Here is a 56955-nt window from a genome sequence, read left to right on the forward strand (position 1 = left end):
GGACGTGGAGACCTTCAGGGCCGAGATGCGCGGGGAGAGCTTCGAGTTCGTCATGCCGTGAGAATCGACCAGCGCCGGCCCGAGCGGAAGCCCTCCCTTCCGGCGCGTGACTCAGTCCGGCACGCCCCCGTCCTCCAGCTCGCGGATGATGGACACCAGGTCGTCGTGCTCTCCCGGGATGACGAAGACGCCGTCCTCGGCGGGCTTCGCGGGAGCCGGAGCGCGCTTCGGCTTCGCACGCTCCGGCGGGAATCGCGCGACGGAGACGGGCCGGGGCCTCGCGCGTGGCTCGAGCACCGACTCAGGGAAGGGCACGGCGGGGGCCTCCTCGGGCGCGGCGGAGGGCTGGCTCCAGTCCGTCTTCCGGCCCAGCCACTCCACGTAGCGCTGGAAGGACCAGCTGCCGTCGGCGGCGCCCGTCTCCAGGGCCGACGCAATCTTGTAGAAGTGCCCCTGCCTCACGATGCTCTTCACGCCCGTGCTGCCCATCAGCACCTCGCACTCGGGCACGCGCAGGCCCACCTCCGGCCGGTACCGCAGCCGCTGGCACACCACGCCCACCAGGCAGTCCGCGAGCTGCGCGCACACCGCCGACTGCAGCTCCGGCGCGAAGGCGGACACCACCCGTGCAAGCGCCTCCCCCGCGCTGGCCGAGTGCACCGTGGCCAGCACCAGGTGCCCCGTCTCCGCCGCGTTCAGCGTCAGGCGCATCACCTCCGGCTCGCGCAGCTCCCCCACCATCAGCACGTCCGGGTCCTCCCGCATCGCGTCCACCAGCGCCTGCGCGAACGACGGCGTGTCCCGCCCCACCTCGCGCTGCCGGATGAAGGAGTGCCGGGGCACGAGCGCATACTCGATGGGACTCTCCACGGTGATGATGTGCCGCGCCTCGCCCAGGTTCAGTTCCTGGAGCAGCGCCGCCAGCGTGGACGTCTTGCCGGAGCCCGTGGGCCCGCTCACCAGGACGAGCCCGTGCGTCGGCTCGACGAGTCGGCGCAGGTCCGGGTGCAGGTTCAGCCGCTTCAGCGTCGCCTGCGAGGTGGACAGCAGCCGGATGGCGAAGCCCACGCCCCGTGCGCTCCGCATGACGTTGATGCGGATGCGCTGTCCCTCCAGCGTGCGCGACACGTCGTACGAGCAGCGCTCCAGGAACTCGGGCCAGCCGTCCTCGCCCACCACCTCGCGCGCCAGCGCCGTGAGCGCCGCCGGAGGCACCGGCTCGCCGACGAGCCGCAAGCTCCCCCGCACGCGCAGCGCCATGGGCATGCCACCCTCCAGGTGGACGTCGCTGGCTCCCTGCTCACGGGCACGGCGGATGAGTCCTTCGAGCTGCATGCGGATGACACCTCCTGACCCGCTGGCTCGGAGCAACCCGCGTGCCGGAGACGACTCCATGGGAGGGGTGCCAGGAGGCGGAGCGTCCGCGTGCCGGATTGTCGACGGGGCTCGGACGTGCGCGACAGATTGTCCCCATGGCCCTGAAGCTCTGGCAACGACTCAGGCAGGGCGCTTCCCGGGCGCTCCACCGCTCGCATGTCCGGCGCCGCTCCGCTCGCGGCCCCACCCCGCCCCAGGCCCGTCACCCGCCGCGCCCGCTGCCTCCGCCCACAGGGCCCGTTCCCGGCTTTCGGGAGGCTTCCGTGCCCGCGGAGGCCCCTGGCTCCGCCCGGCCACCGCTCCCGGCGGGGTTCGACGACGTCCTCTCCTTCCCGCTGTTGCAGGCGCTGCTCGGCCGGCGCGCCCGGCGCTTCTCGATGGGCGCGTCCATCCCCGATGGCCCGCTGGCCCACACCTCGCGCCACGAGCCCATGCCGCTGAGCGAGCTGGAGCGCCTGCTGGTGCTGCTGGCCGCCGGTGGCAACACGGGCTGGCACTACGCCATCACCCGCAACGCCCACTACGCTCCCCACTTCCCCAACTACGCGGGCGCCGCCGGTGGACGCACCTTCCCCTCCGCCGCCGGCTTCCACACCAGCGAGCTCTTCTTCACCGACGACACCGGCATCTACCTCTTCTCCACGCGCGACGCGCCCGCGCTCGCGGAGAAGGACGCGGACGGCGCCTTCGACCTCGACACGTTGCTGGAGGCCCACCGAGGCCGCATCCGCAAGCTCGAGTCGGGCCGCCTCCAGTTCCCCAACGAAGAGCCCTTCATCGAGGGCCACAACACCTGGTGCGCCAACCGCCCCGGCTCCCTGCTCGTCATGCCCGTGGCGGACCTGGCGCAGCACCTGCTGACCATCCTCTGCTTCATCGTCGAGAACGGCTACTGCGTCACCGACGACCTGAACGGCGAGCCCATCCCCGGCATGGAGCGCTACCGCCACCTCGTCAACCTGGACGCCCCCTTCCCACTCTCCTTCGTGGAGCAGTACGCGCTCACGGAGGCCACCGCCGAGCTCGCCTGCAGCTGCTACGCGGGCGTGCTGATGCTCCAGGCCATGGGGCTGGGCGGGTGGATGTTCGACGGCATCGACCGGCACACGGTTCTGGGCGCCACCGGAGACCCGCGCGCACCCGGCCTGGGCTTCCGCTTCGACACGGACGCGCGCTGGTCCCTGCCCAACCCCACCGGCCGCGCGGGCGTCTTCGAGGCCTTCTGCCCGCCCCACTACCCGGACATGCGCGCGGCGGTGGACGCGCTGTGCGAGCGCAAGTTCGGCCCGGGGGGACCCTTCAACGCCGGCACCCCCGGCGCGTGGAAGGAGAGCCCTCGCGTGCGCGGCGCCGCCAGGGTGCATGACCCGGAGTTCCGCGAGTGCGTGGCCCACATGGCGCAGACGATTCTGGACAGGTTCGGCAAGTTCCCCGGCACCGTCCCGAGCGTCTTCTGCCTCACCTACCTCCAGGCCCACCACCTGGACCTGGACTTCTACGACACGCACTTCCAGCCCGGCGCGTACCTGCCCACCCACGCCCGGCACCTGGAGCGCTGGCACCCGGGCACGCCCGCGCGGTGAGCCCCGGAGTCAGAAGCTCAGAGACTCAGAACAGGGACATCAGCGTGTACGCCACCGAGCCCGCCACCAGCGCCGCCCCCAGCGTGCTGCCGATGATGACGGCCACCGGGTTGTCGTCCACGAAGCGCAGCACCTCGTGCAGGCTGCGCTTGAGCATGGTGCGCTGGCACTGCACGTGGATGCGCCCCTCCTGCACGGCCTGGAGCGCCGCCGTCATCTCCTCCACCGACTGGTAGCGCTTCGCCCGGTCCTTCGCGAAGCCCTTCGCCACGAACCAGGAGAGCTCCGCGGGCACGGACTTCTGATGCGGGTTCGACTTGAGCGCGGCCACGACGGGCGCCACCGACTGCACCCCTTCGAGGATGTCGGTGAGCGACTCGCGCCCCTCCAGGTAGTGGCCCAGGAAGAGCAGCTCGTGGAACACCACGCACAGGCTGTACACGTCGCTGCGAGCATCCAGCGTGTCCTCGCCGCGCGCCTGCTCCGGGGACATGTAGAGCGGCGTGCCGATGACGGACCCCACCTGCGTGCGCAGCGACGCCGCCTCCCTCAAGCCCACCGGCGGCGCGCCGTCCGGCACCGGCCGCATCCGCAGCCCCACGCCCTGGCTGTCCGCCGAGGGAGGAGGGCGCACCGGCCGGGCCAGGCCCCAGTCCATCACCGTCACCTCGCCGAACGGCCCCACCATGATGTTCGCGGGCTTGAGGTCGCGGTGGATGAAGCCCTTGCGGTGCGCGTACGCGACGGCGTTGAGCACCGCGAGGCACACCTGCACCCGCTCGCGGAAGGGAAAGCGCTCGTGCGTGGCCCGGTCCCCCTGCTTCAGCTTGGAGATGATGCTCTCCAGCGTGTCCCCCTGCAGGTGCTTCATCACGAAGAAGTACCGGCCCCGCTCGTCCACGCCCACGTCGTGCACGGGGACGATGTTCGGGTGGTCCAGCTGGCCGACGACGCGAATCTCCTCCACGAAGCGCAGGACGCGGTCCAGGTCCGCGCCCTCGGGCAGCCGCTTGAGCGCCACCAGCCGCTCGATGTCATGGTCCTTCAGCAGCACCACCTCGCCCATGCCGCCCTGCCCCAACAGCCGCATCTCCTCGAAGCGCTCGTGCTGCGGCGGGACGAACTCCGCCCGCGCCCCGTTCCACTCCACGCGCGGTAACACCGAGTTGCGACGCGCCGTGCTGGTGGGCGCTGGCGCGGCCTCGCTCCGGGCGTTCTGGGAGAGGACCGTGGCGTCGATGGCGTAGCGAACGGTGTCCGTCATGGCGCCTGAATAACAGGGGGCCCCAGTGGACGCTCAACTCCCACATCCTTCCGAGGGGGGTGGGAGCAAAAGGACCCGCCGCTGTCAAAAAGCAGTTTCCGGATGGAGGTGACTCCAGCGTGTCCGCGTCGATTCTTGAGTGTGGCCGCGAGCTGTCGTTCCTATGCGCCCCAATCAATGGACGGGCGCCCTTCGGCGCCGGCCGGACGTCCGTGTAGCGAGAGAGCGCCAATGCGGCCCCCCCCGCGTGCACACGCACGCCTTCTGCGTCCCCTGCTGCTGTCGCTGGTCCTGACCAGCGCATGCGAGCCCCTGGTACCGGACGACGACCACCGTCCTCAGACTCCGGACCGCCTCACGGGGCCCTTCCACCCACACGTGGACCTGCGAGCGGATGTGAACCGCGACGGGGTGGTGGACCTCGAGGACCCCACGGACGACGAGGGCGAGGACACGTGGACGGCCGAGCGGGGCGCCGTCTTCCTGGCCAACATCGACGACGACGAGAGCGCCTGCGACTTCTCGATGTCGCCCTTCTCCATGAGCGACGACGCGATGGCCCGGTGCCATGACGCCGCGGACGGGAAGGTGAATGGAGACAGGGACCTCGCAGACCTGGCGCGCCTGCGCACCGCCCCGTGGCCGGAAGCGCCGGACTACGCCGTGGGCTCGGTCACCGTCTCCGGAGCGGCGGCCCAGAAGGTCCGGCTCTTCAAGAAGATTGGAAGCCGCTTCTACTCGCTCGACGGCCCCGAGCGGGTCGCCCTGTCCGCGAAGGACCTCCAGCGCGGCGTGGAGCTGGCCATCGAGGCCAACGACATCGTCCGGGACCCGGGCCAGTGGGATGGCTACGCGGACGTGGTGTTCACCATCACCCGTCAGGGCTCCCTGGAGTCGGACTTCCAGGACACCGTGCGGATGCGCGTCGCGCCGGTGGTGATGTTCCACCACCTCACGCCGGCCCGCCACGTGTACGTGTCCCGCATCCCGTACGAGCCGGAGACGGGCGTGTTCCGCCAGGGCCTTGCCAGAGCGCTGGCGGACTCCGGCCGGCGCGTGGAGCTGTTCGAGTTCAGCGTGGAGGACCTCTGGACGCAGGACTACTTCGAGCCAGCGTACATGGCGATGCCCGCCGCGGAAGGCAGGCAGCACGTCATCCAGGTCAACTACCGCGGCGCCCACGTGTACGACGAGACGGACCCGAATGCGCCGCTGCGCCCCGCGGGCCGCATCGTCTTCTGGCTGCGAGGCCCGGACATGGCCGCCGTGCAGCAGTACCAGCCGGGAATGTCGCGGGACTCGCAGACGCTCAACTCCTTCGGCAACACGGAGGTCATCCCGCCCTACGAGAAGGACGGGGTGCGCTACCCGCTGGGCCGCCTGCTGCGGGGCCGGGGCCCGGACACCCGGCCGGACTACCAGCCCGACCCCAGCTTCACCCGGATGCTGGAGGCCCAGGCGGTGCAGCCGCCGGTGTACGTGGACACCTCGTGGCTCGACGTGAGCCACGTGGACGAGACGTTCAGCTTCCTGCCCGCGGGCACGCCTCGCGGGTGGATTCTCCTCGTGGCGGACCCGGCGCTCGCGCGGCGCATGCTGCTGGAGGCGGCCGCACAGGGCCATGGGAACGCGAAGCTGTTCACCGGGCGGCTGTGGCAGCGCGAGGTGCCCGCGGAGCTGACCGTGTCCCAGGTGCTCGCCAGCCCCTGGGTGATGGACGCGAGCGCGCAGGCGGCGCTGGAAATCGACACGCAGCTGTCCATCCTCAAGGAGGAGACGGGCCTCACCGATGCGGAAATCATCCGGGTGCCCTTCCTCTTCCATGAGGTGACGGGCGGACTCGTCGCGTACCAGCCCGCGATGCTGAACCTGCTGTCCGTGTCTCCCACGCTGGTCATCGCGCCAGACCCCCACGGGCCGCTCATCGACGAGACGGACCCCTTCAAGGTGGCCTTCGAGACGGCGCTCTCCGCGTACGGCATCCGCGTGCACTGGACCGATGCCTGGAGCCCGTACCACATCGGCGGTGGCCAGGTGCACTGCGCCACCAACAGCGCGCGCGTGATTCCCCAGGTGAAGTGGTGGGAGGGTGGACGATGAACCGGAAGACCTGTCGCGGCCTGGGCGCCGCACTCCTCCTGCTGCTTGCGACGACGGCGGCAGCCTCGGACGCGCCACACGCGACGTCGCTGCTCGGTGGCTGGCGCGCGGTGCTGCGGGAGCAGATAGACCGCGCCTGGCGCGAGACGCCCGAGGCGTTCTCCCGGCTGGACGCGGCCACGGCGCAGGTGGAGGCCCTGGACGCGCAGAAGCGGGGCATGCTGGCCACCGTCTCACCCGTCTTCAGGGAGCTGGGGCCCCAGGCCCTGTGGCCCATGGTGGAGCGGCTCGCCTTCCCGTCCACGAAGGACCCGCGGCCGACGCGCGACTCCGGGCGCCTGGCGCTGATGGTGGGGTTGATGGAGGTGGCCGGCGAGCAGCGCGACGCGCGCCTGGTGCCCCTGTGGAAGGAGCTGCTGGTGGGCCCGGACACCCGGCGTCCCGTGCTGCGCGCGGCGGCGCGGGCGCTGGCGCGGATGGAGAGCCCGGAGGCCGTGCAGACGCTCATCGCCGTGTCCAGGCAGAGCGGCCGCGCGGGCGAGGTCGCGCGGGAGACGATGGGCGAGTGCCGGAAGCTGGAGGTGGTGCGGGCCCTGGTCGAGGCGCTCGACGCGCGGCCCACGCCCGCCGACGCACGGCGGCTCGCTCGCGCGCTGGCGGATGCCGGCTCCGCCTGGGCGTGGAAGACGCCCGAGCTGAGCGCCCGGCAGGAGGAAGGCGCCGCCATCCGGCGGCTGGCGGCCGAGGCGCTGGTGCGCGCGTATCCCCACTACGACGGGGACGTGCGGCAGGCCCTGTCCAACGCCGTGCTGCGGGTGGACGCCCCGGAGACGCCCGCCCTCATCGACGCGGCCCGGAGCGGGGCGGAGGGCCCGAGGCGGGCCGCGCTGGACGCGCTGGCCGAGCGGCTGGCTCGCAGCCCGCTGCGGTGAAGCCGCCCGGGCCTCAGGGCGCCTCGATTTCCATGCGGTAGCCCACGCCGCGCACCGTCTGGATGGCGAAGCGGGACGCGCTGTTCCAGCCGAGCTTCTTCTTCAGGCTGGAGACGAAGTTGTCCACGGTGTGCGGGTCCACGACGACGTCCTTGCCCCACACCGCGTCCAGGATGTCGTCCCGGCGCAGCACCCGCTCCTTCTCTCGCACCAGGAAGGCCAGCAGGTCGAACTCCGTGCGCGTCAGCTCCACGCCGGCTCCCTCGGGCGTCTCCACCTTGCGCCGGTCCAGGTCCATCTTGTAGCCGGCGAAGCGCACCAGCTTCATCGGGGCGCCCCCGGAGCGCTTCACCAGCGCGCCCACCCGGGCCAGCAGCTCGCGCAGGCGGTAGGGCTTGCCCAGGTAGTCCTGCGCGCCGGCCTCGAAGCCGCGCACCACGTCGTCCTCCAGGGTGCGCGCGGTGAGCATCAGCACCGGCGTCGCCACGCCCTCGTCGCGCAGCGCGCGGCACAGCGAGTAGCCGTCCCCGTCCGGCAGCATCACGTCCAGCAGGATGAGCTGGAAGCTCCGCTTCGCCAGGTGCTCTCGCGCCTCGCGCACGGTGGTGGCCTCCTCCACCGCGTAGCCGCCCTGGTGCTCCAGGTTGTCGCGCAGCGCGACGCGCAGGTTGGTGTCGTCCTCCACGACGAGGATGGTGGGCAGGGTGTGGGTCGTCATGTCGTCACCGTGGGCGGGAAGGTGAGCTCGAAGGTGGTGCCCTCCGGGCTGGAGGCCGCGACGCGCAGGCTCCCCCCGTGAAGGCGCATGATGCGGCGGCACAGCGCCAGGCCCAGGCCGCTGCCGGGCACGTCGCGCCCCTGGCCGGGCAGGCGCACGAACTCCTCGAAGGCCTGCTCCCACTTCTCCCGGGGGATGCCGATGCCGTTGTCGGAGAAGTGCACGCGGCCTCCGGGCAGCGCTTCGATGCGCAGGCGCACCGGGGTGCGCTGGTTGTAGGCGCAGGCGTTGCGGGCCAGGTTGGACAGGAGCAGGCGCAGGAGCTGCGCGTCCGCGCGGAAGGTCTGCTCCCCCACGCGCGCCTCCAGCTCCACCGGGACCTTGGACCAGGCCTCCAGGTCCCTGCGCAGGCCGGACACCAGCTCGTCCAGGCGCACGGGCTCCAGCCTTGGCACCCAGCGGCCCTTGTCGATGCGGTTGAAGGAGAGGAGGTTCTCCACCAGGAAGGTCAGCCCGTCCGCCTCGCGGACGATGCGCGCCGGGTAGTCGCGCGCGTCGGTGCCTTCCGCGAGCCGCCACTCCAGCGTCTCCCCCAGCAGCCGGATGGAGGCCAGCGGCGTGCGCAGCTCGTGCGACACCGTGGCCACGAAGTCGCTCTTCAGCTCCAGGAAGCGGTACTTGCGGTGCTGCGCGAGGAAGGCCAGCGCGGCGATGCCCAGCGCCAGCACCGCGCACACCGCCGCCATGCCCGTCTTCAGCCGGTAGCGGCTTTCCAGGGCCGCCTGCGCCCGTGCCCACTCGGGCGTCTCCACCGCCAGGGGCAGTGCGTCCAGGGGCAGCACCTCCGCGTCGCCCAGCAGCCGCACCTGGCCCTCCGTGCCCAGGAGCCCGCGCTCGCGCATCTCGCGCGTGAGCGACTCCAGCAGCATGGCCGCGTCCACCGCCACGCCTCGCACGTGGTTGCCTCCGCGCGGCTCCAGGTACCAGCCGGCGCGCACCAGCACGGAGCCGGGGAGCGTGCGGGGCAGCGGCAGCGGCTCGGTGGCCAGCTCGCTTGCGCGCGACTCGAAGTCCATGGCCGGCACGCCCACCCGGGCGGAGAGGGCCGCCACGCGCTCGCGCAGGAAGGCGAAGTCCGCCGGGGTGAAGCGCGAGCGGCGCAGGAGCAGCAGTCGCTGGAGCCCCTCCAGCCGCCCTCCCCTTCCGTCCGCCAGCCCGTCGCGCACCAGCGCGTGCATGAGCTGCGGCACCGGGTCCCCGCGCTCGGCCAGCGACTCCAGCACCACCAGGAGGCCGGGCACGTCGCGCGTGGAGGCGAGCACGTACTGCGCGCGGTGCTGGAGCAGCGCCATCAGCGCCACCGTGGAGGCCCGGCGGTCCCCGCGCGCCAGCGCTCCGTCCACCGAGCGCACCAGGGCGAGCCGCTCCGCCCACGGGTCCTCCGCGTCGTCCTCGTCCGCGCGCTCCGTGCCCGCGCGCAGCCGGGCGTAGCGCTCCTTCGCGGGCACGGCCTCGCCCGTGTCGTGCTGCGCGAGGCGGGGCAGGAGCTGCTCTCCTCTCTCGCGGAGGTAGAGGCCGGTGGCGGGGACGAGCGGGTCCACCGCCGCGGCCTCCAGCGCGGGGCGCGCGGCCTCCAGCCTGTCCCGCAGCGACTGCGCCAGCGAGGCGCGGGCGTACTGCTCCAGGGCCTCGCGCCGCGAGTCGAGCGAGGCCTGTGCGTCCTCGCGCTCGGCGGCGAAGATGCGCTGGAGGTAGCCCAGGCCCCAGCCCAGCCCGGCGAGGCCGAGTCCGAGCGCGATGAGGGTGGGCAGCAGGCGGCGGAGCATCGGAGCGGGCTAGTCCGCGGCGTCCGGGGCCTGGTCCAGGTCCATGTTGGTGAGCGGGACCTGGCGCTCGTAGCGGTCCTTGCGCTTGTCCAGTGCCTGCGCCTTGCGGATGAGCGCGCCCAGCTCCGCCACGTCCTGGCGGCTGCGCAGCGGCTCGCCCACCTCCTCCCAGAGCGCGTGCAGCCGGGCCCAGTCGAGCGTGCGCATCCAGAAGGAGCCTCGCAGCTTCTCCGCGAAGGCGGAGGCCACGTAGGCCAGCCGCGTGGCCGGCGCGGCGCGGGCATAGGAGCTCTTCAGCACGCTGGAGGGCAGCAGCATCAAGACACGCCGCGAGCTGCCACCCGGGTCGTCGTAGTTGACGTGAAGCCGGCCGAAGGCGATGGCGGGCCCGCGAATCTTCACCTCGTAGATGGCGGTGATGGACTGGCCCGCGCGCATCGGGGTGTCGTGCTCCTCCTCGTCATCGTCGAGCGGCTCGGGCGCAGGGGAGGCGCGCTCGTAGCCCACCAACCGGTAGCGGGCCACGGCCTCGCGGCCGAACTCCACCTGGACGCCCACGTCGGGGAGGGCCTCGCGCGCCTTCACCCCGACTCGCAGCACGTGGTAGCCCTTGCGGCTCGGCGAGGGAAAGCCCTCGATGTTGATGATGAAGGGGCCGTTGGCCTGGCCCTCGTCGCCGTAGCCGAAGCTGTTGATGAACTCCTCGGCCCAGACCGTCCGCTCGTCCGGGAGCACGTCCCGCTGCAGGTAGTCGCGCGCCAGGGCGTAGGAGGCCGTCTTCACGTCCACGAAGAGGACGGAGAAGCGGTCCTCCTCCGTGTCGATGGTGGGATTCACCCCGTCGCTGCTCCGGGTACGGAACTCCGGAGGAGGCACGTCGTCGGCCGAGCGGTAGAGGTACTGGACCGCGCCATCCGGGACGAGGACGGGCATGTGCGGCAAGGCCCAGGCCGGGGCGCGCTCGCGGTCATCTTCCGGACCGGCGAAGGGGATGGTGGGCGGGAGGACGCGAGCCACGCCATCCGCCTCGGCGCGGTAGGGAGGCACGAATGGGGACAGGGGCTCGAAGATGCGCTGCGGGGTGCCGGGGCTCACCGGGCGCTCGACGGTGATGTCACCGCCGGAGCTCAGCTCCGCGTTGATTCGGACGGTGGCGTCGGGCTTCAGCAGGACGTCCGTGCGGGTTTGGGGAAGGAAGGACTCCTTCTCGAACCGGAGGGCGTAGGTGCCCGGAGGGAGCCGCGGGAGGCGGTAGTTCCCCTGGGCATCCGTGGTCCCCACCTGCTCCGCCTTCAGCGCAGGCGAGGTGGCGGTGACACGCACGCCCTCGAGGGGACGCGCGCCCGGTTGGGTGACCACCGTGCCGTGCAGGGTGCCACTCTGGGCCACGGCGGGCGCGGAGAGCAGCAGCAGGAGGCCACAGAGGGCTTTGAAGTGGGCAGGGTTCATGGGGTGACCAGCCTGTGGCCGTCCTCGGGAGATGCTCGCAGCCTGCCTGGGGAGGCGGCGGCGATCATCACGGTTTCATCATGGCATGAGTTCATGGGCCGACGGCGCTCGCCAGGCCGGTGCGGCCGTGGGCAGCACGAGCAGGGCGAGAGCCCAGCCCAGCGGGCTCATGCGGGACCGGGTCATCATCGGCTCCCGAAGTCAGGGCTGCACCGGTCGGCGGATGGGGCCCGGTAGACGAGCTGGGGCGTGCCATCCGGGACGACGATGGGCATCCGGGACAGCATCCAGGCGGGAGTCTGCTCCTGGATGGACGGTCCGCCGCACCCGAAGCAATGTGTGTCAGCCCGTGCGCGGCCCCCTGGCCTGGCCACGGCGATGCGCTTGATGAACTCCGGGTCCACACTCACGCTGTTGATACCAGGGGACGGGGAGCCCACGGCGATGGCCGACGGCTGGCCGACGGCACTCATGGCCATGTCGGCCCGGACGGTCCGGGGCAGCCGGAGCTTGAGGTCCTGCCGGGCGTGGAGCTCGAAGCCCTCCCGCTCGAACCGCAGCGTGTAGACGCCCTGCGGAAGTCCGGGGATGCGGTAGTTCCCCTGGGCGTCCGTCACCACGGTCTGCTCATGCTCAAGGGTCGGTGCCGTCGCCGTCACCACGACATCGGCGAGGGGCTTGCCGCTCGCGTCTTCAGTCACCGTGCCGATGAAGGTCGCGGTGCTGTCGGCTGCGGCCGAAGCCGTGGAGAGGAGCAGGGCACAGAGCAGCGGACCGCGGAGCAACGTCTTCATGGTGAGCCACCTCGTTCATCAGGGTGGCGCCATGGTGCCCCCGGGGCCCGCGCCGTGCCGCACGCGAGCCTCAGCGCTTCATCATGGTTTCATCATTGCTTCGGCGCTTCGAAGGGCACGTCCAGCACGGGCCGCGTCTTCGCGTCCGGCAGGTCGTAGTGCCACCACTCCATGCGGTTGGGCGAGAAGCCCGCGCCCACCATGGCCTCGCGGAGGATTTCACGGTGCTTGCGCGACGCCTCGGTGCCGCCCGCGTAGCCGTGGTGCGCCTGCTCGGTGAAGCTGTCGAACTCGGTGGGCATCTCCACCGCCTTCCCGTCCAGCGTCACCAGCGTCAGGTCCACCGCCCCACCCCGGTTGTGGTTGGAGCCCTTCTTCGGGTCCGCCACGTAGCCGGGCACCGGCATGATCTTCCACATCTCGTATTGCACCGCCCGGGGCCGGTAGCAGTCGTACACCTTCAGCCGGTACCCCTGCGGCCGCAGCACGTCCGCCGCCTTCTTCAGCCGCTGCGCCGACTCCGGCAGCAAGAGGCACCGCGCCGTATCCGGGTACACCTTCTTCTTCAGGAAGTTGTCTGCCGTCGCGTAGCGCAGGTCCTCCACCAGGTCCGTCACCACCGTGGTCGCCTGCACCAGCTTCCCCGCGTCCGAGCCCTTCTTCCCCTTCGCCTTCGGTGCCGGCGTCCCCGCGTCCTGCGCGAGCCCCGTGCCGCCCGTGGAGAGCCCCAGCGCCACCACCACCGCCGTCCAGGTCCGCATCGTCATGCCCTCTCCGTGTAGCGCGTCGGGTCCGGCACGCCGGCCTCCTCGAAGCCCTTCTTCCGCAGCACGCAGCTGTCGCACCGCCCGCACGCGCGGCCCTGGGAGTCCGGGTCGTAGCAGGAGTGCGTCAGCCCGTAGTCCACGCCCAGCTTCACGCCCTCGCGGATGATGTCCGCCTTCGTCAGCCCGGACAGCGGCGCATGCACCGTGAAGCGCGCGCCCTCCACGCCGGCCTTGGTGGCCAGGTTGGCCATGGCTTCGAAGGAGCGGATGAACTCGGGCCGGCAGTCCGGGTAGCCGCTGTAGTCCACCGCGTTGACGCCGATGTAGATGTCCGTGGCGCCCACCACCTCCGCCAGCCCCAGCGCCAGCGAGAGGAAGAGCGCGTTGCGCGCCGGCACGTACGTCACCGGAATCCCGTGGCTCATCTCGTCCGCCGGCCGGTCCTTGGGCACCTCGATGTCCGCCGTGAGCGCCGAGCCGCCGACCTGCCGCAGGTCGATGCTGACGATGCGGAAGTCCTTCACGCCCATGGCCGCGGTCACCTTGCGCGCCTGCTCCAGCTCCACCGCGTGCCGCTGGCCGTAGGCCACCGCCAGGCCCACCGGCTCGAAGCCCTTCGCCTTTGCCATGGCCAGACACGTCGTCGAGTCCAGCCCGCCCGAAATCAACACCACCGCCCGCCTGGCCATCAGTCCCTCCGCTCGCCCTGGATGATGTACGCCGTGGTGCAGGTGGACGGCTGGCAGTTGCAGTTGCGCGTGCCCGGCAGGAACACGTCCGTCAGCGAGCCGCACGCCAGCGACACGTCGTAGCCGTTCTCCGTGGGGCCCGGCACCGAGCCGTCGGGGATGCCGCCGTCGCTCTGCCGGCAGTCGCGGCTGAGCGTGCGCGCCTGGCTGTCGCTGAAGAGCGTCACCTTCAGCGTCTCTTCAATCTGCGAGTCCTCGCAGCCCGTGCCACACGTCGCGCGGGGCGCGGTGGCCTTGAGGGTGGAGCTGGCCTGCTGGCCGTCGTAGGTCGCGGGGCGGTTGAACTGCTGCACCGTGAAGAAGCCGGTGCCCGCGTCGGTGTCGCGGGAGAAGGTGCCCTCGAAGCGGAAGACGCCCGCGTCATCCATCTGTGCGAAGTCCGGCACGGACGCGTCGCAGGTGGTGCGCGCGGCATCCAACCGCGCCTCGAAGCGGAAGGTGCCGAGCACCTGGTCACCCGGGTACACCGGGTCCGAGTAACAGGCCATCGCCGCGGCGACGGCCGCGACGGGGAGGACGATGAAGGAAAGGCGCTTCAGGTGCATGCACCCGAAAGGCTACACGGCTAAGCGCCTTCGAGCACGGAAAGGGCCACCGCCCGGAAGGCCGCGGCGCGAGCGAGCACCACTCCCACCTCCACCTTCGACGGGTCCCCTCCGCGCACCTCCGCGTCGAGCCGCGCCAGCACCCGCCCCGCCGCCAGCGAGGCCGGCACCGCACGGAAGGCCGCCACCGCCGCCGCTTCCAGGCCGGGCACTTCACCCGGGCGCGAAAGCTTCACGCCGGACTCGCCCAGCGCCAGCGCCAGCGCGCACAGGTAGCCCAGCTCCGCCGCGCCGAAGCACGACAGCGCGCCCGCGCCCAGCACCAGCTCCTCGGGACTGGTGAGGTACGCCTCCACCCCGCCCACCGGGTCCACGCCCACGCGCACGCCCTGGGCGCCCAGCGACGTCAGGAGCGGCTTCAGCGCGGCGAACAGCCGCGGGAAGCGCTCCGTCGTCACCGGCACCACGCCCGGGGGCACCGGGTGCTGGAAGCCGGAGGGCACGGGCAGCGCCGACACCGGGGCCGCGCTGGCCGCCGTGCCGCTGGAGTCCAGCGCCGCGCCGATGCCGTCCGCGCGCTCCGCCGCCTCCGTGCGGCCCAGCACGCGCAGGGCCTCCGCGTAGAGCGTCCACCCATCCACGTCCATCAGCTGCGCGCGCAGCAGCTCCGGCCAGATGCGGGCCGCCACGGGCGCTCCCTCGGGCGACGGGGACAGCCGCTCGGCGGACATCCGGGTGACCTCGGGGGACAGGACACTCGCGTCGAAGAGGCGCTCGGCGAGCCGGGCCGCGGGCGACACGAGCTGCGCGTCCAGGTAGCCGCGGAGGATGGCCTCCAGCACGGCGGGCTCGTCCGTCAGCCGCTCGCGCAGCCGCAGCGCCTCGCCCACGAGGCCGCGCTGCTCCGCCAGCCGTGCACGGCGGGCCAGCCGCTCCTCCGTCTCCGGCAGGGCCTCGAGCTGCGTGGCGGCATCCGCCACCATGCCCAGCGCCTCGTAGGCGTCCGCCAGCCGCTCGCGGTAGGGGTTGGGCGCGTCCGGGCCGTCCTCCACCGACAGCCGCTCCGCCAGGGCCACGAAGACCGCGGGCTCCGACGTCACGTCCACCAGGGCCAGCAGGTGCCGCAGCGCATCCCGGTGGGAGCCATCGTCCGCCAGGGCGCGCTCGAACGCCTCGCGCGCTTCGACCGGCTGGTCCAGCGGGCTCAGCAGCAGCTCGCCGTGCTCCAGGTGCAGCGCGGCACGCGTGTGCGGGTCCTCCTCGACGGCGATGAGCTGCGCCAGCGTGCGCGCGGCGACGTCCCAGCGGCCCAGCTCGAACTCCAGCGTGTGGCGCTCGCGCAGCAGGGCCTTGCGCCGCGCGGGCCAGCCGTCCGCCGCCATGGCCAGCGCTTCCACCTTCGCGGCGTCAGGCAGCCCGCGCACCCGGGCCAGCGCCGCCTCGGCCAGCTCGGCGGGCAGCTTCGCCAGCGCGGGCAGCAGCAGCGTGAGGCGGGCGGCGAAGCTCGGGTCGGTGGACAGCTCCTCCAGCGCGCGCAGGCGGTACAGCACGGGCGCCGCCTCCGAGCGCAGCACCTCGTCGCGCAGCGCCGCGGCGAACGTCGCATCACGCTCGGCGGACAGGGCGGCCAGCTCCAGCAGCCCTTCCGTCTCACCTTCCGCGCGCAGCCCGTCCGCCAGGGCGGAGGCATGGGCGGAGTCCGCGTCCGGCAGCGCCACCAGGGCCCACAGCGCCTCACGCGTGCGCGCCTTGTCGCCGGCCTGCGCGGCCATGGCCAGCGCGTCCGAGTAGTCACCCGAGGCCATGGCGGGCGCGAAGCCCACGTCCAGCGCGCGAGCGAAGGCACCCAGCCGGCCGAAGCGCTCCGCCAGCTCCGACGGCGACAGCATGTCCGGCGCCTCGGTGGCGATGCGCTCGACGACCTCCAGGGCCTCGCCGTGCTCGCCCGCCTTCTCCCACAGGCCCACCGCCTCCAGCAGCAGCGGGGGACGCTCCTCCGGAGACGCGAGCCGGGCCGCCTGCAGCAGCGCCCGCGCCGCGCCCGTGGCCTCTCCCGACGCACGGTACAGCTGGGCCACGCGCAGCGCGGCGTCCACGTCCGGCTCCACCGCCGCCGCGGCCTTCGCCGCCTTCAGCGCTTCTGGCAGCCGGCTCGCGGCCTCGAAGCCTCGCGCGGCGGCCAGCAGCAGCACCTGGCGCTCCCGCCCGATGACGAGCTCCGCGCGCGCCACCTGCACCTCGGCCCGGCGCCCGGGCACCTCGCCCAGCAGCTTCTCCAGCGACTCCAGCGCGTCGGCGTAGCCCGCGCCCGAAGGGCCGCGCGCCACCACCGTCTCCAGCGCGTCACGGGCCGCGTCCAGCCGGCTGGCGGACTGAGCCAGGGACGCGAGCTCCAGGCGCAGCACCGCCGCCTCGTCCGCGTCCTCCACGCGAGGCACCAGTCGCTCCAGGGACTCCAGCAGCCGTACGGACTCGCCGCGCTTGCGCAGCCCGTCCACCAGCGCGCGCAGCGCCGTCAGGTCCTCCGGGGCGGCCTCGGCCGCGCGCTGGGTGAGGGCCCACGCGGCGTCCTCGTCCGCCAGCGACTCGGCGGCAACGGAGGCGGCGGCCAGCAGCAGCTCGGCGGCGCGCTGGCCGCCCGCGGCCTCGGCTCCGGACTCGTACACCTGGAGCAGGTCGCCATGACGGCCGAGGGCGCGCAGGCCCGTCACGGCGCGGTCGATGACGGAGGCGTCCGCGGGCCGCAGCCGCGCCAGGGGCAGCAGCGCGTCGATGGCGTCCTTCGGGTCGTCGAAGAGGTCCGCGGCGCGGCGGTAGAGCACCTCGGCCGTGGCCGTGTCGTCCGCCCGGCGCGCGAGCTGGAGCGACGCCCGGTACAGGCCCGGCGCGTTGCCCGTGCGCGAGTGCACCTCGGCCAGCAGCGACAGCGCCTCGGCGCCGCGCTCGCCCTCGGGCTCCAGCGCCACCACCGACTCGAAGGCATCCGCCGCGTCGTGGTACGCGCCCGCGCCGAGCGAGGCATGTCCCAGCCGCAGCCACGTGCGCGCACGCACCGGCACCGGCAGCGCGTCACCACCGGCCGACAGCAGGCGGCGGTCATAGGGGCGCGCGGCGATGGGCCCGCCGCCCTTCGCGGCCAGCTCCGCGCGCGCGGACAGCGCTTCCACGTCGTCTCCCGCGCGGGAGAGGTACTCGTCGAAGGCCTCGGCGGCCAGCAGCACCTCGCCCGCGTCCAGCAGGCGGGTGGCACGCTCGCGCAGCAGCGGCAGCGCCTGGGGCGAGGGCAGGGCCGCGGCGCGCAGGGCCAGCAGCTCCGCCAGCCGGCGCACGTCACCGGCGGCGCGCTCGCGCACGCGCTCGAAGGCCTCTTCACTGGCGGGGCTCAGGTCGAAGGCCTGGTCCTCGCACAGCAGCGCGCGCTCCCGGGCGCCGGCCGCGCGGAAGGCCCGGGCGGCGGACAGGTAGCTCTCCGCGGCGTCGGAGGGCGCCTGGCGCTGGGCCCGGCGCAGCATCAGCTCTGCGAGCGCCTGGTGGTCCTCCGTCTCCTCCAGGAAGGCGAGGTGGCGGGCGAAGACGGGCTCGCGGAACGGGTCCGCCTCCAGCAGCACCGCGTCGAACTCGGCGGCGTCCGCGTGGCGATTCACCTCGTGCAGCAGCTCCGCGGCCTGCGCGGTGAGCTCCAGGTCATCCGGACGCGCGGCGCGCGCGGCGATGAACGCGGCGGCGGCGGCATCCGGGCGCCCTGCCCTGTCGCGGTACAGCACGGCGGCGCGCTGGAGCAGGGCGGCGCGCGTCTCCGCGTCGGTCTCCCCTTCCGCGCACTCCTCGTACCAGGCGGCCAGCTCCGCCAGCCGCCCGTCGCTCTCCAGCAGCTTCGCCAGCAGCGCCTCGGCCTCCACCAGCGAGCGGTCCCCGCGCAGCGCGTCGCGCAGGAAGGCCTCCGCCTTCTCCACGTCCGACAGCACGCCCAGGTGCAGCCGCGCCAGCCGCAGCCGCAGCGCCGCCGCCTCCTTCGCGTCCCGCAGCAGCGGCAGTGCGCGCTCCAGCCAGCGCCCCTCCGCCTCCGAGTCGTCGCGCCGCTCCGCCAGCGCCGCGCCCAGCCGCGCGGTGCCCAGGTCGGCCGCGAGCCCGAAGGCCCGCTCCAGCGCGCCCTCCGCGGCGGCCGGGTCCAGCTTCACGTCGCGCAGCAGCTCCGCGCGCCGGCGCTCGCACGCGGCGGCCTCGGCGGCCTGACCGCGTGACTCCAGCACGTCCCGCGCGTCCGCCAGGGCCCGCAGCGCGTCGTCCGCGCGGCCGGTGTCCTCGGCGAGCCGGGCCTCTTCGGTATAGGCGGCGAGCGCCGCCTCCACGTCTCCTGCCTCGAGGCTGAGCGTGGCCACCTGCCGCAGCTCGGTGAGCAGCTCCAGCGCGCGGCCCGTCTCGCGGTAGAGGGCGGCCAGCTGGCGCCGCAGCGGCAGCGGCTGCTTCGCCATCTCCGCCGCGCGCGACAGCAGCGACGCCGCCACGCCCGCGTCCGCCAGCGCCGCGCGGGCCCGCTCCGCCAGCGCGACGAGGCGCTGCACCGTGTCCTCGGAGGACGGCAGCGCGCGCGCATGGGTGACGAGCACCTCGAAGGCGCCGCGCGGGTCGTCCTTCTCCAGCAGCGCGGCGAGCCGCTGCACCGCCGGCTCACACTGGGGCCGCTGGACGAGCAGCTTCCGGTACGCCGTCACCGCGCGCTTCGACTCGCCGGCCTGCTCCGCCAGCTCGCCCAGCCGCAGCCACGTGGCCTCCGCCGCTTCCGGCGCGGTGTGGAAGTCCACCTCGGTGGCGAGCGTGTCCTGGAGCGGCAGCGCCTCGCGGACAGCGCCTCGCAGGTAGAGCAGCTCCGCCAGCGACGCCAGCTCCGCGCCCTGGGCGGGCACCAGCACATGGGCCTTCCGGGCCAGCTTCAGCGCCCGGTCCAGGTCCTGGGCGCGTCGCGCGTAGCCGGCGCCCTCGCGCAGCAGCGCGGCGGCCTCGGAGGAGGCAGCGCTCTCGGCGGCGGTCTCCAGCAGCACCGCGGCCTCGCGCAGCTCGCCCCGGCCCGCCACCAGCGACACCAGCCGGCGGCGCACCTCCGCGTCGGCGGGCGACAGGCGCAGGGCCTGGCGCAGCGCCGCCTCGGCGGAGCCGGGCTGGTCCAGGCGGTCCAGGTAGAGGGCCGCCAGCTCCGCGTACATCGCGGTGGCCTCGGACGGCGGCGTGTGCGGTGCCTCGGCGGCGAGCAGCTCCGCCAGGGCCGCCCAGTCCTCCCGGGCGCGCAGCACGCGCTGGAGGGCGGCGGTGGCCTGCGCGTGGCGCGGCGCCAGCGACAGCGCGGCCTCCAGGCTCTGCCCCGCATCATCTATATGTCCCTGGGCCTCCAGCAGCGTGGCGCGCGCCAGCAGCGCCTCCACGCGGCGGGCCGTCGGGCCCTGGCGGGCAGCCTCGGCGAGCGCGGCGGCCTCGTCGGCCGCGTTGCCGTCACGGTGGGCCAGCTCGGCCAGGGAGAAGAAGGCGTCACAGCGCTCGTCGGCCGGCGGCTCCAGGACGATGGCCGCGCGCAGCGTCTCGCGGGCGAGCTCGCGCGCGTCCGCCTCCACCAGCGTCGAGGCCAGGGCCAGCAGGCGCTCGCGGGCGCGCGTGGCCAGGTTGGCGTCGGCGGCGACAGCGCGGCGCCACACCTCCAGCTCCGAGGCCTCGTCACCCGACTCGCGCGCCAGCTCCGCCAGCGCCAGCAGCAGGGGCGCGGGACGGCGGGCGCCCTTCGCGGCCTCGGAGAAGTCATCGCGCGCGGCGGCCATGCGGCCAGCGGCGCGGTGGAGCACGGCGCGGCGGGCCAGCAGCTCCGCCCGGACCTCGCCCGTCGCCGAGGCCACGAGGGTGCCCAGCAGCTCCAGTCGCTCGGCCTCCTCCTCCGTGGTGCCCGTGCCCGGCGGGGGCAGCAGGTCCAGCAGCGCCTGCGCCGCCCACGTGTCGTGAGGCTCCTCCAGCCGCAGGCTGCGCAGCGAGTCGACAGCAGCGGTGGCGCGGCCCAGGCCCAGCGACAGCTCCGCCAGCTCGCGGCGGGCGGCGCGGCGGGGCTCGCCGGACAGGCGCGGCCACAGCTCCACCAGCAGGTCCGCCAGCGCCTCGCGGGCCCCGGCCTTGCGGTGCAGCGAGGCCAGCTCCAGCCGGGCGTCCAGGTCCTCCGGCGCGCGGGCGCAGTACTCGGCCAGCAGGCGTCGAGCGGAGTCGGTGCGCCCCGCCCGGACGGCGGCGGTGGCGGCCTTGCGAGTCAGGGCCACGCGCTCGGCCTCGCGGGGCGCGTCGGCGTCCACCGGCGGCAGCGCCAGCACGGCCTCGAAGTCGTCCAGCGCGGCGCGAGCATCCGTGGGCAGGCGCAGCTCGCCCCGGCGCTGCCGGGCGGGCGCGAAGGAGCCATCGCGCTCCAGCGCGTCGGCGAGGAAGGCCTCCTCGCGGCTCGTGCCCGCCGCCAGCAGCGACGCGCGGAAGAGCAGCTTCGCGCCAGCGCGAGCGTCCGGCACCAGCGCGGCCCGGCGCGCGTACAGCCGCGCGGCCTCCAGCTTCTCGCCGCGCTCCAGCTCCAGCTCCGCCAGCGACTCCAGCACCTCGGCGGCCAGCGGCCCTTCCGGGCTCGCCTCCAGCGCCGCCGTCAGCCGCAGCAGCGCGGCGGCCTTCTCGCCCCGCTCCAGCAGCGCGCGGGCGCTCTGGAGGAAGAGGGGCGCGGCCTCCTCGGCGCGGTCGGCGCCCATCAGCGCCTGGGCACGGCTGCCCCACAGCTCGGCCAGCGCCTGCGTCTCGCCGGACTCCGTGTAGAGGGACTCCAGCCGCGCGGCCAGCGCGTCATCCAGCCGGCGCAGCGGGAAGGCCTGCGCGTAGGCGGCGATGGCGCCCTCGCGGTCTCCCAGCATCTCGCATGCGCGGCCCAGCCGGGCGCGCACGTCCGCCAGCTTCTCCGGCGCCGCCGTGCGAGGCAGCGTGGACAGCAGCGCCTCCAGCGCGCGGCGGGCATGCTCGGGCCGCTCGCAGCGCAGCGACAGGTCCGCCAGGTCCAGCAGCACGGCGGCATCCGGCGCCAGCCGCGCGGCCTTCTCCAGCGCCACCAGCGCGTCGCCCACCCGGCCCAGGCGGGCCTCCAGCACTCCGGCCAGCTCGCGCAGCGCCGCGGCGGCGAGCCGCTTGTCGCCCTGCGTCTCCGCCACCCGCGCGCGCACCTCCAGCGCCGTGGCCAGCCCCGCCATGTCCGCGCGCTTGCGCTGCAGCGCGCACAGCTCGCCCAGCGCGGGCAAATCATCGGGCTCGGCGCGCAGCACCTCCTGGAGGGCGTGCACCGCGAGGTCCAGGTCGAAGGCGAGGTCTCTCGCGGCCACCGCGAGGCGGCGGTACTTCTGCGCGCGGTCCTTCAGGTCCGTGGACAGCCGCGCCAGCGCGGACAGGCACCGCGTCAGCAGCGCGCCGTCACGCCGCGCCTCAGCCAGCGCCAGCAGCGACTCCAGCGCGGGCCGGTGGTCGCCGTCCGCCTCCAGCGCGAGCAGCAGCAGCCGCTCGGCCTTCTCCGGCTGCTGGAGCTTGCCCCGGTACAGCTCGCCGGCCTCCGCCCACAGCGCGGCGCGCTTGCCGGGCTCCTCCTGGAGCGCGGCGGCCTTCTCCAACGCCTCGGCCAGCTCCTGCGAGCGGCCGGTGGCGCGGAAGTACGGAATCAGCTCCTCGAGCGCCACCGCGTCGCGCGGGTCCAGCGACAGCGCGGACTCCAGGTGCTCGCGGGAGCGCGCGGGGTCTCCCAGCCGCGTGCGGTACAGGCGCGCCAGCGCGTGGTGGCTGGCGTGCGCGGCATGGCGCACCCCTTCCGAGCGCGGCGCCGGCCCCGCCAGCTCCAGCGCCTGCTGGTAGCCCGCGAGCGCCTCCTGCAGCCGCCCCAGTCCCTCCGCCACGCGCGCGGCGGCGAACAGCGGCTCCGGCTCGCCGGGCAGCAGCGACACCGCCTCGCGGTAGCGCAGCAGCGCGTTGTCCGGCTGCTTCAGTCCCTCTTCCCACACACGGCCGGCCAGCAGGTCCGCATGGCCCACCCGGTCCAGCTCGTGCCGGGCCATGGCGACTTCGCGCAGGCGGTCCAGCGCCTTCAGCGCGCGCAGGTGCTCGCCGCCCCGGTGGCACAGCTCGCCCAAAAGCAGCAGCGCGTCCGGGTGGTCCGGCGCCAGCCGCAGCGCGGCCTCGCAGTGCAGCCGCGCACCGGCGACGTCGTCCTCGGTCTGCGCGCACAGGCGGGCCAGGTGGACGTGCGCATCCGCGGCCTCGGCCGGGTCCCTGGCGAGCGCGGCCAGCCGGCGGTACGCCCGCACCGCGCCGGCCCTGTCACGGGCCTGGTCGGAGGCACGCGCCAGCGCCTTGAGGGAAGGCAGGTGGTCGGGCTTGAGGCCCAGCAGCTCGTGCAGCGCCTTCACCGCCACCTGCGGCGCGGTGTCGCGCGAGCAGCGGGCGGCGGCCTCGGCGGAGAAGAAGGCCGCGGCCTCCTCCGACGTCCGGCGGGCCAGCGCGCACAGCGCGAGGTAGCGCTCGGCGGCGCGGGCACCCTCACCCCGACGCTCGCGCACCACGGCCTCGCCCCAGAGGGCGGCGGGGCTGCGGTCCCTGCGGCGCTGCAGCGTGGCGGCGATGTCCAGCGCCAGGTCGTGCGCCTGCGGGTCCGCCACCATGAGGGACAGCAGCCGCTCGGCGGCGAAGGGGTGCGCGTCCTGCGCGTCCCCGGCCTGGAGGTACGCCTGGCGCGCGTCGGCCAGCCGCCCCTGGGCAATGAGTCCTTCCGCGTCCGAGAAGGCGCGAGCGCCCTCCAGTGCGAGCATCAGCTCTTCATCCGGCGCGGCCGGCGGCGGCAGGCCTCCGGCGGAGAAGCGCAGGCGCAGGCCGGTGCTGGAGACCTCGGCGGCGGACAGGCGCGCGGTGTCGAGCGCCGGCATCTTGTACCCGCGGCTCACCGCCGCGAGCTGGCACAGCGCGGGCAGCACCCGCGTGGAGAAGCCGGTGGCGCCGCGCACCTCCACGTCCGGCACCAGCCCCAGCGCGCCGACACCCGCGGCAAGCAGCCCGGGCACCTGCACGGAGGGTGTGGAGGAGAAGCCGTACAGCCGCACGTCATAGAGGTAGACGGCGAGCTTCTCCCCGTCCGCGTCGAAGGCCACCTTGAAGGTGAAGGGCGTGCGCTCGGGCGCGGGCAGCCGGCCCTGGCCCTCGAGGTAGCCGGGACGGAAGTGCAGCCGCAGCTCTTCGATTCCGGCGAGCCGCCCGGCCAGCTCCGCCACCCGGCGCGTCACCAGGTCCGCGTCGACGGTCAGCTCGAGGAAGCCGAAGAGGAGCTTCTTGCGCTGGTAGCGCGTGGCCCCGGCGCTGACGTTGAAGGGGAAGCTGACGTCCGGAATCTGCAGCGCGAAGTCGGAGATGCGCAGACCCGGCAGCACCTCCAACGCCGGAAAGCCCACGAAGGCCCTGCGGTCCAGCAGGCGCAGCTCGGGGGCGGCGGCGCGCGCTTCCTGCGCCGCGGCGGGCTTTGGGGAGTCACTGTCAGTAGCCATCGCGGAGGACGCGACGCTACCACGCTGCCCAAGCCCTCGAAATTTCTGACAATCCCCCCGCCTGTGGAGCAGGCAACGGGGCGTGTGGGCGGCGCCACGCCGCGGTGCACTATCAACATGCACCCCGGACTGAAGTCGGACAATATGCGCCCGGCGTGCTGGCCCCCGACTCCCTCGTCCTCGAAGGTCGCTTCCGGGTCCTCCGACCCCTGGGCTCGGGTGGGATGGGACAGGTGTACCTGGGTGAGCAGGTGTCCCTGGGGCGCAAGGTGGCCATCAAGGTCCTCCACCAGGACCTGCACGCCCAGGCCGGCATGGCCGAGCGCTTCAAGCGGGAGGCCCGCCTCCTGTCCGCCGTGGAGCACCCGGCGGTGGTGCACATCGTCGACTTCGGCGAGTCCGGGGACCACGCGTGCCTGGTGATGGAGTTCGTGGAGGGGGAGAGCCTCTACGACGTCCTCACCCCCGGCCCCATGCCGCCGGGCCGCGCGCTGCCGCTGCTCCAGCAGCTGGCGGAGGGCCTGGCCGCCATCCACGACAAGGGCATCATCCACCGGGACTTGAAGCCGGAGAACGTCTTCATCTCCCCTGGCGCGCGCGGGGAGCAGGCCCGGCTGCTGGACTTCGGCATCGCCCGGCTGGTGGAGCCGGACGCCAACAGCAGCGTCAGCCAGGTGGGCGTGGTGCTGGGGACGCCGGAGTACCTGTCCCCGGAGCAGGCCGTGGGCGCGAAGGTGGACACGCGCAGCGACCTCTATTCTTTCGGCGTGCTGATGTACCGCGTGCTGGCCGGGCGGCTGCCCTTCGATGGGCCCTCGCCGCGCCACTTCCTGGCGCAGCACGCCTCGCACGCGCCCCGTCCGTTGGACAGGGCCGCGCCCTCGCTGTCGCGGTACGTCGGCCTGCTGTCACTGGTGATGCGCCTGCTGGAGAAGGACCCGGCGAAGCGGCCGCAGAACGCGCACGAGCTGGCGGACGCGCTGGCCGCCGCGTACTCGGCCCTCTCCGCCTTCACGCCCGGCCTGGGCACGCCCGTCTACATGCCACAGGGAGGCGGGCCCTCCTCCGGCACCGCCATCTTCGCCGGAGGTGACACGGCGCCCTCGGCGGGCCCCAGCGGCACCGCTGTCTTCGCGGGGGGCGCCGCCGCGGCACCGCCTCCGGGCAGCGGCACCGCGGCGTTCGGTGTGGCCCAGGCGGGCTCCGCGTCCATGGCGCCCGTGGCGCAGCGCACGGGGACGGCGGCCTTCGGGACGCGGCCCTCGGGCAGCGTGGCCTCGGTGACGGGCGGCGCGTCGGTGGTGAAGCCGCAGAACCTGACGGTGATGCTCACCGACATCCAGGGCTTCACCGAGCGCACCAGCCGGCAGACGCACGAAGAGAACGCGCGGATGCTGGACACCCACGACAAGCTGCTGATGCCGCTGGTGAAGGAGTACGAGGGCCGGCTCATCCAGAAGCGGGGCGACGCGCTGCTGGTGGTGTTCCGCTCACCGACGGCGGGCGTGGCGTGTGGCATGGCCATGCAGGACCGGCTGTGGCGCTTCAACCAGACGGTGCCGCCGGAGGAGCAGCTGCACGTGCGGGTGTGCCTGCACGCGGGTGAGGTGCTCGTCACCCAGGACACGGTGCTGGGCGAGCCGATGGAGGTGGTGGAGTCGGTGGAGCACGTGGCCGCCGCGGGCGAGGTCACCTTCACCGAGGCGGTGAACCTGGCGCGCAACCGCGCCGAGGCGGGCGTCGAGCCGTGCGGCACCATCACCCTCCCCGGCCGCGACGAGCAGGTCCAGCTCTACCGCTGCCAGCGCGCGGCCGAGGGCCCGCCCTTCGGCGAGCGCTTCGCTCCTTCGGGTGGCATGGGCGCGCGGATGGAGCCGGTGCTGGCCCGGGTGAAGGGGGCGTTCTCCCCGCTCCGCACGCGCCTCGGAGCCCTGCATCTCGGGGCACGGCTGCGTGGGGCCTCGCTGCGAGTCGGCGAGCGGCTGCCGTCAGGACTCGCGACGCTGCGCACGAGCCGGCGCCATCAGCTCGCGCTCCTCGGCGGCGTGCTGGTGCTGCTGGCTGCTGGCGCGGCATGGGTGCTGCACTTCAACGACCCGGCCGTGCGCGCGCTCGCGTTGCTCGAGGAGGGCCGCAAGGACGAGGCCCAGGCGCGGCTGGAAGAGGTGCCGGAGGAGGAGCAGAAGGCCCCCGCCTGGAGGCGCGCGCGCGCGGCCGTGTACCACGCGAAGAACGCCCACAAGAGCGAGTACTTCCTGCTCTCCAAGCTGGACGAAGAGGGCCGCTCGCAGGTGGAGGACCGCGTCCTGGACGGGCTCGCGGAGGACTACGGCCGCGACGGCGGCAAGGCGATGGAGACCCTGCTCGGCGGGTTCCCCAAGGAGCGCGTCGTCGGGCACTTCGAGGACCTGGCCGAAGAGGACTACTCGCTGCGGCAGTGGGGCGCGCTGCGCTACCTGGAGCATGCCAGGGCCACGGCCGGCGTGGACCTGGTGGAGGCGTATGTCCGGGCCCTGGAGTCAGAGTCCTGTGACATCCGGGCGGTCGCGGCGGAACGGCTGGAAGCCCTGGGGGACGCGGATGCCATCCCCGCGCTCACTCGCGTCACCGAGACGCCCAGGGAGAAGGCGGTATTCGGCACCAAGGACTGCGGCCACGAGCGGGCCAACGCGGCCATCCAGCGCCTCAAGAAGAAGGGCGACTGAGCCTCGGCGCGGCGTGTCAGCCCAGCAGCGCGGCGATGGCCAGCAGCGCCAGGGCCACGAGGTCCGCCGCCGCCACCCTCTGGAGTTCCGGCGTCAGCCCGGGAGTCATCAGGTACAGCGCCAGGAAGCTCAGCTTGCTGATGGCGGCGAAGGCCAGGGCTGGAGGTCGCACGGAAGGAACGAAGGCGGCGGCACCCAGGCCCAGGCCGACACAGGCGAGCAGCACTGCCCGGTGGCGCATCAGCAGGGTCATGGAGCCACCGTCGACGCCGATACCATACAGGGCTACCGTCCGGTCCGGCAGCAGGGCGACGATGCCGGGGATGAGATTCACAGCGGCCACAGCCAGCAGAAGCAGTGTCGCGGCCAGCGCCTTGATGTCCATGTCGTAGCTCCCTCGAGCGTGGTGGAGCCCATGTCCTACGGCATCGCCGCACGCCCCCGCTTTCAAGAACCGGCTACGACGGCGCCGGTGGTCTTCCTGTCCGCGGTCCGCTCCGCCTATGTCGGCCCGTCGCTGCGCCTCGCGCCGCACCGGAACGCCGTGGCCTGTGTCGTGCTCAGCCTGGGCGAGCCGTTCACCCTCGCGGCCGGAGGCAGCCCACGAGAGGCCCGCTCCGCCCTCATCCCGCCCAACACGCTGCACCAGCTGACGGCCGGGAGTGGTGCCATCGCCTTTCTCTACCTCGACCCGCTGGACGTCGCCGTCGCGGGGGGCCCGGGGTGGCGCCAGCGCACCCGGAGCGGCGTGTCACTCGAGCATGCTGGCGCGGAGGAGGCCGTCGCCGCTCTGCTGCGCCTGAGGGCGGTGAAGCCGGCGGCGGCGGGACGGCAGGTCCTGGACACCCTCGGCGGCCTGGTGGAGCCGTCGGGGACACGCACGGACCGGCGAATCACCTCGGCGCTCCGGAAGCTGGAGCCGGTGGTGGAGGGACTGGACGCCGCGGAGTGCCGCCTCGACCGGGTGGCCGCCGGCCTGGAGCTGTCCGTGTCCCGGGCCCAGCACCTGATTCGGGAGGTGACGGGTGTCCCTTTCCGGCGCTACCGGACCTGGGTCCGCATGCGAGTCGCGGCCCGCACACTCGCCAGTGGCGGAACCCTGACCGAGGCCGCCCATGTCGCCGGCTTCTCCAGCGCAGCCCACTTCAGCACGGCCTTCCGCACGATGTTTGGCCTGCCTCCGTCCGCCCTCGTCTCGGCGGGGACCTGCTTCGTCGTGCTCCCCGCCTGACCTGGCCACACCTCAGTGGTAGTTGATGCAGGACGGCTCGCTCGGGTCGTTCGGGTCCGCCACCGTCACGGGCTCGTTGGGGACGATTTCCAGCTTGTCGAAGCTCGACTCGGTGCCCACGCAGACGCCGCGCGCCAGGTTGAAGCCGGGCTTCAGGTCGTCCACGTTGACGAACAGCTCCACCTCCCGGAGCGTCGCCATGAGCGCCCCCGTCAGCTCGGGTACGAAGAGGACCACGTGGTTGCGCGCCATGCCACGCAGGTCGTCCCAGTCGTCGGCCTCGTCCCCGTCGGGCACACCATTGCCGTTCACGTCCTCGTAGACGAGCAGGTAGGCGAACCCGATGAGCCCGGGCTCGAAGTCGTTGAGCACCTCGTCCGGCGGGTTGTCGACGACGCGCAGCTGGTAGTCGAACGGAGGGTTCAGGCTGGTCAGCTCCACGCTCTGGTACGTGGTGATGTCCCCTTCGCGCGCCCAGTTGTCCCAGGCCAGCGTGATGCGTGTCGCCCCATTCGCCTCGGTGGGCGCCAGCGACTTCACCTCGCCCTGCACCACGTAGCGGGGCTCTCCGGTGTAGTCGTCATCCTTGAGCGCCTCCCCGCACCCGAAGGTGCTCCCGAGCGCGAGCGACACGGCCAGCGACTGCACGAAACGCTTCAGCTTCATGACGGGACTCCATCCACGTGAGGCGCGCCCACCGCCGCGCGCCGGTTCCATGGAAGAGACCCGCGAGCCGCGAGTCATGGACACCCTCACCAGCGGATTCCCGTCCCCGCCGCGAGCACCGGCGTCACCGGCGTGCGCACCTCCTCGCGCCCCAGGGCCGAGGTGACGCGCACCCGCGAGGCCCGCAGCCCCACCTCGGCGCCCATGAAGAACCCGCGAGGCAGGTGCAGGTCCGCGCGCAGCAGCGTGTCCAGCTGCGGCACCACCTGCCAGACTCTCGGCGCCGTCCGCCCGAAGAAGCGCTGGTCCACGTACGCCGCGCCCACCCGGGCCCCACCCGACAGGGAGAGCAGCCCCACGTCGAACACCTTCCGAGCACCGGCGCGCATCGCCATGGACGTGAGCCGCCGCTCGAAGCGCTGCTGCGTGAAGCCCGTCTGCGCCACCTCCACCTGCGCCTCCAGCGTGAGCGCGGACGTGTCCATGGACACCTGCACCGCGCCCGCCGGAGCGAAGGGATAGCCCTCCACCACGCTCGACGCGCCACCGCCCCACCCGCTCAGCGCCCAGGTGCTCCGCCCGCCGCCGCCCTTGCGCACCAGCTGGTCCAGCTCCACCACGCGCCACGCCACGCCCGCCAGCTCCAGGGGTCTGCCCTCCTCCGCCACCACGCGGGCCTCGCGCAGCCGGTCCGGCAGCCGGTGCTGCACGAAGTACGTGCCGGGCACCAGCCGCGCCGTGCGCGCCTCGTCGGAGATGCCCGCCTCCAGCACCACCGGCCCATCCTTCCCGCCCTGCCGGAAGAAGTACTGCCCCGCCCCCTCCAGCCGCACCGCCGCCAGCCCCTGCGTGCGGCCCGGCCGCGTGAGCACCAGCTCCGAGCGCCCCTTCAGCTCGTACAGGTACGTGGGGTGCTGCACGCCGCCCACCGTGGCCACCGTGCTCGCCACCGTCCGGTCCGCCGCGTACTGGTACGCCTCCGCGAGACTCACGAGCCCGTCCGCGCTGGTGTCCGCCACGCCGCGCAGCGCGGCCACCAGGTGGTGCGTGAAGAACGAGCCCTGCAGCGCGTCCGACTCCTGCGCGCTCTCGCCCGCCGCGGACGAGGAGAGGATGGCGAAGCCCTCCGGCAGCCCGTGAGACTCCACGTCCGGGGGCAGCGCGAAGGGCGCCGTCAGCTTCGTGCCCTTCACGCGCGTGGCCTGCCCGGAGCGGCACGCATCCACCACCAGCAGCCGCGCCGCCGCGGACGAGCCGGACGTCAGGTTGCGCAGCTCCTCCCAGGGCAGCAGCGTGCCGCCCAGGTGCAGCGACTCCGCGTCCGCATGGCCCGAGTAGAAGACGAGCAGCACGCTGGAGCGGTCATGCGCCACCTCCTCGCGGATGCGCGCGTTCATCCGCGCCAGCGCGGTGCGCATCCGGTCCGCGCTCGGGTCCGTGAGCACGGCGACGTTCTCCTGCGGGAAGTCTCCCAGCGTGACGAGCACCTCGCGCAGCCGCTCCGCGTCACGTCCGGCGAAGTGCAGCCGGGGCTCGTCCGCGTTGCCCTTGTGCGCGCCCACCAGCAGCGCATACCGCGCCTGGCTCGCGCCCGAGACGAGCGGCAGCAGCGCCAGCCACAGCGCGACGACGCGGCTCACGGCGTGCCAGCCATGCCCCAGTCGTAGACGCGCACGCGGCAGACCTCCTCCGGCGGCACCCCGGGTGGAGGCTTCGCCGCACACGTCAGCAGCCGCATCCGCGTGCGGCCCTCCGGCGTGACGGTGATGCCCATGGGCAGCCACCCGCCCTGGGGCACCGCTCCCTCGAAGTACGGGGTCCATGTTCCTTCCTCGTCTCCCTGGAGGATGAGCCAGGCGGACGGCTCCGCGCCCTGCACGCGCAGGCGCAGCCGGTCTCCCGCCCGCAGCTCCGCCAGCTCCTCCGCGGGCATGCCGTTGACCACGAGCACCCCCTCGCGCGCAACCGCCACGTCCAGTGACGCGCTCCCCTTCCACCGCCCCCCGGGGACCACCCCCGCCTCCGGCGAACGGACGACGAGGAACACGCTCACCGCCAGCACCGGAAGGGCGAAGGCGGGTGCCCACCGCCACCACGCCGGACGCGCGGGACGTGCAGGCAGCGCCGCCGCGGCCGCGAGCAACGCCTCGGGGACCTGCTCGTAGGCGGCGGCGCGCGTCTGGGCATGCTCGGCCTCCACCCGCTGCTGGCAGTGCGCGCACGTCGTGAGGTGCGCCTCGGCGGACGCGCGCTCCTCCGGTGGCAGCAGCCCGAGCACCACCTGCGACACGCGCCACCCGGACAGGCACTCACCGGACGGCTTGGACCTGGGGAACGGCTCAGCCACCATGGCCTGCTTCCTTTCTCCGAACGTCTTGCAGCATGAGCTCGGCGTGCGCCCGGAACTTCTCCAGCCTCCGGCCCACGGTGCGGCGCGGGACGCCGAGCACCCCGGCAATCTCCTCGTGCTCCATGCCGTGGATGAAGTAGCAGGCGGCAATCTGCGCCAGCTCCGGGTCCGCCTCCGCCAGCACCTTGCGCAGCGCCAGCCCGTCCTCGGGTGAGCGCGCGCTCGCGGGCTCCTCGTGGGACAGGTGCGCCTCGTGCAGCCCCTGGCGGCGGCGCGCGTCGCGCAGCCGGTTGAGGGCCAGGTTGGTGCTGGTGCGGTAGAGGAACGCGGCGGTGTCCTGCTCCTCGCCGCTGCGCTCCCGGTGCTGCAGGTAGCGGATGAACGCCTCCTGCGCGACGTCCTCCGCGGCGGCGGGCTCGCCCAGGATGCGCAGGGCGCAGCCGCGCACCAGCGCCACGTGGCGCCGGTAGAGCGTGGAGATGTCGAGGGAAGAGGTGGGAGTCATGACGCCGCACCCTGGAGACACCCGGGCGCGAATCCGCGGACACCCGCTGGAAGAAAGCGCGGCGCCCGGGCCATGTGGGGCGGCGTGGGACAGCCTGCCCCGGGCCTGGACGCCGGACGTCGAAGCTCAGTCGTCGTGCTTCGCGTGGCCCTTCTTCTTGCCGCGGCCCCGTCCGTGCCCGTGGCCGTGGTCGTCGTCATCCCAGTCGTCGTCCCGGTCGTCGCGCCGGGCCTTCACCTTCTCGTCCACCTTGAGGAGGTTGCGCGTGTAGGCGTCGTAGTCCAGGTGCAGGTGGCCCTTCGCGTCGCGAGCGAAGGCGTGGAACTTCACCTTCCACACGTCGTTGCCGGTGCGGTGCGCCTCCTTCAGCCGGCACTCGTACCCGCGCGAGCGGCACTGGCCGAAGCCCAGGTCCACCGCCTCGTTGTAGGACATGGAGGACGGACGTGGGGGCGGAGGCGGAGGCGGCTGCGGCCGGGGCGCCGGGCGCGGCAGGGGGCGCGTGCGGACGACACAGCCCGGAGTGAGGAGCAGACCACCAAGGAGCAGCAGGGCGATTCGCATGCCGCCTATGACTCCCCGGAGCGCCGGATGTTCACAGCCACGCTGGGTATGAGCAGACCGCGCTGGAAGGTTACAGCCCCTCTGGCGAGGCGAACGCGGCGAACAGCTCTCCGGCGAGGTAGGCGCGGGAGCCCTTGGCGGCGGGGCGGATGAAGTCGTTGAGGACGGGCCCGCCCTGGCCGAGCTGGTGCTTCGTGGGCGCGGACAGGTTCAGCCGCGAGCGCGCCACGCCCTTGCCGCCGCGGTGGATGAAGGTGACGGTGCCCTCGGCGTCCACACCCTCCACGACGCCGATGTGGGTCATCCCGTCATTGCGCCGGCCGTCGCGGTTGCGGTCATACGTTTCGCGGAAGAACACGAGGTCGCCGGGGCGCGGGGCCTGGTGGTGGACGGTGCCCACCTCCAGGGCGCGCCGGAAGATGGCGGAGACGGCGTTCTCCCCCGAGAGGAAGCCATGGGCCACCAGGTCGATGCCCGCGGCGAGGTACGCCAGCCGCACGAAGCCCGAGCAGTCATTGGGCACGCCCTTGCCCAGCTTGCGAGCCCCGACGAGCTGCGCGGAGCGCGTGACGATGGAGCGCGCCAGCTCATTGGGAGAGAGCAGCTCGTCCCAGAAGCGCCCGGTGGTATTGGCCGGCCCCGTCACCATCGCGGCGGCCTGCAGGGCGGCGGCAATCACCCCGGCGGTGACCAGCCGCACCTTCTCCTCCTGAGCCTCGGCGCTCGAAGCCGTCACCGCGCCTGCCTGCTCCGACGGGGAGTGAGGCGCGGCACCGGCCTCAGGGCCCGCCACCGCCACCACCGGGGCTTCCATCCCCATGGGCGACTCCGCGGCGCGGGTCTTCACGGTGGCACAGCCGACGAGAGCGCACAGGGGGATGGCGGCGAACAGGCGAAGGCGGAGCAACAGCAACTCTCCCGAGAAAGGTTGGTGCCCATTCAATCTCACCTATCGGGTGTGTCGCCAAGAACTCGGTGTGTCAGCCCTCCCAGGTGGAGAGGAGGTCTCGCACCCGCGCGTACCTCTGGAGCAGGGTGGCGCGGTGGGCGCTGAGCATGACCATGGAGCCGATGACCAGCAGGCCCAGCATGAACAGCGACGCGGCGGCGATGCGGTGGTCCCTCATGCCGAAGCGCACCAGGTTGGCGGCGATGCACGTCACCAGGAACGCGGTGCCCAGGTACATATAGGAGCGGATGCGCAGGGCGATGCCGAAGCCCACGCCCACCACGCAGAGGAAGACGCACAGGAGCATCGCGCTCCCGTCGCTGAACATGAGCGGCTTCCACGCGCCCGCCACGTAGATGGCGGTGACGGCCACCGCGCGCAGCCGCGCGTACGTCACCTCGTCGATGGAGGCCCTGAACACGCGCAGCAGCGCCAGCAGCGAGAGGCCCGCGGGGATGACGTAGTACTGCGGCTCGCCGGTGCCGGTGCCCTGCCACACCAGGAGCAGGGCCGCGTTGAAGGCCACCACCGACGCCAGCGACGCCGCTCCTCGGCGCGCGGGGTGCGTGCCCAGCGCGGCGAAGTGCGCGGCATGGCCCACCAGCAGGGCGGCCACGTAGAGCGGCTCGCCCCACGGCGCGGAGAGCAGCCCGGCCAGCGGGAAGAGGAACGCGCCCACCAGCGCGGGCCGGCGGAAGACGTCCAGCCCCGAGCCCTCGCGCTGCACGAAGAAGTACAGGCCGGTGAAGAGGGCGCCACCCACCAGGGCCGCGAGGCTGTCCGCGGCACCCGGGCTCACGCCCATGCCCAGCAGCCGCACGGAGAGGTAGCCCAGCGCGAGCACGCCCTGCGCGAGGTAGGCGGACAGCTCGTCCTCCTCCACGGCGGCGCGGCGCACCAGGGCGAAGAGCAGCACCGCCAGCGAGACACTGGCGACCAGCGCCTCGCGCAGCGCATCCTCGGAAGCACCCAGCAGTGCCAGCCCCAGCAGCACCTCGGTGAGCGCGACGACGGTGAAGCCGTGCCCCACGCCCCGGCGCCACTTCGCCCCGGCCAGGAAGAGCGCCAGCGCGGCGAGCAGCGCGCTGGCCGCGCCGAAGAACGGCAGGATGAACTCCGAGCCCCGGCCGGACGAGTACACCGCGCCCAGGTGCATCAGCAGGCCGTGCACGGCGGCAAGCGACGCCAGCCAGCCCACCACCTCGCGCTCCCGGCGCCGCAGCACCACGGCCCACGCCGCGCCCAGGCCGAAGAGGATGCACAGCGGTGTGCCCGCGTGCTCCAGGTCCCTCAGGCCCGCCAGTGACAGCAGCGCCAGCACCCAGCCGCCGTGGTGCAGCGCCCCGCCCACGCGCACGCCCCGCGCGTCCAGCGCCGTGCCCACCAGACACAGCAGCAGTCCCGTCCCGCTGAGCACCGCCGGTGCCCACAGCGGGGGCACCGCGGCGACGAGCGACGCGCCCAGCAGCACGGTGGCCACGTTGGCCATCCACCGCTCTCGCGCCACCATGAGGACGCACGAGACGACGCCCGCGCCCACCGCCACCGGCAGCGTCAGCGAGCCCACGCCCGAGTCCACCAGCCGGCCCACCAGCAGCAGCGCCAGGGCGCCCGCGCCACCGACCCACAGCGGCTCGCTCCAGGTGCCACCCGGCTCCGGCAGCACGCGCGCGAAGGCCCCGGAGAGCGCGCGCTGCACGCGGCCGGACTGGCACGCGGCGGACAGCAGCGCGGCGCCGAGCGCCACGGCGATGACGGGCAGCCCCGCCTCGGGCCGCCACTCCAGGAAGTGCTTCCTGCCGACCAGATCCAGGCCCACCGGCGCCAGCGCCAGGGCCCACACGGCGGGCGTGAAGAGCCAGCGCTGGGACAGCAGGAACGCGGCGGCGCCCAGCACGGCGGCCAGCCCCACCAGGTTCATCGACGTGGGAGCATCCAGCGCGGGCAGCGCCGCGATGGCGAGCGCGGTGAGGACGGACGCGGGCCGGAAGTACGTGTCCTCGGGGCACCGGAAGAAGGCCCACAGCGCCGCGGGCCGGTGGTGCGCGACGAGGGCCAGGCCCAGCAAGAGGACGGTGACGACGGGCCGCGCCTCGGGCACGAAGAGCAGCAGCAGCGCGGAGCCGCAGACGCGCAGGAAGGGACGCGGCCCCGGCATCAGCGCCAGCGCGGCGGTGAGGAAGTACAGCGGCCGGGGCTCCACCCAGCCCACCATCAGCAGCAGCGGGGCCACCCCGGCGAGCCAGCCCTGCATCCACAGGGACAGCTGGTGACGGGGCTTCTCCTCCTGCGAGCGCAGCAGCAGCGACGCCACGGCCGGCACGTGCTCCACCGCGCGCACCAGGGCCAGGAGCACCAGCGGCAGCGCATCCACCCAGCCGGGCGGCCTGCCGCCCACGACGGCGATGCCCACGAAGGTGAAGGGCACCGCGAAGCCAGCGAAGAAGGGCTGGCGGTTGGCACGCGTCCACAGCAGCGGCAGCGTCAGGGTGCCCAGGGCCAGCAGCGGCAGGCTCGCGTCGTCCCATTCCACCACGGCGAGGCCCAGCACGACGATGGCGGCCACCGTGGCGACCAGGGCGAAGCGCTGCCCGCCCGCGCCGATGCGCAGCACGGCGGGCACTTCCTCCAGCACGGCCAGGACGCTCAGCACGGCGGCCAGGCCCAGGAGCGCCACCGGGTTGACGGTGGAGAGCGCGACAGCGGCATACAGCGCGGCCACGGCGACGCTGACGCCGGCCGGCAGCGCGCGCGCGGTGAGCAGGGCGGCGAACGACGCACCGAGCAGCGTCGCCACATGCAGCGACGCCCCGGCCTCCACCGCGCCGACCAGCGGAAAGACGAGCGCCACCAGGGCCGCGGTGGTGGTGCTGGCGCTGCGCCCCCAGCGCGCGGCGGTGAGCGAGGTGCCCAGCGACCAGAGGACGAACAGCGCCACCGACAGGCCCGGCGACATCCACCCGCCCCACGGCGAGTAGTACCGTCCCAGGTCGGGCAGCAGCGCGAGGGCGGCGATGACGACCGCGAGCGGCCGCACGAAGCGGAACGTGTGCGACGTCACCGCGACGGAAGCCGCGGCGGTGAGTATCACCAGGCCCAGCCCCGGCACCTCGGTCGCCATTCCCACGGGCAGCGCGAGCAGGGCGTAGAAGACGGCGGGCAGGCCGAGCATCCGGAGCAGCCCACCGCGCTCCCCCAGCAGCGCGAGTCCGAGCGCCACGAGGGCGAGGGTGGGCGCCACCGCGTCCGGCGTCAGGTGGCCGGTGAGCCGGGGCAGGGCCGCTGCCGCGAGGCCCGCGGCGAAGGCCATGACGACAGGGCTCTGGACGGCACAGGCCGCGACGAGCGCGGCGCCGCCACACAGCCACACGCCCGTCAAGGCCAGCGCCCCGCCGTCGAAGGCGCCCATGAGGAAGCCCGCGGAGGAAATCACCCCGACGACCGAGGCGAGCAGCCAGCGCGTGCGCGCGGTGACCAGCAGCGCCACGGTGGCGAGCGCCAGCCCGAACAGGCCGGACGCCACCGACGCGGCCGGCGCGCCCAGCACCGCCAGCGCCTGGAAGGGCACGAACAGCGCCAGCACCGCGCCGACGACGGTCAGGTAGTAGCGCTGCACCAGCAGGCCCGTCGCGAGGCACACCACGCTCAGGCCCAGCGCGCTCCACAGGGCCGGACGCACATCCGGGCCGGACATGCCGTAGAGAGCAAAGAGGGGGCTGGCCACGGCGGTGGCGCGCAGCAGCACCTCCGCGAAGGCGACGTCACGCGCATTGCCCGTGCGCTCACCGCGCCACAGCCGCGACACGGCGAGCACGACGCCGGCAATCACGAAGGGCAGCGCGGTCAGGGCGCCGTACTGCAAGGGCAGCTTGTCGGCGACGGGGTAGCCCAGCTGCGCCTTGAGCGCGTCGACGAGCCGGCGCAGGGGGCCGGGGATGAGCTGGCCGCTGGAGGTATAGGCGAAGTACGTGCTCGCATAGGCGCCGTACACCCAGGGCAGGCGGGCGATACCGCCGCGCGCCAGCGACACCAGCGTCCAGGTGAGGATGGCGGCGGTGACGAAGAAGGCGGGCGCCGGAGCCGTCGCCGCGACGATGAGGCACGTCGCCTGGATGGCGACCCCGCTAATCGCGAGCGTGTCGGCGGCGCGCTCGGGGTCCAGGGTGCGGAAGCGCAGCGAGGTGAAGAACAGGAAGGCCACGAGCGGCGCGTAGGTGCCCGGCGCGGCCTCGACGCCCGCATCCACGAGCGCCACGTGCAGGCGCACCGCGTAGACGACGAGGAGGAACAGCGGCGCGACCAGGGCGAAGAAGAGCGCGACTCCCTTGCGCGGCTCGGGCGTGGGCCGCGACGAGAGGATGAAGAAGAGGACGCAGGGCAGGACGTTGAGCCACAGCGCGAAGGACCCGAGCCGCGCGGCGAGCGGCGCCAGCCCCATCATCAGCGTGCTCGCGGCGAGGAAGGCCTGGACGAGCGGGCGGGACGAGACGTCGAAGCCCTCCGCCGGCTTGCGCACGAGGACGGCGGCGAGCCCGGCCCACACGAGCAGCAGCGGGATGAGCACCATGGAGCCCACGCCGCTGAACTGGATGCCCTCTCCCAGGTCGAGGGGCCCGAGCGCGATGCCCGCGAGCGGAGCAACGGCCGAGCCGATGAGGCCGAGGATGCGGCCCTGGTGGCGCAGCGCCTCGCGCCGGGCGAGGAACGCGCCCCAGACGGAGAAGCCCGCGGAGCAGCCGGCCGTCATCCCGAACACGGTGAGCGAGCGGGTGTTCGACGACATCCCGTCCCAGCTCTCGAAGACGAAGTACAGGGTGCCCGAGAGGATGAGGAAGGCACCGATGAACCACATGATGCTCTCGTAGAGGAACGGCCTCCACACGCGGTTCCACGTGGAGGTCTCCTCGACGAACCGGGCGGTGAGGGTGCGCGGCGTCGGAGGCTCTGCGTACGCCTCCGCGGGATTCTCGGGCAGCGGGAGAGCCGCCGCGGGGACATGAGCGTCGCCCGCATCGAAACCACCCTCGGAGGCGCGTGCGGAGAACGCCGCGTGCGCCGAATCACGCGCGGACTCCTGTCCGAAGGGCACCGACTCCGCCGAAGCACTCCCGCCCTCACGCCGGGCCGCCACCGACTCCGCCGAAGCGGTCTCTCCATCGCGCCGGGCCGCCACCGGCTCCGCCGCAGCCTGGGGCTCCGTCGCCTGAGCAAAGGCCGTGGACTCCGCCGCGACCGTCTCACCTTCACGCCGGGCAGCCGCCTCCACGCCCTCGCGCACCGTCGCCGAAGCCGGTCCCTCCACCTCACCGCGCGCGGCCACCGGCCCGGGGCCTGCGGCCTCCGCGCCACCGTGCTCCGTTACCGCAGCGGAAATCATCGCATCCGCGGCACCGTGCTTCGCCACCTCGGAGGAAACCGTCGCCTGCGCGGAAGCCATCGTCTCCGGCAGCGCCACCCCCACGGGCCCCAGTGCCACCGCGCCCTGCCCCAGCCCCACGTTCTCCGGGGCGGTCTCGGTGAGCACGGCGAGGAGGATGCGCGCCTGTCGCTCGTACCGCTGGGACAGGAACTGGCTGACGTTGCGCGGGACCTCGTTGCTGTCCCAGCGCTTCAGCTCGTCGAGAAGGAAGTGGACGTGCGCGAGCTCGGCCTCGACGACGGACCGGGCACGCGCGGACATCGCCGAGCCACAGAGCGCGCAGTGCTGGGCGGTTCCAAGCCGTTCCTGCCGGCATTCAGGGCAGTACATGGCTCCCCCTCGTTACAACGGACATGCCACCCAGGATGCCCTGGAACCGGGCCGGGAGGGAAACCCGCTCTCAGGGAGCGGAAGCCGTGGGGTGCGTCGTGCCGGTGTCACCTGTGCACCGGGGTGCACAGCCGGTGCGCAGTCCTGCACGCCACTGGCCCTAAACCCCGCGCTGTGGAAACGTTGCGGCCCCTATGAGCACGAGCACGGAAGAATGGGTCGTCCGTCCCATCACGCCCGGGGACGACGCGGCGGTTGCGGCGGTCATCCGCACGGTGATGCCGGAGTTCGGCATGGACGGCCCCGGCTTCGCCATGCAGGACCCCGAGGTGATGGCGATGAGCGCGGCCTACTCACGGCCCCGGCACGCCTACTTCGTCGTCGAGCGGGCAGGCAAGGTCGTTGGCGGCGCCGGAATCGCCCCCCTGGAGGGCGGAGAGCCCACCGTCTGCGAGCTGCGCAAGATGTACTTCCTCACCGAGGCGCGTGGCCAGGGCATGGGAGAGCGGATGCTGCGCCGCTGCCTGGACTTCGCACGCGAGGCGGGCTTCCAGCGCTGCTACCTGGAGACCACCGTGGGCATGAAGCAGGCCCAGAAGCTCTACCGCCGCCTGGGCTTCGAGCCGCTGTGCGCTCCCCTGGGTCGCACGGGCCACTTCGGCTGCGACACCTGGTACGCCAGAGACCTGGCGAAGCCGCTCGCCTGACCTGGGAGGTCTTCCCTCCGCCTTCCGACCCTCGCTCCCCTGCCCTCCCGGCAACCCCGGGAGCGGTCCCGGGCCTTGCCTCGTCCCCGTCCTCACCTTTCCTGGACGAGGAGGAGCACATGGCGAAGAAACAGGACAAGGGTCAGGGCCGGATGGACACGAGGAATGAGCCGGAGAGCCAGCCGCGCAGGGCGGACTCCGGTGACGTGTCGGGCCAGGGCCGCGAGCGCCGCGACGACACGGACGTGTTCCCCGCCAACCGCAACGCGGGCGACTTCGGCACGCACGGTGGCCCCAACAAGAATGGCGCGAAGAGCAGCTGAATGGCGGCGGCCCGGAAACCCAGGGCCTCCAGCCGGCGTGCCCCCGCGCGCGTGAGCGCGAGGACGGCCCGCGAGTCCCCGGCACCGGAGCAGCACCCGGAGCCGGGGACCGTGGCCGAGCCACCGCCCCGCCCGGACAAGGTCCCCTTCGACATCGACGAGGTGCTCGCCCGCGTGCGCGAGTCCGTGAAGCACTTCGCGGACGCGGCGATGTTCGCGCTGGCCGCGCACGGCCATGACTCGCTCTTCGAGCAGCTCGTGGCCTGCATCCTCTCCATCCGCACCCGGGACGAGGTGAGCCTGCCGGTGTCGCTCGCGCTGCTCGGCAAGGCCTCCACGCCGGAAGCCCTGGCGCGCATGACGCCCGCGGAAATCGACGAGGTCATCCGCCCCGTCACCTTCCACGAGGCCAAGGCGTACCAGCTCCACGCCATCGCCGAGCGGACCCGGGACGAGCTCGAAGGGAAGCTCCCGTGCGACGCGCAGGTACTCCAGTCCTTCAAGGGCGTGGGCCCCAAGTGCGCGCACCTGGCGCTCGGAATCGCCTGTGGCCACGAGGCCATCAGCGTGGACATCCACGTGCACCGGGTCACCAACCGGTGGGGCTACGTGCGGGCGCGCGCGCCGGAGCAGACGATGGAGGCCCTGGAGGTCACCCTCCCGCGCAACTACTGGGTGGAGCTCAACCGCCTCCTGGTGCCCTTTGGCAAGCACGTGTGCACGGGCACGCGGCCGAAGTGCTCCACGTGCCCGGTGCTCCAGCACTGCCGCCAGGTGGGCGTGACGGACGCGCGCTGAGGAGCAGGACCTCGTCTAGCGGTCCCTCCCCACCAGCTGCGTGGTGCGTCGCGCGAAGCGTCGCCACGGGTTGGTGCGGCCTCCGTTCTGCAGCGTGATTTCCTTCGAGTGACGCAGGTCCTTCGCCCAGCACCGCTCCAGCTTGCGAGCGAACTCCGCGTCATTCATCACGAGCGAGCCCTCCCCCAGCTTGTTGAGCGACAGCACGTCCAGGTTGGTGGAGCCCACCACGCTGAGCCAGTCATCCACGAGAATCGTCTTCGCGTGCATCATCGACGGTTGGTACTCGTAGATGCGCGCGCCCGCGGCCAGCAGTCGCTCGTAGGTGGAGCGCTGCGATGCGCGGATGATGGGCACGTCGTGGACGGGGCCCGGCCCCAGGATGCGAATCTCCACGCCCTGCCGGAGCTTCTCCTCGAGCTGCTCCAGAATCGCGTTGGGCGGGGTGAAGTACGCGTTGGCAATCCACAGCCGCTCGCGCGCGGCGGCGATGACCAGGCGCACCATGCGCTCGGCGTCGGTGACGCCCAGCTTGCCCGCGCTGTCCACGAAGCCCGCGGACGAGGGGCCCTGCGAGATTTCGTCGGGCTCCGGGAAGGCGCTCGGGGGCAGCAGGCCGCCGCCCGACTCCTGCCAGTGCCGGGAGAAGGACAGCTGCATGCGGCGCACCTCGGGGCCCTCCACGCGCACGTGCGTGTCCCGCCACTCCTCCGGCTTGAGCCCGTCCCCCTCCCACACCTTCCAGATGCCGAAGCCGCCCGTGTACGCGACGCGTCCGTCGACGACGACAATCTTGTTGTGCGTGCGCCCCAGCAGCCGGCCCACCACCTTGCCCGCCAGCAGCCGGTAGTAGTGCACCTCCACGCCCGCGTCGGTGAGGACCTTCTCCACCTTGAGGTCGAAGTCCTTGTTGCCGCGGACCTCCTCGCTGCCCACCGGGTCCACCACCACGCGGCACTGCACGCCCGCGCGGGCGCGCTCCACCAGCACCTCCACGATGCGGTCCGACAGCTCACACGGCCGCCAGATGTAGACGAGGATGTGGATGCTGTGCTGCGCGCCGCGCAGGTCCTCCAGCATCCGCTCGAAGACAGTGCTGTTCTCCAGCAGCTCCAGCTTGTGGCCCGGCATCAACCCCACGCCGGTGGACTGGTACAGCGCGAAGGAGAAGCCGGCGGGCCCGGGCGGCAGCATGAAGGGGCCCTGCATCTCGTGCCGTGCCCGCTCCCTGTCACTGTCGAGGAAGTGGGCGCCGGCCTGCGGCAACAGCTCCTCCAGGTCCTGAAGCTCGTCCATGGGGGCCAAGCTGGTGACGCTTCCCTGCTGCCGCCAGCGCGTGCCCTCCTGCCTGCCCCCCGACAGAGCGAGTTCTCCCATTGCCGCGCGCGGCCAGGCTGGCCAGACTGCGCCCGTCACCTTGCCTGCTGGAGAGCCCACCATGGTGGAAGTCACCCGTCCCACGGCGCACGAGCTGCTGTCGCTGCCCCGCCTCGCGCCCCTGGTGCCCATGCTGTACGTGGCCTGGACGGACGGAGAGCTCACCCACGAGGAGATTCGCGCCCTCGGCGCCGCCGCCCGGGCCCAGCCCTGGTTGGACCTGCGCTCCAACGTCGTCCTCGCGCGCTGGCTGGACCCGGTGCTGCCCCCCAGCGTGGGCGAGCTGACCCAGCTGCGTGACTACATCCGCCGCACCGCCGAGCAGCTGTCACACAGCGGACAGCAGAGCCTGGCGGAGCTGGGCTCGCAGCTCGCGCAGGTCGTCACCGGCAAGGACGGGCTGCCCGCGCCCATGCCCGAGCTGACGCGCGCGCTGGCCGAGCTGGAGGAGTCCCTGGGCATCTCCGGCCGCGAGGCCGTGCGCTCCCTGCTGCCCTCCGCGGCGCCCGCGCCGATGCGCCACGGCCCCACCGAGCCCACGTCCTTCGACCCGGAGGCGCTGCGCGCGGTGCTGGACCGCAAGTACCCGGACGCTCGCGCGAAGGTGCGCGCCTGGCTGTCGTCCGGGGACTTCCGCTACAGCGACACGCACGACACGGACCGCTACCGCGACCAGGTCTTCGCCTGGCTGAAGGCGCTGGCGGACCAGGGCCTGGGCCGCATCGCCTTTCCCCAGGGCAACGAGACGGGGGCGGACCTGGGCGCGTTCATCGCCGCCTTCGAGACGCTGGCCTTCTTCGACCTCAGCCTCGTGGTGAAGGCGGGCGTCCACTTCGGCCTGTTCGGCGCGAGCATCCTCTTCCTCGGCACGGAGAAGCACCACCGCGAGTACCTGCCCAGGGTCGCCTCGCTGGAGCTGCCCGGCTGCTTCGCGATGAGCGAGCTGGGCCACGGCTCCAACGTGCGCGACGTGGAGACGGTGGCGCGCTACGACGCCCAGACGGGCGAGTTCGTGGTGCACACGCCCTCGGACGGCGCGCGCAAGGAATGGATTGGCAACGCCGCTCGCCATGGGCGCCTCGCCACGGTGTTCGCCCAGCTGGAGGTGGGCGGCAAGGCGCTGGGCGTGCACGCGCTGCTGGTGCCGCTGCGGGACGCGCAGGGGCGCGTGCTGCCCGGCGTGCGCATCGAGGACTGCGGCGTGAAGATGGGGCTGAACGGCGTGGACAACGGCCGGCTCTGGTTCGACCACGTGCGGGTGCCCCGGGAGAACCTGCTGGACCGGTTCGGCCAGGTGACCGCGCAGGGCGAGTACACCAGCTCCATCCCCGGTGACTCCAAGCGCTTCTTCACCATGCTGGGCACGCTGGTGGCGGGCCGGGTGAGCGTGGCGTGCGCGGCGCTGAGCGCGGTGAAGAGCGGGCTGACGATTGCCGTGCGCTACGGGGAGATGCGGCGCCAGTTCGGCCCCGTGGGCGCGCAGGAGGTGCGGCTGCTGGACCACCAGACGCACCAGCTCCGGCTGCTCAAGCCGCTGGCGAAGACGTACGCGCTCGACTTCGCGCTGGAGTACCTGGTGGAGCGGTACGTGGGGCGCACGGAGGAGGACGCGCGCGAGGTGGAGGCGCTGGCGGCGGGCCTCAAGGCGTACGCCACGTGGCACACCACGGCGACGCTGCAGGAGACGCGCGAGGCGTGCGGCGGCCAGGGCTACCTGGAGGCCAACCGGATTCCGGCGCTGAAGGCGGACACGGACGTGTTCACCACCTTCGAGGGCGACAACACGGTGCTGATGCAGCTGGTGGCCAAGGGGCTCCTGACGGGCTACCGGCAGCGCTTCGAGGACGACCGCGTCTTCGCGGTGCTGAAGCTGCTGGCGGACCGGGCGACGGGGGTGGTGGACAGGAACCCCTTCTCCACGCGGCGCACGGGCAGCGAGCACCTGCGCGACGGAGAGTTCCAGCTCCGGGTGCTGCGCTACCGGGAGGAGGACCTGATGGCCTCGGTGTCGCGGCGGCTGCGCAAGCGGCTGGGCGCGGGCGTGGAGGCCTTCGAGGCCTTCAACCAGTGCCAGGAGCACCTGCTCGCGCTGGCGCACGCGCACGTGGAGGCGCTGGTGCTGGAGCAGTTCCTCAAGGGCGTGGCGGCGGTGAAGGACCCGGGGCTGAAGACGGTGCTGGGGCGGCTGTGCGACCTGTATGGCCTGTCCTGCCTCGACTCGGCGAGCGGCTGGTTCCTGGAGCACGGGCTCCTGGAGGGCTCCAAGGCGCGGGCCATCCGCAAGGAGGTGGAGCGGCTGTGCGCGGAGGTCCGCCCGGACGCGGTGGCGCTGGTGGACGCGTTTGGGATTCCGGACAACTGCCTCGCCGCCCCCATCGGACTGGGCCGGCTGGCGCCATGAGGTGAACGGTTGCGGGCCGGGGGCGCTGACGGGCCCCGGTGCCCCGGGCAGACTCCGCCGGCCATGAAACGACACGTGACGATGTTGCTGTGCGCCCTCGGGGCGCTGTCCGCCTGCGCCACCGTGTCTCCCGCGGAGCGCAGCGCGGCCCTGGAGGAGCAGAACAAGCAGCGGGCCCGGATGCTCACCGAGGAGCTCTACAACCTGCGCAAGCTGGACCGCATCCCCGAGTATGTCGCCGCCGACTTCGTGGACCACTCGCCAGGCGCGCCCCAGGGCGTGTTGGGGCCGGCCATCCTGCGCCAGCAGGCCGAAGCCAGCTTCCAGCAGTTCCCCGACCTCCGGTTCGACATCCTCCACCTCGTCGCGGACGGAGACCTCGTGGTGGTCCACTGGAAGGCCACCGGCTCCGACCCGAAGAACCTGGACGAGGCCGGCAAGCCCAGGCCCCTCACGCTGGACGGCCAGTCCCTCTACCGCATGCGCGACGGGAAGTTGGTGGAGGCCTGGGATGTCTCGGACCGGCTCTCACCGCTCCTGCAGCGCGGCTACAAGGTCGTTCCCCCCAAACCCTGACACAGGAGACTCCGCACCATGCCCCACCGCAGCAGGCTGGCCGGCTTCATCATCGATTGTGAGACGGGCGAGCACGACGCCGCCGCGAAGTTCTGGAGTGACGCCCTGGGCATGCCGCTCGGCGAGAAGCTCGTCGAGGGAGAGGCCCGCTACACGGGGCTCGAGAACGCCCGGGGCGGGCTGGACGTGGCGGTGCAACAGGTGAAGCACCCCTCGCGCGTGCACCTGGACATCGAGGCGGATGACCAGGACGCCGAGGCCGCGCGCCTGGAGAAGCTGGGCGCGAAGCGCATCGGCTGGGTGAGGCGCTGGTGGGTCATGGAGGCGCCCACCGGCCACCGCTTCTGCATCGTGAAGATGAAGCACCCCGAGCAGGGCACTCCACCGAACGAGTGGCCCTGAAGCCCTCGCTCACTGCACGCCGGGCGCGCGGAACACCTCTCCGTCGCGCCCTTCCACCACCAGGCTGGCGCCGTCGGCCGGCGTCACGCGCAGCGCCGCGCGCGTCTGCCCGCGCCGGTCCACCAGCACCAGGCCGGGCGAGCCATGCTCGTCCGCGCCCAGAATCGCGCGGGGCCGCCCATCCGCGTCCGCCAGCTCCAGCCGCGACGAGCCATCCACCTGGAGCCCCACGGCGAACACGTCCACGCCGCCGGGCTTGGACAGCGTCAGCCGCGGCGCCTCGTCCGAGTACACGGTGAGCTCGGCCAGCGACTCGCCGCCCGCGGTGGAGAAGCGCAGCCGGGGTGAGCCGTCCTCGCCCACGCCCAGCAGCGCGCGCGGCTGGCCGGCGCCGTCGCTCAGCACCAGCCCCGCGTTGCCGCTCGCGTCGGTGCCCAGGGTGGCGCGCGCCTGGCCCTGTGCGTCGGTGAGCACCAGCCGGGAGGCCACCAGCACTCCCGAAGGCGCCACCGGCTCTCGCAGCGCCGCCACCCCCAGCCCCAGTCCCGAGAGCGCGAGCGCCCCGAACGTCAGTCCCTGCCACAGCCGGCAGCGGCGCTCCAGCCGCTCCAGCCGCATGTCGAGCGAGTCCATCCCCGAGCCGCCTCCTGCCCGGCCCCCGCGGGCCCGGACGGACAAAAGCTACCGGAAGACGCCCCCGTCCGCCCGCCCATCTGTCCGGCAGTGACACTCACGCCCACACGGCCCGTGGCCGCCGTGACGCTGCTGCCCTAAGTGGGAGTGCTGGCTCCGGGCCCGGCCCTCCCGGACGCTCCACCCTCTCAGGAGGTCTCATGGCCCCACGACTCCGGGTGCTGTCCCTGCTGCTGCTCTCGCTGACCACGTGTGTGCGCAACCCCGCCACGGGTGAGCGCATGCTGTCCCTCGTGTCCAAGGACGAGGAAATCGCCCTCGGCCGGCAGGGCGCACAGGACGTGCGTCAGTCCATCGGCCTGCTCGACGACGCGAAGGTGCAGGAGTACGTGGCCCGGGTGGGCCTGCCCATGGCGAAGCGCTCGGAGCGGCAGGACATCCCGTGGAGCGTGCAGGCGGTGGACGACCCGGTGGTGAACGCCTTCGCGCTGCCGGGCGGCCCCGTCTTCGTCACCCGCGGGCTGCTCACCCACCTCAACTCGGAGGCGGAGCTGGCGTCGGTGCTGGGCCACGAAATCGCGCACATCACCGCGCGGCACTCCGTGGAGCAGCTCTCCAAGGCCCAGCTCGCCCAGGTGGGCCTGGTGGTGGGCAGCGTCATCAGCGAGGACGTCGCGAAGTATGGCGGGCTGGCCGCCGCGGGCCTCCAGCTCCTCTTCCTCAAGTACGGCCGCGACGACGAGCGCCAGTCGGACGAGCTGGGCTTCCGCTACATGCTGGAGTCCGGCTACGACGTGCGCGACGCCGCCAACGTCTTCGAGACGCTGGGCCGCGTCGGTGAGGCCGCCGGCGGTGGCGGCCTGCCCTCGTGGCTGTCCACGCACCCCAACCCGGAGGACCGCGTCCAGGCCGCGCGCCAGCGCGCCGAGCAGGCCGGGGTGGACGTCAGCAAGCTGAAGCAGGGGCGCGACGAGTACCTCGCCATGCTCCAGGGCATGGCCTACGGCGAGGACCCGCGGCAGGGCTTCTTCCAGGGCAGCGTCTTCCTCCACCCGGGCCTGCGCTTCCAGCTCACCTTCCCGCAGGGGTGGAAGACGGCGAACCAGACGCAGGCGGTGCTCGGCGTCAGCCCTCGCGAGGACGCCATCGTCGGCCTGGCACCGGCGGGAAAGCTGGCGCCGCAGGAGGCGCTCCGGACGTTCCTCTCGCAGCAGGGAATCCAGCCGCTGGACGCGGCGCCCGCGGGCTACCCGCCGGGCACGGCGTACTTCCAGGCGCAGACCCAGCAGGGCGTCATCCGCGGCGTCACCACCTTCCTCACGCACGCGGGCACCACGTTCCAGCTGCTGGGCTACACCCCGGCGGAGGGGCTCGCCACCTACGACGACGCCTTCCGCTCCACCTTCAGCAGCTTCCGCGAGCTGACCGACGCGGCCGCGCTGGCCGTGCAGCCCGCGCGCCTCGAGCTGGTGAAGCTGGACACGGCCATGACGGTGCAGCAGTTCAACGAGCGCCACCCCTCCACCATCCCCGTGGAGGAACTGGCCCTCATCAACGGCGTTCGGCCCGGGGACACCCTGCCCGCGGGCCGCACGGTGAAGCGAGTCACGGGTGGGGTGAAGCTGAAGCCCTCACCGTGAGACACGCCCCGGCGCGGAGGCCGGAGCGCCAGCGTGAAGCGACGGCTCAGTCCTCGTAGCCGTCGTCGCTGTCCTCCTCGCCGTGGTCGATGTCCTCGACGTCCACGTCGACATCGGTGCTGCGGTTGATGGGCCGGCCGCTGCCGAACAGGAAGCCCAGCTTGAACTGCACGAAGCCGCCGCCGAAGCCGGCGAGCGCCTCGGAGTCCGAGTTGGAGCTGTTCACCTCACCCAGCACCGGCACGGACACGCCCACCTCGGGCATCAGCCGGAAGCTCTGGCTGACGCGCAGCGCGTAGCCCACCGAGGCGCCGACGCTCACGATGTTGACGGCGGCGTTGTCATCGCTGTCGCCAGCGGAGATGCGCGTGGCGCTGACGCGGGGCCCCAGCACCAGCTCCGAGCCGCCACGCGTCTTGAAGCCCACCAGCAGCGGCACCGCCACATTCACATAGCCGACCGAGTCCGAGTCGTCCGTGCCCAGGAAGACACCCGAAACGGAGGGCGCCAGCGAGATGGCCTTGCCCGGGTCCCTCGAGTCGGTCAGCAGGAACTTGCTCTGCAGCTCCACCAGCGACGAGCCGAAGCGGACACCCAGGTCCACGCTGTCCGCCACGCCGAAGCGCGCCGCCAGGTCGACGTGGGGGTAGTAGAGGCCGCCCGAGCCCGTGTCATCCGAGATGACGGCCGCGCCGCCGATGCCCGGCTCGATGGCGAACTGGAACTTGCCCGCTCCGAGCGTGTCCGCCGTCTGCACATGACTCACAGAGGCACAGCCCGTTCCAAGCACCATCAACAGCGCGGCTCCCCCGACGACTCGACGCATCATGTCTTTCCCCTCGCACCACGAAAACGCTCCGTCATGGAACGTCATGGCCCTCCCAGACGTCGCACGAAATCAAACATTCACGCCAGATGCAGAAAGTCATTCCCGCTGGAGGTCTGGAGAGACCCGCACGCGCGGTGGCGGGGCTGACAGACGTCGGGGGTGGGCGTCAGAATGCGGGGATGAGCTACTCCGAGCGCCAACGATTGCTGGAGGCCTACCGGTCGACGCGGTACGTCGTCCGCCCCCATCCGACGACCGGGAGCCTGGAGCAGGTGCTGCGAGTGGGCGCGCTGCACCCGGCGCTGGACACGGCGCTGGCGGCGCGGGGGCACCGGGAGTGGGCCTTCCTGACTGCGTGGAACCCCGGCTCCCTGCAGCGCGGTGAGGAGGAGAACCGCCGCGCGCAGGAGCGCCTGGTCTCGCAGCTCGTCGCCGGCGGCTGGGTGGTGGCGTCTGCGATTGGAGAGGCCGAGGACGGGAGCTGGTCCGAGCAGAGCCTCTTCGTCCCGGGCCTGCCCCGCGCGGAGGCCGAGCGCTTCGGCCGCGCCTACGGGCAGGTGGCGGTGCTGGTGGGTCGCGCCGGAACCCCGGCGGAGCTGCTGCTCTGCGAGGACGTACGGCCGTAGCCCTCCCCGCCAACGTATCTCGGGCCGAAGTGGCCCCGGCCTGCCCCGAGGCCACCTCCGCCCCCCGCCCTCAGCGCGAGCGAAGCGCCTGGAACGCGGCGCACTGAGGAACGTTTGCGCCCATGGACGGCGTCAGCGCCCGCTCGTACGCCCCCAGGTCTACACCCGCGCCCTGGGGCCTCGCGACCCCCTCGATGTCGATGACGGGCGCCAGGCTGGCGCTCCCCACGTCGATGGCGGGTGAGCCGGGCTTGAGGCGCAAGTCATACGTGATGGGATTCACGTAGACGGCGGCCGGGTCCGTCACCAGGAGGTTGTGGTCCACCGTCACGCCCACGTCGGCGTTGGCATAGTTGGGCGCCAGGTTGTTGCGCACCACGCAGGCCTCGGGCGGGGTGCCGTTCTTGTGCTCCGCCACGCGAATCCACGGCGGGCCGGGCGGGCCCAGGGCGTCATGCGGCTCCAGCACCGTGTTGTTCACCACGCGCACGTTGCGAGCGCCCATGAAGGTGATGGCGTGGTGGTGGTCCGTGATGATGACGTTGTTCTCGACGACCCAGTCCACGAAGGTGCCGTCGAAGTTGCCGATGCCCTGGAGCGCGCAGCGGTACGGCTGGGCCCGGTCCTCGTAGTTGCGGATGTAGTTGCCCCGCAGGACGACGTTGCGCTGCTCGCCCTTCCCCACGCCCCCGGGCCCGACGGTCCATGACTGGAACCCGTCCAGATGGTCGTCATTCACCTGGTAGCAGTTCTTCACCGTGTTGTATTGGAACACGGAGTTGTCACCCAGGCCGCGCAGCCCGTCTCCCATGAAGTTCTCCACGGTGTTGCACTCCACCAGCACGTCGTGGGCGCCCACCTTGATGCCGTAGTGGACGTTCTTCACGTGGTTGCCACGGATGACGATGTCCCAGCCGTCCGCGATGATTCCGTCGCCCATCTTCGCCACCCAGTCCGCCGCCGTGAAGCCAGACACGTCGGCCACGGCCTTGATGACGTTCCCCTCCAGGGTGATGTGGTGCACGGGCCCCCGGTAGCTGTGCCACTCGACGTGCACCAGGGGCCACTTGTCGTAGACGGGCAGGTACTCCGTGCTGATGTCCAACCCCCGGAAGACCCAGTGCGAGCTGGAGCGCACCAGCAGGCGCCCCAGCCGGGGCTGGTGCCCGGACTGGGCGGCCACCGTGATGTAGCCGGTGTTGTAGAAGCTCGTGACCTCCACCTCGCCGTGGTAGCCACTGCGCAGCCACAGGGTGTCTCCCGCCTTCACCGGCGCCCCCGGGTTGCGTGGCACCAGCGGTCTTCCTTCCGCGTAGGGCAGCCACTCCCAGCTCTGGCTCTCCACCAGCCCGGCGTTGAGCACCTCCCGCAGCGTCCGCCAGGGGCGCGCCGCGGTGCCGTCTCCGTCGGGACTGCCATTCACGGGGTCCACGTAGAAGTCCGCTGCCCGCGCGCCCGGGGCCGCGAGCAGCAGCCCCATCACGAGCAGCCCGCGCACCCATGCGTGAATCTCCATTGCTCCCGTAAGCCCGCCACGACTGCATCCGCGCTTCATGAATGTCCTCCCAGGAAGGCCATCGCCTCCTCTCAAGGGAGACCTCCACGCGCGAGCCGTCCCAGGAGAATTTCGCGGCGTGCTCAGCTCACATCCGGACCTTCTCCGCCAGGAAGTCCAGGAACGCGCGCACGCGGGAGGGCAGCTGTCCGCCCGCCCCCATGAAGACCGCATGCACGGCGTCCTTGTCGCCGGGGTTGTAGTCCTCCAGCAGCGGCACCAGCCGGCCCGCGGCGAGGTCGTCCTTCACCTGGAACCTCGCGAGCCGTCCCAGGCCCAGGCCCGCGAGCACGAGCTGCCGCAGCGCCTCGCCATTGCTCACCTGGGCGTTGCCGTGTGCAGCCACCATCAGCGCCACGCCCCGGTCCACGAACGGCCAGCCATCCACCGCGCGCGCGAAGCCGAAGCCGATGCGGTTGTGCCCTTCCAGCTCCCGGGGCGTCTTCGGCGTCCCGTGGCGCTTCAGGTAGGCGGGTGAGCCGACGACGACCATGCCCGGCTCGCCGAGCTTGCGCGCGACCAGGTCCGAACTCTTCAGCGGCCCGTGGCGGATGGCCACGTCGGTGCGCGCCTCCAGCAGGTCTACGACGGTGTCGGTGAGGACGAGGTCCAGGCACACGGCGGGATGGAGCGCCAGGAACTCGGGGACGAGCGGCAGCAGGAAGTGCGTCCCGAAGGGCACGCTGGCACTCACCCGCAGCCGGCCCTGGGGCTCGGCGCTGGTGGCGGCGCCACGCTCCGCCTCGTCCAGCTCCGCGAGGACGCGGACGCTGCGCTCGTAGAAGGTGACGCCCTCGGGTGTGAGCTGGAGGGCCCGCGTGGAGCGGTTGATGAGCCGCGCGCCCAGCCGGGCCTCCAGGCGGGCGACGAGCTTGCTCACCGCGGACGGCGTCATCCGGTACGCGCGCGCCGCGGCCGAGAAGCCACCGAGCTCGACGACGCGGACGAACACCTCCATCTCTCCCGAGCGGTTGACGTCCAGACGCGCCATCGTGACTTCACCTCACAGGTGCTGTGCCGCCGGCCGTGTGGTCCCCGAGCGACGCGCCGCCCATTATCAGGTGCATCCGAGGTTGTCGCCGCGTGCTGCCCGACGGCAGCGGCGACCCGGCATCCCCGAGCAGACCTCGGCCCGTCATGCCCGCGAGGACGCGGGCCCTTCCCTTCCCCGGGAGCAGGACATGAGAATGAAGAACAAGGTCGCGCTGGTCGTCGGCGCGCACGGAGTCATCGGCCGCAACCTCATCGACCACCTCGCGACGCTCGACGACTGGGAGGTCATCGGCCTGTCTCGCCGGGGAGGCGCCTCGTCGGGCCGCGTCCGGTATCTCGAGGTGGACCTGCTGGACCGGGACGACACCCGGAAGAAGCTGGCGGGCCTCACCCAGGTGACGCACATCTTCTACGCCGCGTACCAGGACCGGCCCACGTGGGCGGAGCTGGTGCCGCCCAACCTGGCCATGCTCGTCAACGTCGTGGACGCGGTGGAGCCGGTGGCGCCCGGCCTGCGGCACATCAGCCTGATGCAGGGCTACAAGGTCTACGGCGCGCACCTGGGCCCGTTCAAGACGCCGGCCCGGGAGACGGACGCGAACCACATGCCTCCCGAGTTCAACGTGGACCAGCAGGCCTTCCTGGAGGCGCGGCAGCGGGGCAAGGCGTGGAGCTGGTCGGCGCTGCGCCCCTCGGTGGTGTGCGGCTTCGCGCTCGGCAACCCGATGAACCTGGCCATGGTCATCGCCGTCCATGCGGCCATGTCGAAGGAGCTGGGGCTGCCGCTGCGCTTCCCGGGCAGGCCGGGCGCGTACGACGCCCTGCTGGAGATGACGGACGCGGGGCTGCTGGCGAAGGCCACCGTCTGGGCCGCGACCGACGAGCGCTGCGCCAACCAGGCGTTCAACATCAACAACGGCGACCTGTTCCGGTGGAGCGAGCTGTGGCCGAAAATCGCCCGCTTCTTCGAGCTGGAGGTGGCGCCCCCGCTGCCCATGTCGCTCGGCGTCGTCATGGCGGACAAGGAGCCGCTGTGGAACGCCATGGTGGAGAAGCACGGGCTGGCGCGGCACGCCTACAAGGACGTGTCGTCCTGGCGCTTCGGCGACTTCGTCTTCGCGTGGGACTACGACGTGTTCGCCGACGGCACCAAGGCGCGCCGGTCCGGCTTCCATGAGTTCGTGGAGACGGAGGCAATGTTCCTGCGAATCTTCCAGGACCTCCGCCGCCGGAAGGTCATTCCCTGACGGGGACCTGGGGGCTACTTTCGCGGGAGAGGGACCGCACCGATGGCCACCCAGTTCCCGCAGCTCGAGCCCATCCACCGCGACTTCATCCTGCGCCAGCGGATGTTCTTCACCGCCTCCGCCGCCAGCACCGGGCGGGTGAACGTCTCGCCGAAGGGGCTCGACTCGCTTCGCGTGCTCGGCCCCAGCGAGGTCGTCTACCTGGACCTCACCGGCAGTGGGAATGAGACGGCCGCGCACCTGCGCGCCGACGGACGCCTCACCCTCATGTTCTGCGCCTTCGAGGGGCCGCCCATGATTCTGCGCCTCTTCGGACGGGGCCAGGTGCTGCGCCGGGGCAGCCCCGAGTACACCCGGCTGCTGGCCTCCGAGTTCGGCGGCGTGGAGCCGCTGGGGGCGCGACAGATGGTGAAGCTCGACATCGACCTCGTGCAGAAGTCCTGTGGCTACAGCGTGCCCCTCTACGAGTACACCGAGGACAGGCCCACGCTCACGCGCTGGGCGGAGAACAAGGGCGAGGAGGGGCTGGAGGAGTACCGGCGCAAGAAGAACGCGCACAGCATCGACGGCCTGCCCACGGGCCTCTTCGACGAGGGTGAGACGTAGAAGCTACGCCCGTGGGTTGAGGCGGAGCACGTCGCGAGGGCTGACGGGACTCCGCAGCCAACGAACGAGGGGAATGGCCCCCGCGACGCTGAGCATGGCCCCCCAGCCCCATGACGCATGGATGTCGACGTAGGTCGAAGGCCCGCTGCCCACTACGCAACCGGGCTTCAAGGAATCGGCGGCGACCATCCCCGCAAGCACGAGCGAGAGCGGAAGCATCACGAGGCCCGCCTGTAGCAACCACCCGGAGAAGTCCAGGAAGCGTCGGAGGCGCCCCGCCGGCTGGTCAGGCGCCGACAGCAGGACGTCGCGGGCGTTACGCGGACTCCGGTGCAGCCAATGCCACAGGGCGGGGCCGACGAGCACCGCGAGGAAGAGCATCTCCGGGAGCACACTGGAATGACCCGGCTCGATGAGCTCGAACTCCATGGGCGCATCCTCCACGCATGTGCGGTGGCACGTCCGAGGAGCGTAGCACGCGCCAGGTCAGGGAATGGGCCCCCGGCCCTGCCCCGCTGCGGGCACGCCCTCGCTCCCGCCCTGCGCCGAGCCCGGGGGGAGCTCGCCCGGAATGATTTCAATCTCCCGGGCCTGCGTCACCCGGCGGGCCAGCTCGTCGAACTCCAGCTCCAGGAAGCGTCCGGGCTGCTCCGCCAGCGCGAAGCGGATGCGCCAGTAGTTCGGGCGCAGCTCCACGGCCTCGCTGGCCTCGGCCACCAGCAGGCTGTTGTTCTGGGCGTATTCCTGCCCCGCCTGGATGACGTCCCGCTGCCCGAGCTCCTGCTGGACGGAGTACGCCGATGGAGGCTCGGGCCGCCTGCCCGTGGGGCCCGCGCACGCGGCGCCCGCGAGGACGACACCTGACAGGAAGACGTGGAAGACGGCGCAATAGGGAGACGGGGGCATACTCCGAGTTTGAGCACGGAGCATGCCAGTCGCAGGCGAGGGAGCCTCCACGGCGGGCGCGAAGAAAGTGCGCCTGCCTGGGCTACCGGCGCAGAGCCTGCGCCCAGACGCCTCGGGAATGGCTGAAGGATGGGCACGACTGCCGCGCCCCGGAGGTGCCCGGGGGGATGAGACCGGGCGGAAGGCACTTCCCTGCCTGGAGCCCACCCGGGCGGACCGGCCCCCGCGCCACCGGAGCGGGCGGGGGCAGCGTGAGGACTACTTCCCGGCGGCCGGGGTCATGATGCGCTGCTTCTCCACCACCTCGTCGATGAGGCCGTACTGCCGGGCATCCTCGGCGCTCATGAAGTAGTCGCGCTCGGTGTCCTTCTCGATGCGCTCGATGGTGTGGCCCGTGTGCTTCACGATGAGGCCGTTGATGTAGGCGCGCAGGCGGAGGATTTCCTTGGCCTGGATGTCGATGTCCGTGGCCTGGCCCTGCGCGCCGCCCAGCGGCTGGTGAATCATGATGCGGCTGTTGGGGAGCGCGTACCGCTTGCCCTTCGCCCCGGCCAGCAGCAGCAGCGCGCCCATGGAGGCCGCCTGCCCGACGCAGATGGTCGACACCGGACACTTCACGTACTGCATGGTGTCGTAGATGGCGAGCCCGGCCGTCACCGAGCCACCCGGCGAGTTGATGTAGAGGTTGATGCCCTTGTCGGGGTCCTCGGACTCCAGGAACAGGAGCTGGGCCACGATGATGTTCGCCACGTCGTCGTTGACGGGCGTACCCAGCATGATGATGCGGTCCTTGAGGAGCCGGCTGTAGAGGTCGTACGCCCGCTCGCCGCGGTGCGTGGTCTCAATGACGAAGGGGACGTTCATGGCCCCAGTACCCTAATCTCCCTCCCGCCTCCGCGCCCGCTCGTTCTTCCCGGAGCGTACGCTGCGCTACGGTTCCCTCCCCCGGCGCCCTCCTGGACGCCCTCCGGAGGGGCATCCGCCAGGGTGTAGGCCCTGGCGTACCCGTGCCCTGGAGCCCTGGCGGGCGTCAGTCCTTCTGGCCCGTCATGGCCTCTGGACGGACCCACTGGTCGAACTGCTCGGCGGTGAGCAGCCCCAGCTCGACGGCGACCTCCTTGAGCGTCTTGCCCTGCTTGTGGGCCGTCTTGGCGATCTTCGCGGCGTTGTCGTAGCCGATGTGCGGGTTGAGGGCGGTGACGAGCATCAGGCTGCGCTCCAGGTTCTCCTTGATGCGCGGCATGTTGGGTTCGATTCCCACGGCGCAGTGGAGGCGGAAGCTGCGCATCCCGTCCGCGAGCAGCCGGCAGCTCTGCAGGACGTTGTGGATGATGAGGGGCTTGAAGACGTTGAGCTCGAAGTTGCCGGACGCGCCGCCCACGGAGATGGCCACGTCGTTGCCCATCACCTGGGCGCAGAGCATGGTCATCGCCTCGCTCTGGGTGGGGTTCACCTTGCCCGGCATGATGGAGCTGCCCGGCTCGTTCTCCGGAATGGTGATTTCGCCCAGGCCGGAGCGCGGCCCGGAGGACAGCCAGCGGATGTCGTTGGCCACCTTGAAGAGCGCGGCCGCCAGTCCCTTGAGGCCGCCGTGGGCGTGGACGAGGGCGTCATTGGCGGCGAGCGCCTCGAACTTGTTGGGCGCGGTGACGAAGGGGTGGCCGGTGAGGCGGGCAATCTCCTGCGCGACGCGCGCGGCATAGCCCCGGGGCGCGTTGAGCCCGGTGCCCACGGCGGTGCCGCCCAGGGCCAGCTCGCACAGGTGCGGCAGGCTCAGCTCCAGGTGGGCCAGGGCGTGGTCCAACTGGGCCACGTAGCCGCTGACCTCCTGCCCCAGCGTCAGCGGGGTGGCGTCCTGGAGGTGGGTGCGGCCAATCTTCACCACGTCCTTGAAGGCGCGGGACTTGTCTGCGAGCACGTCGCGCAGGGCCTTCAGCTCGGGGATGACCTGCTCGCCGAGGGCGGTGACGGCGGCCACGCTCATCGCGGTGGGGAAGACGTCGTTGGAGCTCTGCCCCTTGTTGACGTCGTCGTTGGGGTGGACCTTGCGGGCCTCGCCGCGCTCACCGCCGAGCAGCTCCGAGGCGCGGTTGGCCAGCACCTCGTTGACGTTCATGTTCGTCTGGGTGCCGCTGCCCGTCTGCCAGATGCTCAGGGGGAAATCGCCGTCGTGCTTGCCGGCGAGGACCTCGTCGGCGGCCCGGACGATGGCGTCGCCCTTGTCCTTCGCCAGGGTGCCGTTCTCCTGGTTGACGAGCGCGGCGGCCTTCTTCACCAGGGTGAGCGCGCGGATGAGGGCGGGCGGCATGCGCTCGGTGGAGATGGCGAAGTTCTGGAGGCTGCGCTGCGTCTGCGCGCCCCAGAGGCGCTCGGCGGGCACCTCGATGGGGCCGAAGGTGTCCTTCTCGATGCGAACGTTCTTCGTGCTCACGCGCGGACTCCTGGGGAAATGAAGGTGGTGCGCAGCGAATAACAGGCGGGCCTCGCGGCCACGAGTCCGCCGTGATTACCGTTGGCCCGTGAGCACTCCCACCGCAACCGGTACCGGCACCATCCGCGCCCTCCTGCTCGCCCAGGCAAGGGGCACGCCCATGCGCCGTGTCGCGGAGGCAACGGCGGTGGAGCAGCAGGGGCTCGCGGAGGACCGGCACAGCTTGCGAGCCCGGGGCCACAAGCGGCAGGTGCTGCTGCTGGACGAGGCCTCGCGCGCGGCGCTGGACGTGCCGGTGGGGGCGCTGAAGGAGAACGTGCTGGTGGAGGGGCTGCCGCTGGACGCCCTGCCCCCGGGCCAGCGGCTGGCGCTGGGTGACGAGGTGGTGGTGGAGCTGACCGAGCCGTGCGTGCCGTGCTGGAAGCTGGATGCACTGCGGCCGGGCCTCTTGAAGGAGAGCTGGGGCCGGCGCGGGCAGCTCGCCCGGGTACTGAGGGGCGGCACCGTGCGGGA

General features: G+C 72.6%; 44 protein-coding genes (2 of these 44 only partly in view). 16 read left to right on the forward strand and 28 right to left on the reverse strand.

Annotation, left to right across the window (positions count from 1 at the left end):
• Positions 1 to 54 carry the start of an alpha/beta fold hydrolase gene (locus tag LXT23_RS30925; RefSeq protein ID WP_253983942.1) on the reverse strand. 1035 nt of this gene lie to the left of the window's left edge, so 54 of the gene's 1089 nt are visible here — the first part of the coding sequence; it begins with the start codon at positions 52 to 54; its stop codon lies beyond the left edge, outside the window.
• A 57-nt stretch (positions 55 to 111) separates the two neighbouring features.
• A complete protein-coding gene (locus LXT23_RS30930) occupies positions 112 to 1335 on the reverse strand; it encodes an ATPase, T2SS/T4P/T4SS family (protein ID WP_253983943.1) in 1224 nt (407 codons plus the stop codon).
• 305 nt (positions 1336 to 1640) lie between these two features.
• Here LXT23_RS30930 and LXT23_RS30935 point away from each other — a divergent pair, with 305 nt between their 5' ends.
• Positions 1641 to 2960, forward strand: coding sequence for a hypothetical protein (locus LXT23_RS30935; protein WP_253983944.1), 1320 nt, complete (start codon positions 1641 to 1643; stop codon positions 2958 to 2960).
• A 25-nt stretch (positions 2961 to 2985) separates the two neighbouring features.
• Here LXT23_RS30935 and LXT23_RS30940 read toward each other — a convergent pair whose 3' ends face one another.
• Positions 2986 to 4224 carry a serine/threonine-protein kinase gene (locus tag LXT23_RS30940; protein WP_323379103.1) on the reverse strand — a complete coding sequence of 413 codons (1239 nt, stop codon included), beginning with the start codon at positions 4222 to 4224 and terminating at the stop codon, positions 2986 to 2988.
• A gap of 396 nt (positions 4225 to 4620) precedes the next feature.
• On the opposite strand from LXT23_RS30940, the gene LXT23_RS30945 reads away from it, so the two are divergent.
• Together LXT23_RS30945 and LXT23_RS30950 are read left to right on the forward strand one after the other, a co-directional pair.
• Positions 4621 to 6324 carry a protein-arginine deiminase domain-containing protein gene (locus tag LXT23_RS30945; RefSeq protein WP_253983945.1) on the forward strand — a complete coding sequence of 568 codons (1704 nt, stop codon included), beginning with the start codon at positions 4621 to 4623 and terminating at the stop codon, positions 6322 to 6324.
• On the forward strand, positions 6321 to 7256 hold the full coding sequence (locus tag LXT23_RS30950) for a hypothetical protein (RefSeq protein WP_253983946.1): 936 nt from the start codon (positions 6321 to 6323) through the stop codon (positions 7254 to 7256). The genes LXT23_RS30945 and LXT23_RS30950 overlap by 4 nt, the downstream gene beginning before the upstream one ends.
• A gap of 13 nt (positions 7257 to 7269) precedes the next feature.
• On the opposite strand, the gene LXT23_RS30955 is transcribed toward LXT23_RS30950, so the two are convergent.
• From LXT23_RS30955 to LXT23_RS30990, 8 genes are all read right to left on the reverse strand, one after another.
• Positions 7270 to 7974, reverse strand: a complete 705-nt coding sequence (locus LXT23_RS30955) for a response regulator transcription factor (protein WP_253983947.1) — start codon at positions 7972 to 7974, stop codon at positions 7270 to 7272.
• Positions 7971 to 9800 (reverse strand): sensor histidine kinase, encoded by a 1830-nt coding sequence (locus tag LXT23_RS30960; RefSeq protein ID WP_253983948.1) that lies wholly within the window; start codon positions 9798 to 9800, stop codon positions 7971 to 7973. The genes LXT23_RS30955 and LXT23_RS30960 overlap by 4 nt, the downstream gene beginning before the upstream one ends.
• A gap of 9 nt (positions 9801 to 9809) precedes the next feature.
• Entirely contained in the window at positions 9810 to 11249 is a 1440-nt protein-coding gene (locus tag LXT23_RS30965) for a YfbK domain-containing protein (RefSeq protein ID WP_253983949.1), read from the reverse strand.
• Between the two features lie 185 nt (positions 11250 to 11434).
• Positions 11435 to 12043: a carboxypeptidase-like regulatory domain-containing protein gene (locus LXT23_RS30970; RefSeq protein WP_253983950.1), complete on the reverse strand. Its 609-nt coding sequence runs from the start codon at positions 12041 to 12043 to the stop codon at positions 11435 to 11437.
• Positions 12044 to 12135: 92 nt separating this feature from the next.
• Entirely contained in the window at positions 12136 to 12810 is a 675-nt protein-coding gene (ddpX, locus tag LXT23_RS30975) for a D-alanyl-D-alanine dipeptidase (RefSeq protein WP_253983951.1), read from the reverse strand.
• A complete protein-coding gene (queC, locus tag LXT23_RS30980) occupies positions 12807 to 13499 on the reverse strand; it encodes a 7-cyano-7-deazaguanine synthase QueC (protein ID WP_253983952.1) in 693 nt (230 codons plus the stop codon). Before queC ends, ddpX begins: the two co-directional genes overlap by 4 nt.
• Positions 13499 to 14104 (reverse strand): hypothetical protein, encoded by a 606-nt coding sequence (locus LXT23_RS30985; RefSeq protein ID WP_253983953.1) that lies wholly within the window; start codon positions 14102 to 14104, stop codon positions 13499 to 13501. The genes queC and LXT23_RS30985 overlap by 1 nt, the downstream gene beginning before the upstream one ends.
• Positions 14105 to 14124: 20 nt before the next feature.
• Positions 14125 to 23673 carry a flagellar hook-length control protein FliK gene (locus LXT23_RS30990; RefSeq protein ID WP_253983954.1) on the reverse strand — a complete coding sequence of 3183 codons (9549 nt, stop codon included), beginning with the start codon at positions 23671 to 23673 and terminating at the stop codon, positions 14125 to 14127.
• Positions 23674 to 23828: 155 nt separating this feature from the next.
• On the opposite strand from LXT23_RS30990, the gene LXT23_RS30995 reads away from it, so the two are divergent.
• A complete protein-coding gene (locus LXT23_RS30995) occupies positions 23829 to 26378 on the forward strand; it encodes a protein kinase domain-containing protein (protein ID WP_323379104.1) in 2550 nt (849 codons plus the stop codon).
• Between the two features lie 16 nt (positions 26379 to 26394).
• Here LXT23_RS30995 and LXT23_RS31000 read toward each other — a convergent pair whose 3' ends face one another.
• Positions 26395 to 26763, reverse strand: coding sequence for a phosphopantetheine adenylyltransferase (locus LXT23_RS31000; protein ID WP_253983955.1), 369 nt, complete (start codon positions 26761 to 26763; stop codon positions 26395 to 26397).
• Between the two features lie 30 nt (positions 26764 to 26793).
• Between LXT23_RS31000 and LXT23_RS31005 the strand changes: the two genes are divergently transcribed.
• A complete protein-coding gene (locus LXT23_RS31005) occupies positions 26794 to 27609 on the forward strand; it encodes a helix-turn-helix transcriptional regulator (RefSeq protein WP_253983956.1) in 816 nt (271 codons plus the stop codon).
• A 12-nt stretch (positions 27610 to 27621) separates the two neighbouring features.
• Here LXT23_RS31005 and LXT23_RS31010 read toward each other — a convergent pair whose 3' ends face one another.
• The 7 genes from LXT23_RS31010 to LXT23_RS31040 form a co-directional block, all read right to left on the reverse strand.
• On the reverse strand, positions 27622 to 28275 hold the full coding sequence (locus LXT23_RS31010; protein ID WP_253983957.1) for a hypothetical protein: 654 nt from the start codon (positions 28273 to 28275) through the stop codon (positions 27622 to 27624).
• A gap of 86 nt (positions 28276 to 28361) precedes the next feature.
• The gene (locus LXT23_RS31015) at positions 28362 to 29915 is read right to left on the reverse strand and encodes a caspase family protein (protein ID WP_253983958.1); all 1554 of its coding nucleotides are present in this window, start codon (positions 29913 to 29915) and stop codon (positions 28362 to 28364) included.
• The gene (locus LXT23_RS31020) at positions 29912 to 30625 is read right to left on the reverse strand and encodes an anti-sigma factor family protein (RefSeq protein ID WP_253983959.1); all 714 of its coding nucleotides are present in this window, start codon (positions 30623 to 30625) and stop codon (positions 29912 to 29914) included. The genes LXT23_RS31015 and LXT23_RS31020 overlap by 4 nt, the downstream gene beginning before the upstream one ends.
• Complete coding sequence (locus LXT23_RS31025; RefSeq protein ID WP_253983960.1) at positions 30615 to 31130, reverse strand: RNA polymerase sigma factor; 516 nt, start codon at positions 31128 to 31130, stop codon at positions 30615 to 30617. Before LXT23_RS31025 ends, LXT23_RS31020 begins: the two co-directional genes overlap by 11 nt.
• A 126-nt stretch (positions 31131 to 31256) precedes the next feature.
• Positions 31257 to 31694, reverse strand: coding sequence for a hypothetical protein (locus LXT23_RS31030; RefSeq protein WP_253983961.1), 438 nt, complete (start codon positions 31692 to 31694; stop codon positions 31257 to 31259).
• Between the two features lie 70 nt (positions 31695 to 31764).
• Entirely contained in the window at positions 31765 to 32604 is an 840-nt protein-coding gene (locus tag LXT23_RS31035; protein WP_253984024.1) for an NlpC/P60 family protein, read from the reverse strand.
• Between the two features lie 70 nt (positions 32605 to 32674).
• Positions 32675 to 38323, reverse strand: coding sequence for a hypothetical protein (locus tag LXT23_RS31040; RefSeq protein ID WP_253983962.1), 5649 nt, complete (start codon positions 38321 to 38323; stop codon positions 32675 to 32677).
• A gap of 263 nt (positions 38324 to 38586) precedes the next feature.
• Between LXT23_RS31040 and LXT23_RS31045 the strand changes: the two genes are divergently transcribed.
• The 3 genes from LXT23_RS31045 (at position 38587) to LXT23_RS31055 (ending at position 40220) form a co-directional block, all read left to right on the forward strand.
• Positions 38587 to 39099 carry a GNAT family N-acetyltransferase gene (locus LXT23_RS31045; RefSeq protein ID WP_253983963.1) on the forward strand — a complete coding sequence of 171 codons (513 nt, stop codon included), beginning with the start codon at positions 38587 to 38589 and terminating at the stop codon, positions 39097 to 39099.
• A 119-nt stretch (positions 39100 to 39218) separates the two neighbouring features.
• A complete protein-coding gene (locus tag LXT23_RS31050; protein ID WP_253983964.1) occupies positions 39219 to 39422 on the forward strand; it encodes a hypothetical protein in 204 nt (67 codons plus the stop codon).
• Positions 39423 to 40220 (forward strand): endonuclease III domain-containing protein, encoded by a 798-nt coding sequence (locus LXT23_RS31055; RefSeq protein WP_253983965.1) that lies wholly within the window; start codon positions 39423 to 39425, stop codon positions 40218 to 40220.
• Positions 40221 to 40235: 15 nt separating this feature from the next.
• Here LXT23_RS31055 and LXT23_RS31060 read toward each other — a convergent pair whose 3' ends face one another.
• Complete coding sequence (locus tag LXT23_RS31060; protein WP_253983966.1) at positions 40236 to 41516, reverse strand: phospholipase D-like domain-containing protein; 1281 nt, start codon at positions 41514 to 41516, stop codon at positions 40236 to 40238.
• A gap of 142 nt (positions 41517 to 41658) precedes the next feature.
• Here LXT23_RS31060 and LXT23_RS31065 point away from each other — a divergent pair, with 142 nt between their 5' ends.
• The 3 genes from LXT23_RS31065 to LXT23_RS31075 all read left to right on the forward strand — a co-directional run bounded on the left by LXT23_RS31065 (position 41659) and on the right by LXT23_RS31075 (position 44976).
• Positions 41659 to 43998: an acyl-CoA dehydrogenase family protein gene (locus LXT23_RS31065; RefSeq protein WP_253983967.1), complete on the forward strand. Its 2340-nt coding sequence runs from the start codon at positions 41659 to 41661 to the stop codon at positions 43996 to 43998.
• A 63-nt stretch (positions 43999 to 44061) separates the two neighbouring features.
• Positions 44062 to 44574 carry an ester cyclase gene (locus LXT23_RS31070; RefSeq protein ID WP_253983968.1) on the forward strand — a complete coding sequence of 171 codons (513 nt, stop codon included), beginning with the start codon at positions 44062 to 44064 and terminating at the stop codon, positions 44572 to 44574.
• A gap of 18 nt (positions 44575 to 44592) precedes the next feature.
• Positions 44593 to 44976 (forward strand): VOC family protein, encoded by a 384-nt coding sequence (locus tag LXT23_RS31075; protein WP_253983969.1) that lies wholly within the window; start codon positions 44593 to 44595, stop codon positions 44974 to 44976.
• Between the two features lie 9 nt (positions 44977 to 44985).
• On the opposite strand, the gene LXT23_RS31080 is transcribed toward LXT23_RS31075, so the two are convergent.
• On the reverse strand, positions 44986 to 45609 hold the full coding sequence (locus LXT23_RS31080; protein WP_253983970.1) for a hypothetical protein: 624 nt from the start codon (positions 45607 to 45609) through the stop codon (positions 44986 to 44988).
• A gap of 200 nt (positions 45610 to 45809) precedes the next feature.
• Here LXT23_RS31080 and LXT23_RS31085 point away from each other — a divergent pair, with 200 nt between their 5' ends.
• The gene (locus tag LXT23_RS31085) at positions 45810 to 47249 is read left to right on the forward strand and encodes a M48 family metalloprotease (protein ID WP_253983971.1); all 1440 of its coding nucleotides are present in this window, start codon (positions 45810 to 45812) and stop codon (positions 47247 to 47249) included.
• A 46-nt stretch (positions 47250 to 47295) separates the two neighbouring features.
• Here LXT23_RS31085 and LXT23_RS31090 read toward each other — a convergent pair whose 3' ends face one another.
• Positions 47296 to 48078 (reverse strand): hypothetical protein, encoded by a 783-nt coding sequence (locus tag LXT23_RS31090; protein ID WP_253983972.1) that lies wholly within the window; start codon positions 48076 to 48078, stop codon positions 47296 to 47298.
• A 179-nt stretch (positions 48079 to 48257) separates the two neighbouring features.
• Between LXT23_RS31090 and LXT23_RS31095 the strand changes: the two genes are divergently transcribed.
• Positions 48258 to 48704 carry a DUF3293 domain-containing protein gene (locus tag LXT23_RS31095; RefSeq protein WP_253983973.1) on the forward strand — a complete coding sequence of 149 codons (447 nt, stop codon included), beginning with the start codon at positions 48258 to 48260 and terminating at the stop codon, positions 48702 to 48704.
• A gap of 70 nt (positions 48705 to 48774) precedes the next feature.
• Here LXT23_RS31095 and LXT23_RS31100 read toward each other — a convergent pair whose 3' ends face one another.
• Both LXT23_RS31100 and LXT23_RS31105 read right to left on the reverse strand, forming a co-directional pair.
• The gene (locus LXT23_RS31100) at positions 48775 to 50220 is read right to left on the reverse strand and encodes a right-handed parallel beta-helix repeat-containing protein (protein ID WP_253983974.1); all 1446 of its coding nucleotides are present in this window, start codon (positions 50218 to 50220) and stop codon (positions 48775 to 48777) included.
• A 127-nt stretch (positions 50221 to 50347) separates the two neighbouring features.
• The gene (locus tag LXT23_RS31105) at positions 50348 to 51250 is read right to left on the reverse strand and encodes a LysR family transcriptional regulator (protein ID WP_253983975.1); all 903 of its coding nucleotides are present in this window, start codon (positions 51248 to 51250) and stop codon (positions 50348 to 50350) included.
• 190 nt (positions 51251 to 51440) lie between these two features.
• On the opposite strand from LXT23_RS31105, the gene LXT23_RS31110 reads away from it, so the two are divergent.
• A complete protein-coding gene (locus LXT23_RS31110; protein WP_253983976.1) occupies positions 51441 to 52499 on the forward strand; it encodes an SDR family oxidoreductase in 1059 nt (352 codons plus the stop codon).
• A gap of 42 nt (positions 52500 to 52541) precedes the next feature.
• A complete protein-coding gene (locus LXT23_RS31115; RefSeq protein ID WP_253983977.1) occupies positions 52542 to 53105 on the forward strand; it encodes a pyridoxamine 5'-phosphate oxidase family protein in 564 nt (187 codons plus the stop codon).
• A gap of 3 nt (positions 53106 to 53108) precedes the next feature.
• Here LXT23_RS31115 and LXT23_RS31120 read toward each other — a convergent pair whose 3' ends face one another.
• From LXT23_RS31120 to fumC, 4 genes are all read right to left on the reverse strand, one after another.
• Complete coding sequence (locus LXT23_RS31120) at positions 53109 to 53534, reverse strand: hypothetical protein (RefSeq protein WP_253983978.1); 426 nt, start codon at positions 53532 to 53534, stop codon at positions 53109 to 53111.
• A 57-nt stretch (positions 53535 to 53591) separates the two neighbouring features.
• Complete coding sequence (locus tag LXT23_RS31125) at positions 53592 to 54011, reverse strand: hypothetical protein (RefSeq protein WP_253983979.1); 420 nt, start codon at positions 54009 to 54011, stop codon at positions 53592 to 53594.
• A 258-nt stretch (positions 54012 to 54269) separates the two neighbouring features.
• Complete coding sequence (clpP, locus tag LXT23_RS31130) at positions 54270 to 54875, reverse strand: ATP-dependent Clp endopeptidase proteolytic subunit ClpP (RefSeq protein WP_253983980.1); 606 nt, start codon at positions 54873 to 54875, stop codon at positions 54270 to 54272.
• A 166-nt stretch (positions 54876 to 55041) separates the two neighbouring features.
• A complete protein-coding gene (fumC, locus tag LXT23_RS31135) occupies positions 55042 to 56442 on the reverse strand; it encodes a class II fumarate hydratase (protein ID WP_253983981.1) in 1401 nt (466 codons plus the stop codon).
• Between the two features lie 88 nt (positions 56443 to 56530).
• Here fumC and LXT23_RS31140 point away from each other — a divergent pair, with 88 nt between their 5' ends.
• Positions 56531 to 56955, forward strand: partial view of an MOSC domain-containing protein gene (locus LXT23_RS31140; protein WP_253983982.1) — the 5' portion only. 70 nt of this gene lie beyond the right edge of the window; the window shows 425 of its 495 coding nt (coding positions 1–425); its start codon is at positions 56531 to 56533; the stop codon falls past the right edge of the window.

The sequence above is a fragment of the Pyxidicoccus xibeiensis genome (genome assembly GCF_024198175.1).
Lineage (GTDB): Bacteria > Myxococcota > Myxococcia > Myxococcales > Myxococcaceae > Myxococcus > Myxococcus xibeiensis.

Excerpts from the sequence above, each read along its gene's own strand:
- LXT23_RS30930 (WP_253983943.1), bottom strand. The coding sequence starts at position 1,335 with ATGCAGCTCGAAGGACTCATCCGCCGTGCCCGTGAGCAGGGAGCCAGC.
- LXT23_RS30940 (WP_323379103.1), bottom strand. The coding sequence starts at position 4,224 with ATGACGGACACCGTTCGCTACGCCATCGACGCCACGGTCCTCTCCCAG.
- LXT23_RS30950 (WP_253983946.1), top strand. The coding sequence starts at position 6,321 with ATGAACCGGAAGACCTGTCGCGGCCTGGGCGCCGCACTCCTCCTGCTG.
- LXT23_RS30955 (WP_253983947.1), bottom strand. The coding sequence starts at position 7,974 with ATGACGACCCACACCCTGCCCACCATCCTCGTCGTGGAGGACGACACC.
- LXT23_RS30960 (WP_253983948.1), bottom strand. The coding sequence starts at position 9,800 with ATGCTCCGCCGCCTGCTGCCCACCCTCATCGCGCTCGGACTCGGCCTC.
- LXT23_RS30965 (WP_253983949.1), bottom strand. The coding sequence starts at position 11,249 with ATGAACCCTGCCCACTTCAAAGCCCTCTGTGGCCTCCTGCTGCTGCTC.
- LXT23_RS30970 (WP_253983950.1), bottom strand. The coding sequence starts at position 12,043 with ATGAAGACGTTGCTCCGCGGTCCGCTGCTCTGTGCCCTGCTCCTCTCC.
- ddpX (WP_253983951.1), bottom strand. The coding sequence starts at position 12,810 with ATGACGATGCGGACCTGGACGGCGGTGGTGGTGGCGCTGGGGCTCTCC.
- queC (WP_253983952.1), bottom strand. The coding sequence starts at position 13,499 with ATGGCCAGGCGGGCGGTGGTGTTGATTTCGGGCGGGCTGGACTCGACG.
- LXT23_RS30985 (WP_253983953.1), bottom strand. The coding sequence starts at position 14,104 with ATGCACCTGAAGCGCCTTTCCTTCATCGTCCTCCCCGTCGCGGCCGTC.
- LXT23_RS30990 (WP_253983954.1), bottom strand. The coding sequence starts at position 23,673 with ATGGCTACTGACAGTGACTCCCCAAAGCCCGCCGCGGCGCAGGAAGCG.
- LXT23_RS31000 (WP_253983955.1), bottom strand. The coding sequence starts at position 26,763 with ATGGACATCAAGGCGCTGGCCGCGACACTGCTTCTGCTGGCTGTGGCC.
- LXT23_RS31005 (WP_253983956.1), top strand. The coding sequence starts at position 26,794 with ATGTCCTACGGCATCGCCGCACGCCCCCGCTTTCAAGAACCGGCTACG.
- LXT23_RS31010 (WP_253983957.1), bottom strand. The coding sequence starts at position 28,275 with ATGAAGCTGAAGCGTTTCGTGCAGTCGCTGGCCGTGTCGCTCGCGCTC.
- LXT23_RS31020 (WP_253983959.1), bottom strand. The coding sequence starts at position 30,625 with ATGGTGGCTGAGCCGTTCCCCAGGTCCAAGCCGTCCGGTGAGTGCCTG.
- LXT23_RS31025 (WP_253983960.1), bottom strand. The coding sequence starts at position 31,130 with ATGACTCCCACCTCTTCCCTCGACATCTCCACGCTCTACCGGCGCCAC.
- LXT23_RS31030 (WP_253983961.1), bottom strand. The coding sequence starts at position 31,694 with ATGCGAATCGCCCTGCTGCTCCTTGGTGGTCTGCTCCTCACTCCGGGC.
- LXT23_RS31040 (WP_253983962.1), bottom strand. The coding sequence starts at position 38,323 with ATGTCCGCGCGTGCCCGGTCCGTCGTCGAGGCCGAGCTCGCGCACGTC.
- LXT23_RS31045 (WP_253983963.1), top strand. The coding sequence starts at position 38,587 with ATGAGCACGAGCACGGAAGAATGGGTCGTCCGTCCCATCACGCCCGGG.
- LXT23_RS31050 (WP_253983964.1), top strand. The coding sequence starts at position 39,219 with ATGGCGAAGAAACAGGACAAGGGTCAGGGCCGGATGGACACGAGGAAT.
- LXT23_RS31055 (WP_253983965.1), top strand. The coding sequence starts at position 39,423 with ATGGCGGCGGCCCGGAAACCCAGGGCCTCCAGCCGGCGTGCCCCCGCG.
- LXT23_RS31060 (WP_253983966.1), bottom strand. The coding sequence starts at position 41,516 with ATGGACGAGCTTCAGGACCTGGAGGAGCTGTTGCCGCAGGCCGGCGCC.
- LXT23_RS31065 (WP_253983967.1), top strand. The coding sequence starts at position 41,659 with ATGGTGGAAGTCACCCGTCCCACGGCGCACGAGCTGCTGTCGCTGCCC.
- LXT23_RS31070 (WP_253983968.1), top strand. The coding sequence starts at position 44,062 with ATGAAACGACACGTGACGATGTTGCTGTGCGCCCTCGGGGCGCTGTCC.
- LXT23_RS31075 (WP_253983969.1), top strand. The coding sequence starts at position 44,593 with ATGCCCCACCGCAGCAGGCTGGCCGGCTTCATCATCGATTGTGAGACG.
- LXT23_RS31080 (WP_253983970.1), bottom strand. The coding sequence starts at position 45,609 with ATGGACTCGCTCGACATGCGGCTGGAGCGGCTGGAGCGCCGCTGCCGG.
- LXT23_RS31085 (WP_253983971.1), top strand. The coding sequence starts at position 45,810 with ATGGCCCCACGACTCCGGGTGCTGTCCCTGCTGCTGCTCTCGCTGACC.
- LXT23_RS31090 (WP_253983972.1), bottom strand. The coding sequence starts at position 48,078 with ATGATGCGTCGAGTCGTCGGGGGAGCCGCGCTGTTGATGGTGCTTGGA.
- LXT23_RS31095 (WP_253983973.1), top strand. The coding sequence starts at position 48,258 with ATGAGCTACTCCGAGCGCCAACGATTGCTGGAGGCCTACCGGTCGACG.
- LXT23_RS31100 (WP_253983974.1), bottom strand. The coding sequence starts at position 50,220 with ATGGAGATTCACGCATGGGTGCGCGGGCTGCTCGTGATGGGGCTGCTG.
- LXT23_RS31105 (WP_253983975.1), bottom strand. The coding sequence starts at position 51,250 with ATGGCGCGTCTGGACGTCAACCGCTCGGGAGAGATGGAGGTGTTCGTC.
- LXT23_RS31110 (WP_253983976.1), top strand. The coding sequence starts at position 51,441 with ATGAGAATGAAGAACAAGGTCGCGCTGGTCGTCGGCGCGCACGGAGTC.
- LXT23_RS31115 (WP_253983977.1), top strand. The coding sequence starts at position 52,542 with ATGGCCACCCAGTTCCCGCAGCTCGAGCCCATCCACCGCGACTTCATC.
- LXT23_RS31120 (WP_253983978.1), bottom strand. The coding sequence starts at position 53,534 with ATGGAGTTCGAGCTCATCGAGCCGGGTCATTCCAGTGTGCTCCCGGAG.
- LXT23_RS31125 (WP_253983979.1), bottom strand. The coding sequence starts at position 54,011 with ATGCCCCCGTCTCCCTATTGCGCCGTCTTCCACGTCTTCCTGTCAGGT.
- clpP (WP_253983980.1), bottom strand. The coding sequence starts at position 54,875 with ATGAACGTCCCCTTCGTCATTGAGACCACGCACCGCGGCGAGCGGGCG.